This window comes from Pseudomonas xionganensis (assembly GCF_009763245.1).
In the GTDB taxonomy this organism is placed as follows: domain Bacteria; phylum Pseudomonadota; class Gammaproteobacteria; order Pseudomonadales; family Pseudomonadaceae; genus Aquipseudomonas; species Aquipseudomonas xionganensis.
This window is the reverse complement of record NZ_WKJZ01000001.1, coordinates 1-56,135: the sequence shown is the minus strand read 5'-3', so window position 1 is coordinate 56,135 and position 56,135 is coordinate 1. Positions and strand designations below refer to the sequence as shown.

Here is a 56,135-nt window from a genome sequence, read left to right as displayed (position 1 = left end):
TCGAAACTGGCCATGGTCTGGCCTTGCTGGTTGAGGACCGTGGCGCTGGCCACTTCCTCTGTCGAGCTGATCAGCTCCAGGGCTTCCTGCACGGCGGCGCGGTCATCGAAGACCACGGCGGCTTCCAGGGTATAGGCCAGGGAGCGGGCGATCAGTTGCAGGTTGTGCTCGGCGTAGCTGCTCAAGGCCAGTAGGCTGACCAGGGTCAGCGACAGGCTGCTCAGGCCCATGGCCAGCAGCGCGACGCGCAGGTGGGCGCTGTGTAGCAGGCGGCGCAGGGTGGGGCGTGAGCGGCTGGTGGGGTTCTTTCTCCGGTTCACGGTTGCGCCTCGCTACGGCGCCCCAGTTGCAGAACATTGGGGTGGATGCGCAGGCCGCTGCGGGCCACGGTGTCCAGGTTGACCTTGAAGGCAACGCGCTCATCGGCAATGCCCAGGCAGAACAGACTGCCCTCACTGCACTCGCGGGTGGTTTCGCTGATGGTCAGGATGGGTTTGCCCACCAGGCGGGCAAAGAGCGCCTGGCGCTGTTCGTCCGGGAGGATACCGAGGTAGATGGCCTCGCACTCGGTCTCCAGCAAGGGGCTGCTGGCCAGCAGGCGCGTGGCCTGCACGGGATGTCCGATTTCCCGCGGATGGTCTTGCCAGAGCAGGTCGGCATATTCGGTGGGGGCAATCACGCATAGGCGCAAAACAGCTGGCGGCTGGGGCCAGCGCGTATAGCCGAGGATGCCGTAGACCACGTTGGCCACCTTGCTGGCGCGCAGGGTGGCGCTGTTTGCCGCGTCGCTCTCGGCCAGCGTGATATGCCCCGGTGCCAGTAGCAGGATGCTCAGCAGCAGGGCAGTCAGGTGGCTTGGGTGCGGGCAGCGGCGTGGCAAAGGCTATCTCCAGTCAGGTCGCCCGTGGCGAGGATCGCAGGTGCGAGCGATAGAATTCTGGCGTCAAATAAACGGGTAAAAACGGCTGCAGCCTTAGTGCGGCAAGGGACGCAGCCTATCAGGCTGGCCTGGGTGAAGGCCAGCGAGTCGCTAGAAAGCACGCGCCGTCGGCCTCTGCATCAGGTCAGGCGGCCGCTGGCTTTTCAGTCGTCTGTTAGCCGGGCGCGCGCAGCAACGCCGGCGCTGCTTCCGCGTCCGCTGCTTCCAGCTCCTTGAGCAGTGCCGCCTCGGCCTGGGCTGGCAGGCGCAGCCCGGTGCCGGGGAACTCGATGGCGGCCAGGGCGCCATGGGCGTGATTGTGCAGAATCAGTACCTGCTGGTTCTGCAGGCAGTCGAGTATCGGCAGCGACACCTGAAAATTGGCCGACAGGCCGCGTTCGCAGATATCCGGCATGCGTTCACGCCGCTCATACCATTCCGCCCGGCGCTCGTTGTACTTGGCCCAGGCCAGCAGCAGGGCGCCGATGGCCAGGCCCACCAGCAGGTACACCAGCAGGGTATCCAGGGTTTGCAGGAACTCGATGCCGAACCACAGGCGCGGACTGTTCTGTTCGCCCTGCAGTAGGCCCTTGACCCCCTGCATCACCAGGTAGGCCATGCCGGCCCAGGCGGCCAGGGTCAGGGCGATATCGATAACGCGCGGCAGCAGACGCTGTTGGGTTCTGATCAACAGGCTCATGGGTTCACTCCTTTGATGCCGCGGTCCGGGCTGGTCCAGCGGGCACGCTGCTGGCGGCGGCGCAGCATGACCTTGGGGAAGCTGACCAGGGTGGTAAACAGGGTGAGCATCCAGAACGCCAGGGGGTACCAGATGATCCAGAACAGCGAGCGCGCCAGCCCCTGCTCGTAGCGTCGCTCGATCAGCAGGCTGAGACTGAACTGCAGCAGGCACACGCAGGCCAGTACCAGGCCGGTAAAGGCGGGTGGCAGCATGCTGGCGACCTGCAGTTCTGCCGGCAGCTCGACCAGCAGGCCGATGGCGAACAGCAGCATGGACAGGGCAAAGGTGAAGGCCCAGATCGCCGACAGGCTGAATTCGATCAGCAGCGGCCACATATAGCGGTAGCGCCATACCCAGATGCTGCCGACGTTTTTCAACAGCACCTCGGCGCCGCCCTGGGCCCAGCGCAGGCGCTGTTTCCATAGCCCGCGCAGGGTTTCCGGCATGAGAATCCAGCACAGCGCGCGGGGCTCGTAGAAGATCGACCAGTGATCGAGTTGCAGCTTCCAGCTGACGTCGATGTCCTCGGTGATCATGTCCTCGCTCCAGTAGCCGATGCGATCCAGGGCGCTGCGACGGAAGGCGGCGATTACCCCGGAGACGGTGAAAACCCTGCCGTAGACGCGCTGGGTGCGTTTGATCAAACCGATGATGGAGGAGAACTCGCCGACCTGAATGCGCCCAACCAGGGTCGAGCGGGTGCGGATGCGCGGGTTGCCGGTGACGGCGCCGACCCGTGGATTGTCGATCAAGGGCGCCACCAGATAGGCCGCAGCATCCTGGTCAAGCAGGGCGTCGCCGTCGATACACACCAGGTATTCGCTGCGCGCCGCCAGGGCGCCCATGCGCAGGGCCACGGCCTTGCCCTGGTTCTGCGCCAGGTGCAGCACGCGCAGGCGCGGCTCAGTGGCGGCCAGCTGGTCGAGCACTGCGCCGGTGTTGTCGCTGGAGCCGTCGTTGATGGCGATCACCTCGATCGCGCTGTAGCGCTGGGCCAGGGCGGCGCCGATGGTGTCGATGGCGTGCTCGCCCTCGTTGAAGCAGGGGATCAGGATCGACACCAGCGGCTCGCCGGCCAGCTCTGGCGGCGGCACCTCGCCGCTATTGGACCAGGGCCAGTGACGCTCCCAGTGCAGCCAGAAGTAAGTGCCGCCGGCCATCCACAGGGCCGACATAAACAGCGGATAGAAGAACACGAAGTCCAGCAGCACGTCGCCGGTCAGGCTCAGTGCCACGCCCACGGGCGCGCCGAGCACCAGCAGGAGAATCAGCAGGGCATAGATACGGTCGATCATGGCAGGGGGTACCAGGCATTGGAGAGCGCCGGGCGGATGCGTTGCAGCCGCGGCTGGTCATTGAGGAAGTCGTCCGGGTAGTAGCCGAAGTGGCGTACGCCGTTCCATTGCAGGCGGCGCATCCAGGCGGCCAGTTGCGCCTCGTCCACGGGGCCGTTGTGGCCGCTGCGCCAGTCCCGGGCCTGCAGTTCGAACACCGTGCGCTCCAGGGCGCCGGGGCGTTTGCCGATCTGCTGCACCAGGCGATCGAGCCAGGCATTGCTCTGCGCGGTCTCGACGCCTTCCATCAGGGGCATGGCCATGGGCGCGGTCCAGTCATAGGCGCCGAGGAAGTCGTCGAGGTTCTGCGCGAACCAGGTTTCGCTATGGGGGTTGAGGATCGGCTGGGCGAATAGGTTGCGTGCCGTCTTTACCTGGGGCCCGCGAATAGCCCGCACCCTGGCCGTCAGCTCGGCGGTGAAGTCGATCAGGTAGCGACTCTTGAAGCGGGTCCAGCGTTGCAGTTGCTCTTCGTCGCCGCGCAGTTGGGCAATATCCCCGGGCAGGCCGGCAGCCTGATAGGCGGCCAGGGCGGCCGGGCCGGCATCCTCGAAGTCCGACAGCAGGGCGTCGTCGTGGAACAGCAGGCCCTGGAAGTGGGCATGCCGCGCCAGGTCTTCATAGATTTCGCCGATCTGCTGGCGCACCTGCGCATCGAAGGGCGACAGGCGCCGGTATTGCTCGGTATCCACGCTTACCGGGGCGTCCGCCGACCAGCGCTGCACCCGTGGCAGGCTGGCATGCAGGTCGAAGCTGAGCACCGGCATCCAGGCGAAGACCTCGACCTTGGCCCGGGTGCGCAGTTGCCAGGCTGCCCGGTTGAACAGATCGGCGCGCATGGGCAGGTGGCGGTTGGGGAAGTACAGGGACTTGACCAGGCCGTCGCCCTCGGGGTCGGCATAGGCCTGAAGAAACACGCTGCTGACGCCCAGGTCGGCGATGCGCTGCACCAGGACGCCGAGATTTGCCTCCATCTGCTGCGGATCCGGGTCGTAGACATAATCCAGATCCACGTGCACCACGCGCATCGGCCCGCGTTCCTGCACCAGGCTGACCGCTGCGGCGAAACGCTGGATATCCGGGTCGCCGCTGAGCAGCATGCGCGGCCCCTGCTCCAGGCTGGCGAAGTCGCCCAGGCCGTTCTCCAGGGTCAGGGCCAGTTGGTAGCCCTGCTCACCAACAATGCGCAGCGCGCTGCCGCTGGCGGCGCCGTAGGGCCAGACCCAGACCCGTGGCGCGCGGCCGGTGGCGGCTTTGATCTTGGCGCTGATGCGTGCCACATCGGCACCGATCCGCGCCTGGTATTGCGCATCGCTTTCATAGCGCTGGCGCTGCGGGTCGTACAGGCGGGTGGCGGCGGCCGGCTGCTGGTTGCCCTGGGGGTTGGCCCGGGCGCCATAGTGCAGGGCGTCGGTATGGGCGGCGATTTCCACCAGGCCGCTGGCGGCGATTGCGCGGATCTGCGCCCAGGTGGCAAAGCGTTCGCGTGGCGTCTTGAGCCCGCCGAAATCCACCGGCTGCCCGGCCTCTGTGTCCATCCAGACGCCCACGGGGGCCAGGATCGCCGGCCATTGATAGGCCTTGAGCAGCGGCAGCACGCGGCTGTGGAAGCTGCTGAAGCCGTCATCGAAACTCAGCAGCAGGGGCTTTTCCGGCAATGCCGGGCCGCCGTCGCGGGCGGCCAGCAGTTGGTCCACGGAAACGGCCTGGAAGCCCTGCTCGTGCAGCCAGGCCAGTTGCTCCAGCAGTTTGGCGGTGCGCACGGAGAGAAAGGCCTGGTCGGCCTCGCCGTCCTGTACGTCGTGGTAGGCCAGGGCCAGCACCTGGCCGGTCGGCCAGGGCGTTTCGCTGATGGCCTGGGGGCGTTCCTGGGGCGCGACAAAGGGCGGCGCCTCGCTGGCGCAGGCGGCAAGCAAAGCGATCCCCAGGCCCAGTAGCAGGCGGGAGTAGAAAGAAACCATGGGTAATCCTTAGAAGCGATAACGGAGGTCGAACTGCAGGCGGTATTGCTGTTCACGCTCGCCGTCGTAGGTGCGGCTCAGGGCGCTCAGCATCAGCCCGCCATCGAAGCGGTCATCCAGGCGCAGGCGCTGGCCATAGCCGATCTGGCCCAGGGCTGCCGCGCCATGACCCTGCTGGACGGTGCTGCCCAGGCCGACCTGCAGCTGCTGGCTCCATTGGGTCTGGTAGCGGCGATAGAGCACCTGGCTCCACTGCAGTTGCGGCACCAGGCTCAGCTCGCGGCCGGGGTTGTAGTAGGGCACCTGATCCGAGCCGCTGTTGTGGCTCAGACCCAGGGCCAGACCGGCATCCAGCTGCCAGTGCGCAGCGGTGTGCAGGCGCTCACTGCCATCGAGTTGCAGGCCCAGGCGCTGGTTGCCGTCGCTGAAATGCGCGGCACTGGCGGAAAGACGCCACTCGCGGCGCTCATCGGCGCGCCAGCGCAGGTAGCCGTCCAGGCTGTCGGCGCGAATATCGGCGTTCAGTGCCCGCAGGGGCGTGGCGGTAGAGAGGCGCTGGGCCGACCAGCCGTACTGCCAGTGATCGTCCAGATCATGGCTGCCACTCAGGCGCAGGCCCAGTTGCCGACCATGACCATAGTCATGGCTCGACAGTTCGGCCTCGACGCTGTGGTTGCGTACCCGCCAGTCCAGGCCGGCGCGTTGCCAGCGATGCTGGGCACGCCCTTCGGTAAACTCGCCGCTGCCATAGCCGGCGCCACCGAACAGGCGCCAGTCATGGGCCAGGGGCGTGCTATAGAGCAGGCTGTCGATGCCCAGCTCATGGCTGCCTGAGACATCGCCGCCGGCGCCCAGGCCGCGATAGCCGGACAGGCGCAGTTCGGCCATCTCATGCACCTGGCGCAGGCGCTCAAGGCGCTGGGCGCGCAGGCTTTCCGGGTTGCGGGCGATCACGTCATCGGCCAGCAGCTGCAGCTGACGCCACTCCTGCAAGGCCAGGGCGGCCATGCCCTGCTCCACTTCCAGGGCCAGGTTGCGCGGTGCCAGGCTTTCCACCACCTTGAGTTCGTCCTCGGCATGCCGGGCCCAGCCACGGGCCAGGTACAGCCCGGCGCGGCTGGTGCGCAGCGCGGCGTTGTTCGGCGCATTCTCGGCCAGCTCGGCCAGGGCCTGTTGCGCCGCCGGGGTGTCGTTGCCAAACAGGTAGGCGCTGGCCAGCAGCTCCTGGGCCTCCAGCCAGCGGCCATTGGGCTCGGCCTCAGCGTTGCCGGGCAGGAACAGGCGTGGGGGCTCGCTGGCGGCCAGCTGTTCGGCCAGTGCGCGGGCCTCGTCCAGCTGCTCGCTCTCCACCAGGGCGAAGAACAGGCTGCGCTGGTCGTTGAGCCAGTCCGGGTGTTTGGGATTTTCCCCGGCCAGCACCTGACGGTACAGGCTGGCTGCCTGCTCGGGCTGACGCAGGTAGAGGAAGGCCGCCGCCACCCAGCGCAGGGCATAGGCTGGCAGCGTCACCTGCTCCTGCTGCAACTGCTGATATGCCTCGATCAGTTCGGCCATGCGCACCCGCGCATGCAGGGCCCCCAGGCGGTCGATACGCAGGCGCAGGTGATCGCGCCGGGCCTCGGGCAGCCCGGCCCATTGCTGCAGCAGTGCATCGGCGTCGGCCAGGGCGCGGTCGGCGATCATAAACCGCTCGCTTTCCCGGCGCGTGGCCAGGTCGGCCATGCGCACCCGCTGGGCCAGCAGATCCCCCTGCAACTGGCGTTGCTGGGCCGCATCGAACAGCTCGGGGTGGCGCGCCAGCAGCTCCAGGGCGGGCTGCACCAGGCCGCTGTGTTGCAGACCCTGCCCATAGGCGCGTACTACCTCGGCGTGCCCGGGTGCCAGGTCGCGGGCCTGATCCAGTTCGAACAGGGCCGCATGGGGTTGGCCTGCGCGCTGGTAGGCATAGGCCAGGGCCAGGCGGCGTTCGGCATCGCTCGGCGCTTGCGCCACCAGAGCCCGCCCCAGCTCAATGGCGCGGGCACTCTGGCCGGCATCGGCCAGGGTCAACAGCTGGCCGAGCAGCAGGGCCTGATGACCGGCAGACAGTGCCAGGCCGCGTTGGTAAGTCGCCAGGGCCTGGGGCCAGCGCTGCAGATTGCGGTAGCTGCGGGCCACCACGGCGAGGATGTCCGCCGGCCAATCCCGCTGCTTGGTCCAGCGCTCATAGTGTTCGACCACCTCGGCGTCTTCACCGGCCCAGCTGGCGATCAGCAGGTGATCCTGGCGATAGCGGGCGGAGCTCGGGTCTGGCTGGCTGCGCAGGAAGTTCAAGGCCGGCTGGTAATCTCCGGCGCGAGCTTGCTCGATCAGCTGTTCGTAGCTGCCCTGGGCCTGGAGGCTGCTGAATAACAGGCCGGCGCAGAGCAGAAGCTGGGTTTTGGGCAATAGCTGTTGCAGCGCGCGCCGGGGCGCACGGGGGTGATTGGTATCCGAGGTCACGGACGAGATCCCTGTCTGTTGAAGGCAATGCCTGGCTAGGCATTTTTTTGACGAAGTTGCGCATCATACACGAAAACAGCATTTTTCTGACGCTTTCTTGGGCGTCTGGAAAAATCGGCTATTCGCGATTCCACGAGCGGCGATTTTATGGCGTCTGGGCTACTGCGCCTGCTGTTGCTTGTAAGCCTTGAGTGCCTGTAGCCGCTCGCGCTCCAGCGCTTCGCCCAGCTCCGCGCCCTTGAAGCCCTGGGCCAGCAGCGGCTGCACCGCTACCTGGCGGGCCGCGTCGGCGGCGCCGAGCAGGTAGGCGGCCTGGGGATACTCGCGCTGCTCGAAACCCAGGCGGCCACGGGCGTCCATCTCGCAGGCGGCGACAAATTCCGCGAAGCGCTGCGGGCGGCGGAACACATCGAAACTCTGCAGCAGCTTGAGCAGGGTGCTGGGCTTGAGTTCCAGGGCGCGGTGGCCGTGGGTGTGGTATTCGCCCACCAGCAGGGCCAGTTCGGCGCAGTCTTTTGGCGCCTTGCAGCGCTGGTTGATGATGCGGATCAGCTTCAGGCCCTTGTGCTCGTGGGCGATATGCCGCGGCCATTCGCCCTCGGGCGTCAGACCCTTGCCCACATCGTGGAGCAGGGCTGCCCAGCGCACGGTCAGCGGCTGCTGGTGTTCGGCGCATTGGCGCAGCACGCTGAGCACATGCACGCCGGTGTCGATTTCCGGGTGATGGGCCGCCGGCTGGGGGATGCCGAACAGCGTGTCCACTTCAGGCAGCAGGGCCTTGAGGGCGCCGCAGTCGCGCAGCACCTGCACGAACACATCCGGGCGCGGCTCCAGCAGCGCGCGGGAGATTTCCTTCCAGCTGCGCTCCGGGGTCAGGGCATCCAGTTCGCCGGACTCACTGAGCTGGCGCATCAGCGCCAGGGTCTCCGGGGCGACGCTAAAGCCCAGGGGCGCATAGCGGGCGGCGAAGCGGGCGACGCGCAGCACGCGCAGCGGGTCTTCGGCAAAGGCCGGGGACACATGGCGCAGCACCTTGGCCGCCAGGTCGCGCTGGCCGCCGTAGGGGTCGATGATGTGGCCCTGGTCGTCCTCGGCCATGGCATTGACGGTCAGGTCGCGGCGGATCAGGTCCTCTTCCAGGGTCACGTCCGGGCTGGCATGGAAGATGAAACCACCGTAGCCGCGCCCGCTCTTGCGCTCGGTGCGGGCCAGGGCGTATTCCTCGCCGCTCTGCGGGTGCAGGAATACCGGGAAATCGCTGCCCACCGGACGATAGCCGAGGTCGAGCATCTGCTCGGCGCTGGCGCCCACCACCACCCAGTCGCGTTCCGTGACTGTGCGCCCCAACAGGCGATCCCGTACTGCGCCGCCGACTTTGTAGATCTGCATCATGCTTCCTCCGCTGAGTGGGGAGGATAGCGGCTGGCCGGTGCTCAGGGGTAGCCCGGTAGTTCTGGGTTATGGCCTGGCCTGGGGGATTTGCTGCACTAGCGCCTGGGCCGCCCGCTCCAGCAGTTCGGCGCTGTCCTTGTCCGGGCTCAGACCGGTATGGATCAGGCCTTCCCAGAGGATTTGCTGCTGCGGGCTGGTCAGGCGCAGGCGCAGGGTGCCGGTGCGGTCGCGCAGCGGGTGGATGGCCTGATAAGGCCCGAGGGGCGAGGGCGGAGCCGTGTCCACCTTGACGTCCAGAGGGCTGTCCTGCAGCGCCAGCCAGTAGTAGACCTGGATCTGCGCCTGGGGGTTGTGGCGGTAGCCGCGCTGGCTCAGGCCTGCGCGCAGCAGCTGGGCCAGCTGCTGGTAGCGTTCGGCAAAGGGTGGCTCAGCCGCAAGGCTGTGCTCGGCAGCGATCAGCTCGAAGGTCTGCCGCCCGAGCAATTCATCGGTGGCCGGGCTAAGCACCTGCACCTGCGGCAGTGGGCTGCTGCAGGTGGCCAGGGCCAGGCAGAGGAGAAGGACGGCGAACAGGCGCATCTTGGCATTCCAAAAAGGTTGCGGCCCATGCTGGGCATCAGGCACCGGGCACGCAACCGATCAAATGGGCGGAATCACCAGATCCAGCCTGGGGTAATCCCCCTCGTGTTCGGCCTCGGGCTTGGGCGGCACATGCTGGGTGCCGATCAACTGATCGCCCTGCATGACTTCCAGGTGGATATCGAAGCCCCATAGGCGGTGCAGGTGCTTGAGCACTTCGTCGGTGGAGCTGCCCAGGGGTTTGCGATCGTGTTGCTGGTGGCGCAGGGTCAGGGAGCGGTCACCGCGGCGGTCGATGCTCCAGATCTGCACATTGGGTTCGCGGTTGCCCAGGTTGTACTGCGCGGCCAGGGTTTCGCGGATGGTGCGGTAGCCCGGTTCGTCATGGATGGCCGGGACAAAGAGTTCGTCCTTCTGGTCGTCGTCCAGCACGCTGAACAGCTTGAAGTCGCGGATCACCTTGGGCGACAGGTACTGCAGGATAAAGCTCTCATCCTTGAAACTCTTCATGGCGAACTTGAGGGTGCTCAGCCAGTCGCTACCGGCGATATCGGGGAACCAGCGACGGTCTTCCTCGGTGGGGTTTTCGCAGATGCGGCGGATGTCCTGGTACATGGCAAAACCCAGGGCATAAGGGTTGATGCCGCTGTAGTAGGGGCTGTCGAAGGGTGGCTGGTAGACCACGCTGGTGTGCGACTGCAGGAACTCCATCATAAAACCGTCGGTAACCAGGCCTTCGTCGTACAGGTCATTCATCAGGGTGTAGTGCCAGAAGGTGGCCCAGCCTTCGTTCATCACCTGGGTCTGGCGTTGCGGGTAGAAGTACTGGGCGATCTTGCGCACGATGCGGATCACCTCGCGCTGCCAGGGCTCCAGCAGCGGTGCGTGTTTTTCCAGAAAATACAGGATGTTTTCCTGGGGTTCGGCGGGGAAGCGCTTGCTGTCCTTGTCGCTGCCCTTGCTGGCGCTCTTGGGGATGGTGCGCCAGAGGTCGTTGATCTGCTTCTGCAGGTGCTCCTCGCGATCCTTCATGCGCCGCCGTTCTTCCTCGGCGGAGATGGGGTAGGGGCGCTTGTAGCGATCCACCCCGTAGTTCATCAGGGCGTGGCAGGAATCGAGCAGGTCTTCCACCGCGTCGATGCCGTGGCGTTCCTCACACTGCATGATGTACTGCTTGGCGAATACCAGGTAGTCGATGATCGAGCTGGCGTCGGTCCAGGTGCGGAACAGGTAGTTGCCCTTGAAGAAGCTGTTGTGGCCGTAACAGGCGTGGGCGATCACCAGGGCCTGCATGCACATGGTGTTCTCTTCCATCAGGTAGGCGATGCAGGGATCGGAGTTGATCACGATCTCGTAGGCCAGGCCCATCTGCCCGCGCTTGTAGCCCTTTTCGGTGGCCAGAAAATGCTTGCCGTAGGACCAGTGGTGATAGCCCAGGGGCATACCCACCGAGGCGTAGGCGTCCATCATCTGCTCGGCGGTGATCAGTTCGATCTGGTTGGGGTAGGTGTCCAGCGCGTAGCGCTCGGCGATACGGCTGATCTCGCGGTCGTAGGCGCGGATCAGCTCGAAGGTCCATTCCGAGCCGGTGGACAGCGGTTGGCGCTTTTTCTCGGTGGCGGTCATGGCACGGCCCTCAGGTCGTCATTCGGCGCTGGAACAGTTCGCGGAACACCGGGTAGATGTCGCCGGCCGATACAAGCTGCTGCTGGGCAAAGGTCTCGGCAAAGGCCTCCGCCACCTGCTCGTACTCGTACCAGAGCGCCTGGTGTTCGCGCGGGGTGATCTCGACGTAGGTGAAGTACTGCACGAACGGCATGATCTGCTTGATCAATATATCCCTGCAGATGGGCGAATCATCATTCCAGTTGTCGCCATCCGACGCCTGGGCGGCATAGATGTTCCACTCGTTGAGCGGGTAGCGCTCGGCCATGATCTCCTGCATCAGCTTCAGCGCGCTGGAGACGATGGTGCCGCCGGTTTCCCGGGAGTAGAAGAACTCCTCCTCGTCCACCTCCTTGGCGCTGGTGTGGTGGCGGATAAACACCACCTCGATCTTGTCGTAGTTACGCTTGAGAAACAGGTACAGCAGGATAAAGAAGCGCTTGGCGATGTCCTTGGTCGACTGGGTCATGGAGCCGGACACGTCCATCAGGCAGAACATCACCGCCTTGGAGCTGGGGTTGGGCTGCTTGGTCAGCAGGTTGTACTTGAGGTCGAAGGTGTCGAGGAAGGGCACGCGGTTGATGCGTGCGCGCAGTTTGCTGATTTCCTCCTCCAGGGCCTGGATATCACCGAAATTGTCCGGTTCCTCCAGCTTCAGGCGCTCCAGCTCGGCCAGGGCCGTTTTCAGCTTGGCCCGACTGGAGCCGGACAGGGCAATGCGCCGGGCGTGGGCCGAGCGAAGGGTGCGGACGATATTGATCCGTGAGGGGTTGCCCTCGTTGCTGATGCCGGCGCGCACGTGCTTGAAGGTGTCGCTGCCGGTCAGATGGCGTTTGACCAGGTTGGGCAGCTCCAGATCCTCGAACATAAAGTCGAGAAATTCTTCCTGAGTGATCTGGAAGACGAACTCGTCCATGCCTTCGCCGGAGTTGCTCGCCTTGCCCGAACCCGGGCCGCCGCCCCCGCCTTGCGGCCGGGCGATACGCTCGCCAGCGGTGAACTCCTTGTTGCCCGGGTGCACCGTGGTCTGCCGGCCGCCACGGCCATGGTGCAGCACCGGCTCGTCGATATCGCGGCCGGGGATGCTGATCTGCTCGCCGTGTTCCATGTCGGTGATGGAGCGACGGCTGACGGCCTCCTCCACTGCCTTCTTGATATGGTCGCGGTAACGCCGCAGAAAGCGCTGGCGATTCACCGTGCTCTTGTTCTTGCCGTTCAGGCGGCGGTCGATCACATGGCTCATAACTGCCCTCCGTGCACTGCAGGTCTCAGGCGCAGTGGCTGGCAGGGCGCTGGTTGGCGCCCTGCCGCGTTTGCGGGCCTGTTACCTCAGGCCGCGTTATTGCGATTTACGCACCCGCAGATACCACTCGGAGAGCAGGCGCACCTGCTTCTCGGTGTAGCCGCGCTCGACCATGCGTTTGACGAAGTCGTTGTGTTTCTGCTGATCCTCCTTGCTGGCCTTGGCGTTGAAGCTGATGACGGGCAGCAGGTCTTCGGTGTTGGAGAACATCTTCTTCTCGATCACCACGCGCAGCTTCTCGTAACTGAGCCAGGTGGGGTTCTTGCCGTTGTTGTTGGCCCGGGCGCGCAGCACGAAGTTGACGATCTCGTTGCGGAAGTCCTTGGGGTTGCTGATGCCGGCCGGTTTCTCGATCTTCTCCAGCTCCTCGTTGAGGGCCACGCGGTTGAGGATCTCGCCGGTTTCCGGGTCGCGGTATTCCTGATCCTGAATCCAGAAGTCGGCGTACAGCACATAGCGGTCGAAGATGTTCTGCCCGTACTCGCTGTAGGACTCCAGGTAGGCGGTCTGGATTTCCTTGCCGATAAACTCGATATAGCGCGGCGCCAGGTATTCCTTGATAAAGCGCAGGTAGCGTTCGCGGGTCTCGGCGGGGAACTGCTCCTGTTCGATCTGCTGTTCCAGCACATAGAGCAGGTGCACCGGGTTGGCGGCGACTTCGTGGGGGTCGAAGTTGAACACCTTGGACAGGATCTTGAAGGCGAAGCGGGTCGACAGGCCGTTCATGCCCTCGTCGACGCCAGCGGTGTCACGGTATTCCTGGATCGACTTGGCCTTGGGGTCGGTGTCCTTGAGGTTCTCGCCGTCGTAGACGCGCATTTTCGAGTAGACGTTGGAGTTGTCCGGCTCCTTGAGGCGGCTCAGTACCGAGAACTGAGCGAGCATCTTCAGGGTGTCCGGGGCGCAGTGGGCGTTGGCCAGGGAGCTGTTGACCAGCAGCTTGTCGTAGATCTTGATCTCGTCGGAAACGCGCAGGCAGTAGGGCACCTTGACGATATAGATACGGTCGATAAAGGCTTCGTTGTTCTTGTTGTTACGGAAGCTGTGCCACTCCGATTCGTTGGAGTGGGCCAGCAGGATGCCGCTGTAGGGAATCGCCCCCAGGCCCTCGGTGCTGTTGTAGTTGCCCTCCTGGGTGGCGGTGAGCAAGGGATGCAGCACCTTGATCGGCGCCTTGAACATCTCGACGAATTCCATCAGGCCCTGGTTGGCCCGGCACAGGGCACCGGAGTAGCTGTAGGCGTCGGCGTCGTTCTGCGGGTATTCCTCCAGCTTGCGGATATCCACCTTGCCGACCAGGGCAGAGATGTCCTGGTTGTTCTCGTCCCCCGGCTCGGTCTTGGCCACGGCGATCTGGTTGAGGATCGAGGGGTAGAGCTTGACCACGCGGAACTGGCTGATGTCGCCGCCGAACTCCTGCAGGCGCTTGGTCGCCCAGGGCGACATGATGGAGTTCAGGTAGCGCCGTGGAATGCCGTATTCCTCTTCGAGGATGGCGCCGTCCTCGGCATCGCTGAACAGCCCCAGGGGCGATTCGAATACCGGCGAACCCTTGATGGCATAGAAGGGCACCTTCTCCATCAGGTGCTTGAGTTTCTCGGCCAGCGACGACTTGCCGCCGCCCACCGGGCCCAGCAGATAGAGGATCTGCTTCTTCTCCTCCAGACCCTGGGCGGCGTGGCGGAAGTAGGACACGATCTGGTCGATGCACTCTTCCATGCCGTGGAAGTCGGCGAAGGCCGGGTAACGGCGGATCACCTTGTTGGAAAAGATCCGTGACAGGCGCGGGTCGGTCGAGGTGTCGAGCAGTTCGGGTTCGCCGATGGCCATCAGCAGGCGCTCGGCTGCCGAGGCATAGGCGCTGCGATCCTGCTTGCACAGTTCGAGGTACTCCTGGAGGGTCAGTTCCTCCTGCCGAGTCGCTTCGAAACGTTGTTGGAAGTGGCTGAATATGCTCATGACTTCACCTCGCTCGATGCTGAGAGCCGGGGCGGGATCGGTCGGGCGCTGGTCGTTCCGGCGGGAGTCGCCGGGATTAATCCCCCAGTACACCTAAAAGTCTTACCGATGGCCCGGATGCCGGTGGACCGGCTCTACCTTGTTTTGGGTGGCCTGGACTAAGAATAGTTCGGAATCGGCGAGGTCAAGGGGCGGCGAAGGATAACAGGATATTACCGCTGGTCGGGAATGCCCGGCAGGCCACGACCCGCGCGGCCTGGGGCGGGGAAAAATTTATTCTTCCGGGCTTTGCGCGGTGTCGCCCGGGTAGGTGGCGCGCCACAGTTCAAAACCACCATCGAGGCTGTACACCTCGCTGAAGCCCTGGCCCACCAGGTAGGCGGCGGCGCTCTGGCTGGAGTTGCCGTGATAGCAGGCGACGATCAGCGGGGCATCCAGATCGGCGTTGCGGATAAAGTCCGCCAGGGAGTGGTTGTCCAGGTGCTGCGAGCCGCTGATATGACCCAGGGCAAAGCTCTGCGGGTCGCGGATATCCACCACCACCGCGCCTTGCTGGCGCAGGGCCTGGGCCTGCTCGGGGGGAATGCGTTTGAATTCGCTCATGCGGGCTCCTTACAGTCGCAGCTATGACGTTCGTCGCTGTCGATGTTGATCAGGGTCATGCGGGCGCCCCATACGCAGCCGGTGTCCAGGGCGATGACATTGGGTTCCTGGCACTGGCCTTCCAGGGCTGCCCAGTGACCGAAGATGATGCGCTGCTCACGAGTCTTGCGCTGCTTGTGGCTGAACCAGGGTGCGTAGCCGGGCGGCGCGCTGTCCAGGCCTTCCTTGCTTTTCAGATCCAGGGTGCCATCGGCCGTGCAGAAGCGCATGCGGGTCAGGTAGTTGGTGATCACCCGCAGGCGGGTGACACCGTGCAAATCCTTGTCCCACTTGGCCGGTTCGTTGCCGTACATGCCGTCGAGAAACAGCGGCAGGCGCGCATCGTCACGCAATGCTTCCTCGACCTCGGCAGCGCGCTTGAGCGCCTTGCCGATGCTCCACTGCGGTGGGATGCCGGCATGCACCAGGGCGGTATTGCGGGCTTCATCGTAATGCAGGAGCTTCTGTTGGCGCAGCCAGTCGAGCAGGTCGGTGGCATCCGGGGCGTCGATAATTTCGCGCAGGGTGTCGCCCTTTTTCAGACGCTCGATATTGTGCGCCACGGCCAGCAGGTGCAGGTCATGGTTGCCCAGCACGCAGGTCAGCGCGTGGCGGATGGAATAGAGAAAACGCAGGGTTTCCAGGGACTGCGGCCCGCGATTGACCAGATCGCCGACCAGCCACAGCTGATCCTGGGCCGGGTCGAAGGCCACGCGCTCAAGCAGGCATTGCAGGGGCTTCAGGCAACCTTGCAGGTCACCGACTGCATACACCGCCATCAGTGCAGGGAGCCCGGAACAGCCAGGCGAAAGGGGGCGATCAGGGCGTCGAAGCGTTTGCCGTCTTCGGCCAGCATCTGATAACTGCCCTGCATGGTGCCGACCCGGGTGCTCATCACCGTGCCGCTGCTGTAGGTGTGGCTCTTGCCGGGTTCGATCAGTGGCTGCTGGCCGACCACGCCGGCGCCGCGTACTTCCTGCACGCCACCGTCGCCGTTGGTGATGATCCAGTGCCGCGAGAGCAGTTTGGCCGGCAGCTGGCCGTTGTTGTTCACGGTAACGGTGTAGGCGAAGGCGAAGCGGTTCTGCTCCGGCTGCGACTGCTCCGGCAGATAGCGGGTGACGACGCTGACATCGACCTGATAACGGGGATCGCTCATAGGGGCTGGCTCGCTCGGCTGCTGCTTATTTTAGTCGGCATTGCCGGGCTGCATGGCCAGTTGATCGGCCAGGCGGACAAAGGCTGCCAGATCCAGTTGCTCGGGGCGCAGGCTGCCATCCACCTCGGCGGCTTCGATGGCGCTGGCCGGCAACAGGGCCTTGAGGGTGTTGCGCAGGGTCTTGCGCCGCTGGTTAAAGGCTTCGCGCACCACCCGCTCCAGCAGGCGATGATCCTTGGCTGGATGCGGTAGCACCTCGTGGGGCACCAGGCGCACAATGGCCGATTCGACCTTGGGTGGCGGATTGAAGGCGCCGGGGCCGACATTGAACAGGTGCTCGACCCGACAGTGGTACTGCACCATGATCGACAGGCGCCCCCAGTCGCCCCCGCCGGGCGTGGCGGCCAGGCGTTCGACCACTTCCTTCTGCAGCATAAAGTGCATGTCGCGGATCAGCTCGGCGTTATCCAGCAGATGGAAGATCAGCGGGGTGGAGATGTTGTAGGGCAGGTTGCCCACCACCCGCAGGCTGTGGGGTTCGGCCTGCAACTGGCTGAAGTCGAACTTCAGGGCATCGCCCTGGTTCAGCTTGAAGCGCGGGTTGTCGCCGAACTGGCCTTGCAGGATCGGGATCAGATCGCGGTCCAGTTCGATCACGTCGAGCTGCGCGCCGCTGCCCAGCAAACCCTCGGTCAGGGCGCCCTGACCCGGGCCGATTTCCAGCATGCGCTCGCCTTCCTTGGCGCGGATGGCCCGCAGGATGCGGTCGATCACCCCGGCGTCGTGCAGGAAGTTCTGGCCAAAGCGCTTGCGCGCGCGGTGTTGGTAGTCGGACATCGGGGGTAGCTCCAAGCTTCAAGCCGCAAGCTTAAAGCGCAAACAAAGAGCGGCAGTTTAACAGCATTGGCGGCGCAAGCCGTAGCGCCGCCAATGTGTGAGCCTGGTTTCAGGCGCGGCTGGCGGCCATCTGGTAGGCGGTTTCCAGGGCCACCTGCAGGCTGCCGCCGTCGATTTGGCCGCTGCCTGCCAGATCCAGGGCGGTGCCGTGGTCCACCGAGGTGCGGATGATCGGCAGGCCCAGGGTGACATTCACCGCCGCACCGAAACCCTTGTACTTGAGCACCGGCAGGCCCTGGTCGTGGTACATGGCCAGCACCGCATCGCAGTGTTCCAGGTGCTTGGGGGTGAACAGGGTGTCGGCCGGCAGCGGGCCGATCAGCTGCATGCCCTCCTGGCGCAGCTGCTCCAGGGTCGGTTCGACAATCTCGATTTCCTCGCGCCCCAGGTGGCCACCCTCGCCGGCATGGGGGTTGAGGCCGCAGACCAGGATGCGCGGCTGGGCGATGCCGAACTTGTTTTGCAGGTCGGCATGCAGAATGCGCGTGACCCGCTGCAGGCGCTCGCCGGTAATGGCATCGGCCACCTGGCGCAGCGGCAGGTGGGTGGTGACCAGGGCCACGCGCAGGCCACGGGTGGCGAGCATCATCACCACCTGCTCGGTGGCGGTGAGTTCGGCGAGAAACTCGGTATGCCCGGAGAAAGCGATGCCCGCCTCGTTGATCACACCCTTGTGCACCGGGGCGGTGATCATTCCGGCGAAGGTGCCGTCCAGACAGCCCTGGCCGGCGCGGGTCAGGGTCTGCAGCACATAGGCGGCATTGGCCGGGTCGAGCTGGCCGGGCCGTACGGGTGCAGCCAGCGGCGTATCCCAGACATACAGGCTGCCGGCGGGTGCCGGCTGCTGCGGCCAGCGTCCCGGGCCTACGTCGAGCAACTGGATCTGCACACCCAGCTGAGCCGCTCGCTCGCTCAGCAGCTGGCGGCTGGCGATGGCCACCAGGGCGTGGGGCTGCGCATCGCGGGCCTGCAGCAGGCACAGATCGGGGCCGATACCGGCGGGCTCGCCCGGGGTCAGGGCGAAAAGGAGGGCAGTCATGCAGGGCTCTCGTCAGTCAGGTGTGGGTCTATCTTAGGTCTGCGCGGCAGAAACGAAAAAGCCCGACAGCTGGGTCGGGCTTTTAACGGTATCAAGGGTCAGAGCTTGGTTTCGACGTAAGCCTCGTCGCGGATCTGGCGCAGCCAGGCCTGCAGCTCTTCCTCGTACTTGCGATTGCGCAGCAGGTTGGCGGCTTGCTGCTCGCGGAACTGCTCACTGGTGTCGGTGGCGCGACGGCCGAGGACTTCCAGCACGTGCCAGCCGAAGGGGCTCTTGAACGGCTTGGACAGCTCACCCGCCGGGGTCTGTTCCATCACTGCGCGGAATTCCGGCACCAGGGCATTCGGGTCGATCCAGCTGAGCACGCCGCCATTGAGGGCCGAGCCTGGGTCTTCGGAGAAGTTCTTTGCCAGCTCGGCGAAATCTTCCCCGGCCTTGATGCGCTGATACAGACGCTCGGCCAAACGCTGGGCGTCGGCTTCGCTGCGGATCTCGCTGGGCTTGATCAGGATATGGCGGACATTGACCTCATCACGCACCTGGCTGTCGCCGCCACGCTTGTCCAGCAGCTTGAGCATGATAAAACCGCCTGGGGTGCGCAGCGGCTCGGTCACCTGGCCGACGCCCAGGGCGCTGATCATGCGGTCGAAGGGCGGAGGCAACTGCCCGGCCTTGCGCCAGCCCATTTCGCCGCCTTCCAGCGCGGTTTCACTGGCGGACTGGGCGATGGCCAGCTGGGCGAAATCGGCGCCTTGTTGCAACTGCTGGTACACCTCCTGGGCCTGGCGCTCGGCTGCCTGGATGGCGCTGGGCGATGCACCTTCCGGCACGGGAATCAGGATATTGGCCAGGCGAAACTCGGCGGAGAGCTGCATCTTGCCCAGGTCCGAGGCGAGGAAGTTCTGGATTTCCTGATCGGTGACCTGAATACGTTCGGCCACCCGGCGCTGGCGCACGCGGCTGATGATCATCTCGCGCTTGATCTGGTCGCGGGCGTCCATATAGGACAGACCGTCGGCCGCCAGGGCAGAGCGGAACTGATCGAGGTTCATGCCATTGCGCTGGGCAATGGTTTCCATGGCCTGGTTCAGTTCTTCATCGGTGATGCGGATGCCCGAGCGTTCACCGATCTGCAGCTGGATATTTTCGATGATCAGGCGTTCCAGCACCTGCTGGCTGAGCACATGCTCCGGCGGCAGGGCCGCGCCACGCTGGGCGATGGTCTGCTGCACTTCGCGCAGACGGGTGTCCAGCTGGCTTTGCATGACCACGTCGTTATCGACGATGGCCACGACCCGGTTCAGTGGCTGTACCTGGGCCTGGGCCCCGGTGGTGATCAGCAGCGCGCCCAGCAGCAGCGGGCGCATGCAGTTAGAAAGCTTTGTCTTCACGTTCACGGTAACCTTGAATGCCTTCGTCGAGGAAAGTCTCAACCTTGTTGCCCATTACGCCACCCAGGCCCTTGAGCACTATTTGCAGGAATATGCCGCTATCTGCCTGGTCGTTACGAGAGGGATTGAGGCTCACTTCGTCGTAGTCAATCCAGTAACGGTTGATCAGGCGCAGTTTCCAGCAGCAGCTGTCGTACTCGAAGCCGGCAAAGGCTTCTATCGTACGGCTGCGGTTGTAGTCGTACTGCCAGCGAGAAATGGCGCTCCACTGTGGCACGATTGGCCAGATGACGGAGAAGTCATGCTGGCTGACTTTGTAGTAGTCCTTGATGTACTCGGGGGAGCCCGGTGTGCCGTAATCGCCTCCGCCTACAATCCAGTCACCACTGGCTTCGTCATAGCGTACGGTGTCATTTCGGTAGCGGTAGCCGGCGTTAACGATCTTGTTCGGATTGGCTTCCGGCTGGTAATGGAACATGGCGCTACCCGAGCGGGTGCTGCCAGAATCTGGGTCCCAGTTGAAGTCGGAGCTAAAGCGCCAGTCTCGGTTAAAGCGATAGAGATAGTGCAGCGCATAGGGCGAGACCGACGCCTGGGCGTCACCTCGGGTGCGATAGTCAAGACCAGGCATCTGTACTTTTCTATCGCGGAAGTAGAATGCCTGTCCGATGCTGAAGCGTTGGCGCTCAAAGCCATTCGCCTCGATCCAGCGATTGGTGACGCCCAGGGACAGGCGATTCTCGTCACCTATCCGATCAGTGCCGGAGAAGCGGTTTTCGCGAAACAGCGAAGCATAGCTGAACGAATATTCACCGCTGTCGAATACCGGAATATCTGTTTGATCCTCTTCCGGTACGTAGAGATAGAAGAGTCGCGGCTCCAGGGTCTGGCGGTAGCTTTTGCCGAACAGTTGGGTTTCGCGATCGAAATAAAGTCCGCTGTCCAGGCTGAATGTGGCAATACCACGGTCCTGGCTGTCCTTGAACGTCTGCTCAGGCAACAGGCTGTTTTTACCTTGACTATCCAGGCTAAGGTCATAGTTGGTGTACAGATATTTGACCTTGGGTGTCACAAAGCCCCATGTCCAATTCAGCGGCAGGCTGATGGACGGCTCCAGATGCACGCGCTCGCCGTTAGCGCGGGCCAGACCCCGCAAGCGTTCGTCATACCAGTCTTCAGTGTCGCCATCTTCGTCACTGAACAGACCCGAACGTAGATTGCGATCAAAACGCACGTACTCGGTGCGATAGCTAAAGTCCAAACCGCCCGGATGGAATGGCAGCTCGCCATTGAGGGTCAGCTGCGGCAGGCGATTGTAGGGGGTGACATCGGTGATATTGGCCAGTTCATAAGCATGCGCGCTCAGGCGTGCGGTGTAGCTGTCGCCTCGATAGGTCAAGGTGCCGCGCTGATCGACATGACTGCCGGCATCAAGGCCCAGATCGGTGTCAAGGTCCTGGAAGTAATAAGGGTCGCTGATATCGGTGTAGTCCACTTCAGCCAGCAGGCGCGAATCCAGGCCCTGCTTGTGCTGCCAGCTGTACATCCAGCGCTGATCCTCGTACTCGGACATCAGCTTGCGGTCGTCGTTGCTGTCATCGAGGAAGGCGCCGCCCACCTGGCCTTCACTGCTCTTGGTCAGGTAGCGGAATTCGCCTTCCATCAGCAAGCCGCGATCGGTCATATAGGTGGGGTACAGGGTGGCGTCGTAGTTGGGCGCCAGGTTGAAGTAGTACGGCGTTTTCAGCGTGACGCCATTGTCGCTGGAGCTGCTGATGCTCGGCGGCAGGAAACCGGACTGGCGACGATCATCGATCGGGAAATAGATATAGGGGGTGTAGAACACCGGAATGTTCTTTACCCGCAGGGTGACATTGGTCGCGGTGCCGAAGCCGGTGGCCGGGTTCAGGGTGATGTTGTTGCCCTTGAGGTGCCAGGCGTTGCTGCCGGGTTCGCAGCTGGTGTAGGTGCCGTCTTTCAGGCGAATGATCGCGCTCTCTTCGCGCTTGGCGTACAGCGCACTGCCGCGGGTATGGTTGGCGTGCAGCACGTACTCGGCGTTGTCGACCTTGGCCTCACCGTTGTCCAGTTGCAACTCGGCGCGGTCGCCGACCACCAGCATGCCCTGGTCACGCAGGCGCACATTGCCAACCAGCTCGCCGCGGTTTTCCAGCTGATACAGGTTGGCCTCTTCGGCTTCGACCTGCATGCCGGCCTGGCGCAGCACCACGTCACCGGCCAGGGTGGCTACCTGTTCTTCCTGCTCGAAGCGCGAGGCCTTGGCCGACACGAACATGGGCGCCTCATCCATCGGCGTGGTGTCATTCATCCCCGGGCGAGTCGGCTCGATATAGGCCCCGGCGCAGTAAGGGCCAGCCTCGGCCAGCTGGGCGGCGGTGAGTTTTTCCCGTGGCACCCAGTCCAGATGGCTATAGTCGGCGCTACGCGAGGCCAGGCCCTTGCCGCGGCTCTCGGTCACCAGCGTAACCTGTTGCTCTGATTTGGCTTGGCTGCCGTCCTGCGTACTTTCAGCAACCGCGCCGCGTGGTACGGGGCGAGCCGGCAGGGCCGCGGTGGCGCTCTTGGGCGTACAGGCCCAGCCGCCGGTTGCCGATGCCTGGCAGTCATACTGCTCGGCGGCGCTGCTGTATTGGACGGCTAGAGGTTGCAGTGCCAGCAGGCTACCGGTGACCAATAGGGGGAATTTCTTGCGAAACGCGGGGTATTTTACTGCCATCTTATTTTATCCGGGCTTCCTGCGCGCCATGCCCTGAGGCCGCACGCCTCTCGATGGGCTTGAAAAGATGCTGGATAATAAAGCATGACCCGCGCAACGGCTAGCGCCGTCGGAGACCCTTGTAATGCCTGATCAAGATATACGCCTGCAACAGCTCGAAGAGTGGTTGAACCCTAAGCTGCCGGCGTTGTTCGCCGCCCGTGGCTGGGGCGCTGTGCCTGTGGCCAGCCTGACAGCGGCCAGCAGCGATGCCAGTTTCCGCCGTTATTTCCGCTGGCAGGGGGGCGCGCACAGCCTGATTGTGATGGACGCGCCACCACCCCGGGAGAACTGCCAGCCCTTTGTGCAGGTCGCCGCCTTGCTGGCCGAAGCCGGTCTCAATGTGCCGCAGATTCTGGCCGCCGATCTTGAGCGAGGCTTTTTGCTGCTCAATGATCTGGGCCGGCAGACCTACCTGGATGTGATCAACGCAGACAACGCCGATGCGCTGTTTGCCGACGCCCTCAAGGCCTTGCTGGCCTTCCAGCAACTGCCCATGACCGCGCCGCTGCCCAGTTATGACGACGCGCTGTTGCGCCGCGAGTTGCAGTTGTTCCCCGAGTGGTATGTGCAGCGCCACCTGGGTGTGCAATTGACCGAAACGCAGCAGGCGCGCTGGCAGCGGGTCAGCCAGTTGCTGATCAATAGCGCCCTGGCGCAGCCCAAGGTGTTGGTGCACCGGGACTATATGCCGCGCAATCTGATGCTCAGCCAGCCCAACCCCGGGGTGCTGGATTTTCAGGATGCGGTCTACGGCCCGGTTACCTATGACGTTACCTGCCTGTTCAAGGACGCTTTTCTCAGCTGGCCCGAAGCCCGTGTGCAGGGCTGGTTGCGCCAGTACTGGGAGCAGGCACGCGAGCTGGGTATCCCGGTGCAGGCCGAACTGGAGGACTTTTTGCGCGCCAGTGATCTGATGGGCGTGCAGCGCCACCTCAAGGTGATCGGCATCTTTGCCCGTATCTGCCACCGCGATGGCAAGCCGCGCTACCTGGGTGATGTGCCGCGCTTCTTTGCCTATATAGATGAAGTGCTGGCGCGTCGGCCTGAGCTGGCCGAACTGGGACAGTTGCTGGCCGAGCTGCGTGAGCAGGCCGGGGTGCCGGCATGAAGGCCATGATCCTGGCTGCCGGTAAGGGCGAGCGCCTGCGCCCTCTGACCCTGCATACGCCCAAGCCGCTGGTGCGCGCTGGCGGTGTGCCGCTGATCGAGTATCACCTGCAGGGGCTGCGGGCAGCCGGCTTTAGCGAGGTGGTGATTAACCATGCCTGGTTGGGCCAGCAGATCGAGGAGCATCTGGGTGACGGCGCGCAGTTCGGCTTGAGCATCCGTTACTCGGCAGAGGGCGAGCCGCTGGAAACCGGTGGCGGCATCTTCCAGGCGCTGCCGCTGCTGGGGGATCAGCCTTTCGCCCTGATCAATGGCGATATCTTTACCGACTACCCCTTTGCCGAGTTGCGCCGGCCGCTCAAGGGCCTGGCCCATCTGGTGCTGGTGGATAACCCCGAGCATCACCAGATCGGCGATTTTGCCCTGGCCGACGGGCAGGTCACCGATGCCCGAGAAGGTCAGCCGAGCCTGACCTATAGCGGTATTGCCGTGCTTTCGCCGGCCCTGTTTGCCGGCTGCCAGCCAGGCGCCTTTAAGCTGGCACCGCTGCTGCGCCGGGCCATGGCCGAGGGCTTGGTAAGCGGCGAGCGCTATGCCGGCTGCTGGATCGATGTCGGCACCCATGAACGGTTGGCCCAGGTCGAGCGTCTGCTGGAGGCTGGGCGCTAGATGCTCTGGCCGGTTACCTTGCTTGGCGCGGCGGCGGGCTTGGCCGTGGCCAGCATTCCCGGGGCCCTGCTCGGTGGCTTGCTGGGGCAGGTGCTGGACCGACGCCTGGGCTTGAACTCCTGGGCAGAGCTGCGTGAGCGCCTGGGCGGTCGGGCGATGCCGGGTGAGGATGAACTGCTGTTTATCCTGCTGGGGCGTCTGGCCAAGTGCGAAGGGCGCGTGCTGCCGGTGCATATCCAGCAGGCGCGTGCCGAGATGCAGCGCCTGGGCCTGGACAGCGACGGGCAGCGTGCGGCCATCGCCGCCTTCAACCGTGGCAAGACCGGCAGTGACCGCTTGCGAGGTTTGCTGCGTCGGCAGCGCGGTCAGGCCGAAACCCTGCTGCGCGCCGGCTGGCGTATGGCCTGGGTCGATGGCCAGATCAGCCGTAACGAGCGTGAACTGCTGCTGCTCTGGGGCAAATGGCTGGACGTGCCGCAAGCTCGCCAGGAGGAGTGGCAGGCCGCCTATGGGCCAAGGCAGAAGGCTCCGGTCAGCACCGCAAGCGCCAGCTATCAGCAGGCCCTGCGCTTGCTCGGCGTGGCCGAAGGCAGCGACCCGGCACAGATCAAACGTGCCTATCGACGCCTGCTCAGTCGCCATCATCCGGACAAACTGGCCGGCAGTGGTGCCAGCCCCGAGCGGGTACGTGAGGCCACCGAGCGCACCCGGGAGTTGCATCAGGCCTATGATCTATTGCGTCAGCGTCACGGCTTTCGCTAGTAAGCCTCAGGTTGGTGTGGTCTGCGCTATTTGTCCTGCACTTGCAGGCTGAGCCAGCCGCGGATGCGGCGATATAGTTGTTCCTGTTCGGTTTCGCGATTACCCGGCAGCGCCTTCATGGCGATCTGGATATAGGTTGCATGCTGCTGGCGCTTGCTCGCCTGCATGCGCCGGCTGGCCGCCTGGCGTTCAGGCAACTGATCCTTGTAGTAGAAGTCGCCGGTAGGCAGTTTCAGCGTCGGGATCAGCTCATCCAGCGGCGGGCCGTAACCGCTGGGCAGGCTGACGGAGACCAGCAGCAGATGACGGACGTTCGCGGGTTGGCGTTCACTCAGATAGCGGGCCGCCCAATAGGCGCCGCTGCCATGACCGAGTAGCACAATGCTCGGTGCCTGCTGTTGCTCGGCCAGGGCAATGGCTGCCTCGATACGGGCCATCACCCGCTTGCCGTGGGCTTCGCGGCGCGCCTCGGGCGTTTGCGGGGTGGCTGTCGGCGCTGGGGCATCGGCCAGCTGCTGCTCGGTTTCATCGGCCGCTTCGGGGGCGGGTGTTTCTTCACCGGACGGGGTGCCCTCTTCTGTCGCGTCTGTCTCGGGGGCCTCTTCAGCGGCGCTGAACTCTGTCTCGGCCTGGCGCACGGGTGGCGCCTCGCTATTGGCATCGGGCAGCGTCACGCTCAGACTGTGCCAGCCGCCATCGGGCAGTTTGCGTCTGAGGGGGCCAATGACCTGCGGCCAGTCGGCACTCTCGTTGTCTCCCGGTAGCAGGATCACCGCGCCTTTGGCTTCGCCGCTATTGGCTGGCAGCCACAGGGCGAGAAAGTCTTCTTCGGCGGCCTGCAGCTGCTGTTGCTCCTTGAGTTCCAGCTGGCGCTGCAATGCCCGGGTGTCCAGCTCGCTGCGCTCAGGCAGGGGCACACGCTCTATGCTGGGTGTCTCGTCCGGCGACTCCGCGTTGCTGGCCGCCGGGTCAGTGGCGGCGGCAGCTTCCGGGCTGTCTTCGGCCCAGCCAGGGCGGGCCAGGATGCAGAGCAGCAGGCAGGCAAGCAATGGACGCGCAAGGCGGGGCATGGAGATGTCCTCAATAGAGCCGTGTCCTGAGCCTAATGCCTGCAAGTGTCTTTGTCAGGTTGATCCTAGTCATACCCGCGCGTGATTCGTTTAAGTTAGCGTCAGGCCATGCTGGCCAGTCATCGGGAGTACCCGGCAGTGTTGCGAATTTTACTGGTGTTGCTGTGTTGGCCCCTGCTGGCCTGGGCAGAACCGGCCGCCTTGCCGTTGCGCCCGGCCTATACGGGTGAGCAGCAGGCCTGGCTCAGGGCCCATCCGCAGCTGCGGGTGGGCCTGATCATGCAGGCGCCCTGGGCGCAGTTCGATCGTCGCCAGCAGCTGCTTTCCGGGGCCAATGTCGAGCTGATGACCCGTCTGCTGCAAGCCATGCAGGTGGAGCCGCAGTGGCTGCGCTTTAGCGAACAGGCCGAACTGGAAGCGGCCCTGGCTCGTGGTGAAGTGGACCTGGCCCCGGGGCTGCAGCAGACCCCGGCGGGACTCCGGCGCTGGCGCTACTCCGACCCCTATATGCGCGTGCCGCAGCTGGTGGTGGGGGAGCGTCGCGGCAGCAGTGCGGTGGATCTGGATCGCCTCGGCCGGGATGACAAGGTGGCCGTGCGTGGCCCGGGGCCGACCTTCGAATACCTGCGCAATACCCATGGCAATCTGCTGCTGCAGACCGTGGCCAATGAGCGTGCAGCCCTCGATCTGCTGTTGAGCCAGGAGGTCAGCTACGCGGTGGTGGACGAGGCGCGCCTGAGCCTGTTGCTGCGCGAGCCGCAGTTCGCCGGCCTGAGCATTGTCGGTGATATCGGCCTGCCGCAGCTGCTGCGCATCGCCAGCCGGCGGGATGAACCGCTGCTGGCCGATATCGTGCGGACCACTCTGCAGGCCATGCCGGCACGGGAGCTGGATCGCCTGCAGAGTACCTGGTTCCCGCTCAATACCCGGGGCCTTGGCAACCCGCTGGCGTTCTGGAAGGGCCTGAGTCTACTGCTGGTGCTGGGACTGGGCGGCACGGCCCTGAGCCTGGCCTATCTGCGTCGTCAGCGCCGCTTTCTGGAGCGCCAGTTGAGCGAGGCGCGCGGCGTGCTCAGTCAGCGCGAGGAGGCCGAGCAGGCCCTGCGCCTCAGTCAGTTCTCCATCGACCACAGCACCGTCGGCATTCTCTGGGTCAACTGGGACAGCCACCTGCGCTATGCCAATCTGGCCGCCGAACGGATGCTCGGTTATGCCCCGGGCGCCCTGGTCGACCTGCCTTTGCAACGTCTGCAGCCGGGGATGACCATGCAGCGCTGGCTGGATCTGTGGCGCCAGGCCCGTGGCGGCAATGAGGCCCTGCCCGGTTTTGAAGTGGACTGCCTGCGCGCCGATGGCAGCAGTCTGCCAGTGGCCTTGTCCCTGAGCTTTCTGCGCTTTGGCCTGAGCGAGTACCTGGTGGTGTTTGTCACCGATATCACCGAGCGGCGCCGCGCCCAGGCCGCTTTGGAGGAAAGCGAGGCCCGGCTCAAGGGCATTGCCGGCAATGTGCCGGGGCTGGTGTTCCGCCTGGAGCGGGCAGGCGTCGGCCAGGTGGTGGATTTTGCCTATATCAGCGAGGCCAGCCTGGAGCTGGTGGGCTGGCCAGCGGCCGAGTTGCAGCGGCGCGAGCGCGGTATTCGCAGCCTGGTGCACCCGCAGGATCAGGAGGCTTATGAGCGCTCCCAGGCGCTGGCGCTGGACAAGGATCGCGACTGGTACTGGCAGGGCCGTATCCTCACCCGCGCGGGCGAGCTGCGCTGGGCCGATATCAAGGCCACCGCCCGCAGCCTGGGCGAGGGGCGGGTGGTCTGGGACGGCATCGTCTGGGACATCACCGAGAACAAGCAGGTGGAACTGGAGCTGGCCGACTCCCGCGCCCGCCTGCGCGAGCTGGCCGCCCACCTGGAAAGCGTGCGCGAGGAGGAGAAGGCGCGTATCGCCCGCGAGGTGCACGACGAGCTGGGCCAGGTGCTCACCGTGCTCAAGCTGGAAACCGCCATGTGCGAGCTGGCCTTCGCCGGTCAGGTCGAGGGCCTGGATGAGCGCCTGGCCAGCATGAAGAAGCTGATCGCCAATCTGTTCCAGCTGGTGCGTGACGTGGCCACTGCCCTGCGCCCGCCGATCCTGGATGCCGGCATCGCCTCGGCCATCGAATGGCAGGTGCGCCGCTTCGAGGCGCGCACGCAGATCCCCTGCCTGGTGGAGGTGCCGGACAACCTGCCGGCGCTCAGCGACGCCAAGGCCATTGGCCTGTTCCGTATCCTGCAGGAGGCCCTGACCAACGTGATGCGCCATGCCGGCGCCCACAGCGTCCAGGTCTACCTGCGGGTCGAGGCGGGCGAGTTGTGCCTGTGGGTGATTGATGACGGCAAGGGCTTCGACCCGGCTCAGCGCAAGGCCGGGCAATCCTTCGGCCTGGTCGGCATGCAGGAACGCATCTTTATGCTCGGTGGCCAGTTGCAGATTGACAGTCAGCCGGGCGAGGGGACTACCCTGACGGCTCGCGTGACCCTGGATACGGAGGAAGTAGCGTGATTCGAGTGGTGGTAGCCGAAGATCACACCATCGTGCGTGAAGGCATCAAGCAGCTGATCGGCATGGCCCGGGACCTTGAGGTGGCCGGCGAGGCGAGCAATGGCGAGCAGCTGCTGGAGACCCTGCGCAAGGTCGAATGCGACGTGGTGCTGCTGGATATCTCCATGCCCGGGGTCAACGGCCTGGAAGCCATCCCGCGGATTCGTGCCCTGGCCAGGCCACCGGCGATTCTGGTGCTGTCCATGCACGACGAGGCGCAGATGGCTGCCCGCGCCCTCAAGGTCGGCGCCGCCGGCTACGCCACCAAGGACAGCGACCCGGCCCTGCTGGTCACGGCGATCCGCAAGGTGGCTGGCGGCGGGCGCTATATCGACCCGGAGCTGGCCGACCGCATGGTCTTCGAGGTGGGTCTGACCGACTCGCGGCCGCCCCACGCCCAGCTGTCCGAGCGCGAGTTCTCGGTGTTCGAGCGTCTGGTGCGCGGCGAGGGCGTCAACGATATCGCCCTGCATCTGGCGGTCAGCAATAAGACCGTGAGCACCCACAAGGCGCGCCTGATGCAGAAACTCGGCCTGCATTCGGTGGCCGATCTGGTGCGCTATGCCATGGAGCACAAGCTGCTCTGAGAACCTGTTGACGATCTGCTGCGCGTCGGCCCTGCTGCGTTAAAAACAGGCTCGAAATGCTCATGTACAAAAGTACACTCCGCGTTCTCGCCTCTTTTTGCCTTGCATAGCTCTAGCTCGCGAGATCGTAAACACGTTCCCAAACCGTGCCTGCAGGGTATTTGCTATTGCCTTGCAGAGTGTCTGCGAGTTGCCGCACGCGGCCTTTGCCCTGTTTTGTGGCGGCCGATTCTCTGTAGGGATTGCCCTACAAAAACTTCTCCCCTTGCCTGATAACAGGTTGTCATCCCGCCCGATTCTGTCGCCCGCATAACCCTCCTAGTCTTGTGCCATCAGCGTGCAGACAACAACAAAAGGTGTGGCGATGAGTGGGTCTCAGGCAAACGATGTATTGGTCAGCTTTCGTGGCGTGCAGAAGAGCTATGACGGCGAGAATCTGATCGTCAAGGATCTCAATCTGGATATCCGCAAGGGTGAGTTCCTTACCCTGCTGGGTCCTTCCGGTTCGGGCAAGACCACCAGCCTGATGATGCTGGCCGGTTTCGAGACCCCTACCGCCGGCGAGATTCTTCTCGACGGGCGCTCCCTCAACCGCCTGCCGCCGCACAAACGCGATATCGGCATGGTGTTCCAGAACTATGCCCTGTTCCCCCATATGACCGTGGCCGAGAACCTGGCCTTCCCCCTCAGCGTGCGCGGCCTGTCGCGTACCGACAGCGCCGAGCGGGTGAAGAAGGCGCTGGCCATGGTCCAGCTGGACAGCTTCCGCAACCGTTATCCGGGCCAGCTTTCCGGCGGCCAGCAGCAGCGTGTGGCCCTGGCCCGTGCCCTGGTCTTCGAGCCGCAGCTGGTGCTGATGGACGAACCCCTGGGTGCCCTGGACAAGCAGCTGCGCGAGCATATGCAGATGGAGATCAAGCACCTGCACCAGCGCCTGGGCGTGACCGTGGTCTATGTCACCCACGACCAGGGCGAAGCCCTGACCATGTCCGACCGTGTCGCGGTGTTCCATCAGGGCGAGATCCAACAGATCGCCGACCCGCGCACCCTCTACGAGCATCCCAGCAACACCTTCGTCGCCAACTTTATCGGCGAGAACAACCGCATCAGCGGCCAGCTGCTCAGTCGCGACGGCGAGCGCTGCGTGATCGGCCTGGCCCGTGGCGAGCAGGTCGAGGCCCTGGCGGTGAATGTCGGCGAAGTCGGTGAGCCGGTGACTCTGTCGATCCGCCCCGAGCGGGTGCGCCTCAATGGCCACAGCGAAAACTGCCGCAACCGCTTCTCCGGGCGGGTGGCCGAATTTATCTACCTGGGCGACCACGTGCGTATCCGCATGGAGGTCTGCGGCAAGGAAGATTTCTATATCAAGCAACCCGTGGCCGAACTGGACCCAGCCCTTGGCGTGGGTGACCTGGTGCCGCTGGGCTGGCATGTCGAGCATGCCCGCGCCCTGGATCCGCTACAGCCGGACTGAGTGACAACAACTGACCCAAGTGACACAGAGGAGATTACAACAATGATGAAATCCCTGAAACTCGCGGCACTGGCCGCCGGCGTGGCCTGTGCAATGCCGGCGCTGGCGGTGGACCTCACCGCCATTTCCTTCGGCGGCGCCAGCAAGGAAGCGCAGATCAAGGCCTTCTACAGCCCCTTCGAAGAGGCCACCGGCAACAAGATTCTGGCCGGCGAATACAACGGTGAAATGGCCCGCATCAAGGCCATGGTCGACACCAACAGCGTCAGCTGGAACCTGGTGGAAGTGGAGTCCCCGGAGCTCGCCCGTGGCTGCGACGAGGGCCTGTTCGAGCCGCTCGATCCGGCCATGTTCGGCGACCCCGCCGAGTTTATCGACGGCGCCATCCAGCCCTGCGGCGTGGGCTTCTTCGTCTGGTCCACGGTACTGGCCTACAACGCCGACAAGCTGAGCAGCGCGCCCAGCGGCTGGGCCGATTTCTGGGACGTGGAGAAATTCCCCGGCAAGCGCGGCCTGCGCAAGGGCGCCAAGTACACCCTGGAATTTGCCCTGATGGCCGATGGTGTGGCACCCAACGAAGTCTACGAAGTGCTGGCCACCCGCGAGGGCGTGGACCGTGCCTTCCGCAAGCTCGATGAGCTCAAGCCGCATATCCAGTGGTGGGAAGCCGGCGCCCAGCCGCCGCAGTACCTGGCCTCCGGCGACGTGGTGATGAGCTCGGCCTACAACGGTCGCATCGCTGCCGTGCAGGCGGAAAGCAACCTGCAGGTGGTATGGAACGGCGGTATCTATGACTTCGACTCCTGGGCCATCCCCACCGGGGCGAAGAACCAGGAACTGGCCAAGGAGTTTATCGCCTTCTCCGTGCAGCCCGAGGCGCAGAAGGTGTTCGCCGAGAACATCGCCTATGGCCCGGCACGCAAGCAGGCCATCGATCTGCTGGCCCCCGAGCGCCTCAACGTGATGCCCACCACCCCGGAAAACATCAAGGGCCAGGTGGCCATCGACGTGGTGTTCTGGGCCGACTACGGCGAGCAGCTGGAACAGCGCTTTAACGCCTGGGCCGCTCGCTAAGACCTGGCTGCAGCCCACCGGCTGCAGCCCGCTTTACCCATCGCGTTGTCCGGTTTCCGTGTCGGTACGGACAGCGCGACCCTAATTCCAAGCCGCCTCAAGCGGCATCTGCCTGCGGAGTTGTTCATGGCCAGTGTCCTGTCCGCCACCGATAACGCGTTGCCCGGCCCCAGCCTCAAGCAGAAGCTGGCCCGCGCCGAGCGTGTCAATCGCCTCAAGTCCAAGGCACTGATCCTGCCGCTGGTGGTCTTTCTCCTGCTGACCTTTATCGTGCCCATCGTGGCGCTGTTGTGGCGCAGCGTGGACAACCCCGAGGTGGTCAGCAGCCTGCCGCAGACCGTGGCGGCCATCGAGGCCTGGGACGGTCGCGGCCTGCCCGATGAGGCGGTCTATCGCGCCATGGCCCTGGAGATCAACGAGGCTCGTCAGCAACGCGCCCTGGGTGATCTGTCCAAGCGCCTGAACATGGAGCAGGCCGGTTTCCGCAGCCTGATCAACAGCACCGCGCGCAAGCTGCCGTTTGCCAGCGAGCCGGCTTCCTACAAGGCCGCCCTGGAGCAGCTGGACGAGCGCTGGGGCGACCCGGCCTACTGGCAGGTGATCCGCCGCAACACCAGCAGCATCACCCCCTACTACCTGCTGGCAGCGCTGGATCATCGCATCGACGACCTCGGCGAGCTGGCCCGCGCCACCCCGGATCAGGCCATCTACCTGGATATCTTCGCCCGCACCTTCTGGATGAGCCTGGTGATCACCGCCATCTGCCTGGTACTGGCCTACCCCCTGGCCTACCTGCTGGCCAATCTGCCGACCCGGCAGAGCAACCTGCTGATGATCCTGGTGTTGCTGCCGTTCTGGACCTCGATCCTGGTGCGGGTGGCGGCCTGGATCGTGCTGCTGCAGTCCGGTGGCCTGATCAACAGCGCACTGATGTCCGTCGGCATCATCGACGAGCCCATGCAGCTGGTGTTCAACCGCAGCGGCGTCTATATCGCCATGGTCCACATCATGCTGCCGTTCATGATTCTGCCGATCTACAGCGTGATGAAGGGCATCTCGCCCACCTATATGCGCGCCGCCGTGTCCCTGGGTTGTCATCCGTTCGCCAGCTTCTGGCGGGTGTACTTCCCGCAGACCCTGGCCGGGGTCGGGGCCGGCTGCCTGCTGGTGTTTATCCTGTCGATTGGCTACTACATCACCCCGGCGCTGCTGGGCAGCCCCAACGATCAGATGATCAGCTACTTCGTTGCCTTCTACACCAACAGCTCGATCAACTGGGGCATGGCCACCGCCCTCGGCGGCCTGCTGCTGGCCGCCACCCTGGTGCTCTATGTGGTGTACAGCTGGCTGGTCGGCGCCAGCAAATTGCGCTTGGCCTAAAAAGCAGCCTGCGTAGCAGGCCTCTGATATCCCTCTCCCCCAACCCCTCTCCCACAGGTGGGAGAGGGGAGCCAAAAGCTCAAGTGGAGTAAGCCGTTATGCTCAGCCCCTATATGTCACCCATTGAACGCATCTGGCACTACAGCCTGCGCACCCTCTGCGCGCTGGTGCTGCTGTTTCTGATCCTGCCGGTGCTGGTGATCATTCCGCTGTCGTTCAACTCCGGCAGCTTTCTGGTCTACCCGCTGCAGGGCTTTTCCCTGCGTTGGTATGAAGACTTCTTTATGTCCGCCGACTGGATGCGCTCGCTGAAAAACAGCCTGATCATCGCCCCGGCCGCCACCGCTCTGGCCATGGTGTTCGGCACCCTGGCGGCCATCGGTCTGACCCGCGGCGAGTTCCGTGGCAAGGCCCTGGTGATGAGCCTGCTGATTTCGCCCATGGTGGTGCCGGTGGTGATCGTCGGGGTGGCCAGTTACCTGTTCTTCGCCCCCCTGGGCCTGGGCAACAGCTACCTGTCGCTGATCCTGGTGCATGCGGTGCTCGGCGTGCCCTTCGTGATCATCACCGTGTCCGCGACCCTGCAGGGCTTCAATTACAACCTGGTACGCGCCGCCGCCAGCCTGGGCGCCTCGCCGCTGACCACCTTCCGCCGGGTGACCCTGCCGCTGATCGCGCCGGGGGTGATCAGCGGGGCGCTGTTTGCCTTTGCCACCTCGTTCGACGAAGTGGTGGTGACCCTGTTCCTCGCCGGCCCCGAGCAGACCACCCTGCCACGGCAGATGTTCAGCGGCATCCGCGAGAACCTGTCGCCGACCATCGCCGCCGCCGCGACCCTGCTGATCGGTTTCTCCATCCTCCTGCTGCTGACCCTGGAGTGGCTGCGCGGCCGTAGCGAGAAGCTGCGCACCCAGCAGCCGTCCTGAACCACCCAGAACAAGAGAGCCCCATGAGCCTGCAATTGAATGATCCCAGCCTGCTGCGCCAGCAGGCCTATGTGAACGGCCAGTGGTGCGAGGCCGACAGCGGCGCGCGCACCGAAATCCGCAACCCGGCCACCGACGAGCTGATCGGCAGCGTGCCGAATATGGGCCGCGCGGAAACCCGCCGCGCCATCGAGGCCGCACAAGCCGCCCAGCCGGCCTGGCGCGCGCTGACCGCCAAGGAGCGGGTGGGCAAGCTGCGCCGTTGGTACGAGCTGATCCTGGCCAACCAGGAAGACCTGGCGCGGATCATGACCGCTGAGCAGGGCAAGCCCCTGGCCGAAGCCCGTGGCGAAATCGCCTATGCCGCCTCCTTTATCGAGTGGTTCGCCGAAGAAGCCAAGCGCGCCTATGGCGATGTGATCCCCGGCCACGCCACGGACAAGCGCATCCTGGTGCAGAAGGAGCCGGTGGGTGTTACCGCCGCCATCACCCCGTGGAACTTCCCCAGCGCCATGATCACCCGCAAGGCCGGCCCCGCGCTGGCCGTGGGCTGCGCCATGGTGCTCAAGCCGGCGCCGCAGACGCCGTTCTCGGCCCTGGCCCTGGCCGCACTGGCCGAGCGCGCCGGCATTCCGGCTGGCTTGCTCAGCGTGATTACGGCGGACGTGGACGCCAGCCGCGAAGTGGGCGGCGAGCTGTGCGACAACCCCATCGTGCGCAAGCTGAGCTTTACCGGCTCCACGGGCGTGGGCATCAAGCTGATGCAGCAGTGTGCACCGAGCCTGAAAAAACTCTCGCTGGAACTGGGCGGCAACGCGCCCTTTATCGTCTTCGACGACGCCGATCTGGATGCGGCGGTGGAAGGGGCGATCATCTCCAAATACCGCAACGCCGGGCAGACCTGCGTGTGCGCCAACCGCCTCTATGTGCAGGACGGCGTGTATGACGCCTTCGCCGAAAAACTGCAGGCGGCGGTGGCCAGGCTCAAGGTCGGCAACGGCATGCACGAGGGCATCACCACCGGTCCGCTGATCAATGCCGAGGCGGTGGCCAAGGTGCAGCGCCATCTGCATGACGCCCTGGAAAAGGGTGCAACCCTGCTGGCCGGTGGCAACAGCCTGGGCGGCAATTTCTTCGAGCCGACCATCGTCAGCGGCGTCACTGCGGATATGGCCGTGGCCCGCGAGGAAACCTTCGGCCCGCTGGCGCCGCTGTTCCGCTTCGAGGACGAGGCCGAGGTGATCCGTCAGGCCAACGACACCGAGTTCGGCCTGGCCGCCTACTTCTACGCCCGCGACCTGGGCCGGGTATTTCGCGTGGCCGAGGCCCTGGAATACGGCATGGTCGGCATCAACACCGGAGTGATCTCCACCGAGGTGGCGCCCTTTGGCGGTATGAAGTCCTCCGGCCTGGGCCGTGAAGGTTCGAAATATGGATTGGACGAATACCTGGAGATCAAATATCTCTGTATGGGTATCTAGGCCCGCCACATAACCCGTAGGAGCCAGCTTGCTGGCGATGCTTTTGCTCTACAGAGATCGCCAGCAAGCTGGCTCCTACAGAAGCAGACATTCCGCAAGATAGCGGCGAATGAGGACCTTATGAGCAAGACCAACGAATCCCTGATGCAACGCCGCAACGCCGCCGTACCACGCGGCGTCGGCCAGATCCACCCGATCTTCGCCGACAAGGCCGAGAACGCCACCGTCACCGACGTCGAAGGCCGCGAATTTATCGACTTTGCCGGTGGTATCGCCGTACTCAACACCGGCCACCTGCACCCGAAGATCATCGCTGCCGTGCAGGAGCAGCTGGGCAAGCTGACCCACACCTGTTTCCAGGTACTGGCCTACGAGCCCTATGTAGAGCTGGCCGAGAAGGTCGCCGCCCGCGTACCGGGTGACTTCGCCAAGAAGACCCTGCTGGTCACCACCGGCTCCGAAGCCGTGGAAAACGCGGTGAAGATCGCCCGCGCCGCCACCGGCCGCGCCGGTGTGATCGCCTTCACCGGCGGCTACCACGGCCGCACCATGATGACCCTGAGCCTGACCGGCAAGGTCAATCCCTATTCCGCCGGTATGGGCCTGATGCCCGGCGGCGTGTACCGCGCCCAGTACCCCTGTGAACTGCACGGCGTCAGCGTCGATGACGCCATGGCCAGCATCGAGCGCGTGTTCAAGAACGACGCCGAGCCCCGCGATATCGCCGCCATCATCATCGAGCCGGTGCAGGGCGAGGGTGGTTTCTATGTCGCGCCCAAGGAATTTATGCAGCGCCTGCGCGCCCTGTGTGACCAGCACGGCATCCTGCTGATCGCCGACGAAGTGCAGACCGGCGCCGGCCGTACCGGCACCTTCTTCGCCATGGAGCAGATGGGCGTCGCCGCCGACCTGACCACCTTCGCCAAATCCATCGCCGGCGGCTTCCCGGTGGCTGGCGTATGCGGCAAGGCCGAGTATATGGACGCCATCGCCCCGGGTGGCCTGGGCGGCACCTATGCCGGCAGCCCGATCGCCTGCGCCGCGGCTCTGGCGGTGATGGAAGTGTTCGAGGAAGAGAAACTGCTGGACCGCTGCAAGGCGGTCGGCGAGCGCTTGGTCACTGGCCTGAAAGCCATCCAGGCCAAGCACAAGGCCATCGGTGATGTGCGCGCCCTGGGCGCCATGATCGCGGTGGAGCTGTTCGAGAACGGCGACCTGCACAAGCCCAACGCCGCCCTGACCGGCCAGATCGTCGCCAAGGCCCGCGACAAGGGCCTGATCCTGCTGTCCTGCGGTACCTACGGCAACGTGCTGCGCATCCTGGTGCCGCTGACCGCGCCGGACGCCCAGCTGGACCGTGGCCTGGCCATCATTGCCGAGTGCTTTGACGAGCTGGCATAAGCGCAACGGCTGTATGGAAAACCCGCTTCGGCGGGTTTTCTTGTAGCGGCGACCTCGTAGGGTGGATGACGCTTCACCCATCCACCAACTCCCATGGTGGATGAAAAAAGCGTCATCCACCCTACGCGCTGCGGCATATCCGCCTGCCGACCATCGTCCCAGCGACGATTCAGAATGCCCTCGGTTACAATGCGCCCCTTTCGTGAATGCCACCGAGGTGCGCCATGCAACCCTTCGCCATTGCTCCGTCGATCCTCTCCGCCGATTTCGCCCGCCTGGGTGAGGAGGTGGACAAGGTCCTCGCCGCCGGCGCCGATATCGTCCACTTCGATGTAATGGACAATCACTACGTACCCAATCTCACCATCGGCCCGATGGTCTGCGCGGCGCTGCGCAAATATGGCATCACCGCGCCCATCGACGCGCACCTGATGGTCAAGCCGGTGGACCGCATCATTGGCGACTTTATCGAGGCCGGTGCCACGTACATCACCTTTCACCCGGAAGCGTCTGAGCATATCGACCGCTCGCTGCAGTTGATCCGTGATGGCGGCTGCAAGGCCGGCCTGGTGTTCAATCCGGCCACCCCGCTGGACGTGCTCAAGCACGTGATGGACAAGGTCGACATGATCCTGCTGATGAGCGTCAACCCGGGCTTTGGCGGGCAGAAGTTTATTCCCCACACCCTGGAAAAACTCAAGGAAGCCCGCGCCCTGATCGACGCCAGCGGCCGCGAGATTCGTCTGGAGATCGACGGCGGGGTCAATGTGCAGAATATCCGCGAGATCGCCGCCGCCGGGGCCGACACCTTTGTTGCCGGCTCGGCCATCTTCAACCAGCCGGACTACAAGGCTGTGATCGACGCCATGCGCGCCGAACTGGCCCAGGTGCGCTGATGACCGCGCTGGAGCGCCTGTTCACCGGGCGCCTGCCGCGTCTGGTGATGTTCGACCTGGATGGCACCCTGGTGGACTCGGTGCCGGACCTGGCCGCGGCCATCGACCGCACCCTGGTGCTGCTCGGCCAGCCGCCGGCCGGTATCGAGCAGGTGCGCGACTGGGTCGGCAACGGCGCCCGGGTGCTGGTGCGCCGCGCCCTGGCCGGTGGCCTGGCCCATGAGCATATCGACGAGGCGCGGGCCGAGCAGGCCCTGGAGCTGTTTATGCAGTGCTACGCCGAGGGCCATGAGCTGACCTGCGTCTACCCCGGCGTGCGCGAGTGCCTGGACTGGCTCTACGGCCAGGGCATCGAACTGGCCATCGTCACCAACAAGCCGGAGCGTTTCGTCGCCCCGCTGCTGGATGAAAAAGGCCTGGGTGGCTACTTCCGCTGGATCATCGGCGGCGACACCCTGCCCCAGCAGAAGCCCGACCCGGCGGCGCTGCTGCATGTGCTGCGTCTGGCCCAGGTCGAGGCGAGCGACGCGCTGTTTGTCGGCGACTCGCGCAACGACGTGCAGGCGGCGCGGGCGGCCGGCGTCACCTGCGCAGCCTTGAACTACGGCTACAACCATGGCCGGCCGATTGCCGAGGAAAACCCGGCGCTGCTGCTGGAGAACCTGCTCGACTTGCTGCGGGTACAGGGGCAAGACAGTGCGGAAGGCTGCGTCTGGCCCCATCAGCAGGCTTTGCCGGGCCTGGCGGGTTGATTCGGCGCAGGCCCTGCGCTAGTGTGGCTCCACTTCAATCCCGCCTGAATTAAGAGAGCTTCGTGGTGGTTAGCTGCATGCGCCGGTCGACCCGCACCGACATGAGAATCATCAAGGCCCTGGCCCGTTGGCGCTGGCGCCTCTGACCTGATCCTGGCCGCTACGGCGGCGCGCCTGCACTCGACCGTTTAAACCTCAAGCCACGAGGCTGATCATGACCCGCGAAGAATTCCTGCGTTTGGCCGCTGCCGGCTATAACCGCATTCCTGTTGCCTGCGAAACCCTGGTGGATTTCGACACCCCGCTGTCCATCTACCTGAAGCTGGCCGACGAGGCCAATACCTACCTGCTCGAATCCGTGCAGGGCGGCGAGAAATGGGGGCGTTACTCCATTATCGGCCTGCCGGCGCGCACCGTGCTGCGCGCCTATGGTCACGAGGTAACGGTCAGCGTGGATGGCGTCGAGGTTGAGCGCCATCAGTGCGAGGACCCGCTGGCCTTTGTCGAGCAGTTCAAGGAACGCTACAAGGTGCCGACCCTGCCGGGTCTGCCGCGCTTCAATGGCGGCCTGGTGGGTTACTTCGGTTACGACAGCGTGCGCTATGTCGAGCCCAAGCTGGCCAAGGGCGTAAACCCGGATGCCCTGGGCACGCCGGATATCCTGCTGATGGTCTCCGATGCGGTGGTGGTGTTCGACAACCTGGCGGGCAAGATGCACGCCATCGTTCTGGTCGATCCCGCCGATGAAGGTGCGCTGGAACAGGGCCGGGCGCGCTTGCAGGAGATTTTGCACAAGCTGCGCCAGCCCATCACCCCGCGTCTGGGCGTGGATCTGGCCGCGGCCAGTGGCCCGGAGCCGGATTTCGTCTCCAGCTTCAAGCGCGATGACTACGAGAATGCGGTCAAGGCGATCAAGGAGTACATCCTTGCCGGCGACTGCATGCAGGTGGTGATCTCCCAGCGCATGTCGATCCCGTTCAAGGCTGCACCGATTGATCTGTACCGCGCCCTGCGCTGCATCAACCCGACGCCCTATATGTACTTCTTCAACTTCGGCGACTTCCATGTGGTCGGCAGCTCGCCGGAGGTGCTGGTGCGCCTGGAAGATGGCCTGGTCACGGTGCGGCCGATTGCCGGCACCCGCCCGCGCGGCGCCACCGAGGAGGCCGACCTGGCCCTGGAAGAGGACCTGCTGTCGGACGCCAAGGAAGTCGCCGAGCACCTGATGCTGATCGACCTGGGCCGCAACGACGTGGGTCGGGTGGCCAGCACCGGCAGCGTCAAGCTCACCGAGAAGATGGTGATCGAGCGCTACTCCAACGTCATGCATATCGTCTCCAACGTCACCGGCCAGCTGAAGGAAGGCCTGACGGCGATGGACGCCCTGCGCGCCATTCTGCCCGCCGGCACCCTGTCCGGCGCGCCGAAGATTCGCGCCATGGAAATCATCGATGAGCTGGAGCCGGTCAAGCGCGGCGTCTATGGCGGCGCGGTGGGTTACCTGGCCTGGAACGGCAATATGGATACCGCCATCGCCATCCGCACGGCCGTCATCAAGGACGGCGAGCTGCATGTGCAGGCTGGTGCCGGCATCGTCGCCGACTCGGTGCCGGCCCTGGAATGGGAAGAAACCCTGAACAAGCGTCGCGCCATGTTCCGCGCCGTTGCCCTCGCCGAACAGACTGCCGAATAAGGGGTTGTGCCATGCTTTTGATGATCGATAACTACGACTCCTTTACCTACAACGTGGTGCAGTACCTGGGCGAGCTGGGTGCCGATGTCCATGTGATCCGCAATGACGAACTGTCTATTGCCGAGATCGAGGCGTTGCAGCCCGAACGTATCGTCGTGTCCCCCGGCCCCTGCACGCCGAGCGATGCGGGGGTGTCCATCGAGGCCATCCTGCACTTTGCCGGCAAGCTGCCGATTCTCGGCGTGTGCCTGGGCCACCAGAGCATCGGCCAGGCCTTTGGCGGCGACGTGGTGCGCGCGCGCCAGGTCATGCACGGCAAGACCAGTCCGGTGTTCCACCATGACCTGGGCGTGTTCGCCGGCCTGAACAACCCGCTGACCGTGACCCGCTACCATTCCCTGGTGGTCAAGCGCGAAACCCTGCCGGACTGCCTGGAAATCACCGCCTGGACCCAGCATGAGGACGGCTCGGTGGATGAAATCATGGGCCTACGCCACAAGACCCTGCATATCGAGGGCGTGCAGTTCCACCCTGAGTCGATCCTCACCGAACAGGGCCATGAGCTGTTCGCCAACTTCCTCAAGCAACAAGGAGGCCTGCGTCCATGAATATCAAGGAAGCCCTTAATCGGGTGGTCAGCCAGCTGGATCTGAACACCGCCGAGATGCAGGACGTGATGCGCGAGATCATGACCGGCCAGTGCACCGACGCGCAGATCGGCGCTTTTCTCATGGGCCTGCGCATGAAGAGCGAGACCATCGACGAGATCGTCGGCGCCGCGCAGATCATGCGTGAGCTGGCCGCGCCGGTGCGCATCAATGCCAGCCATCTGGTGGACACCTGCGGCACCGGCGGCGATGGCATGAATATCTTCAACGTCTCCACCGCTGCCGCCTTTGTGGTGGCTGCCGCCGGAGGTCAGGTGGCCAAGCATGGCAACCGCGCGGTTTCCGGCAAGAGCGGCAGCGCCGACCTGCTGGAGGCCGCCGGGGTCTACCTCAATCTGGCGCCCGAGCAGGTGGCGCGCTGCGTCGAGTCGGTGGGCGTCGGCTTTATGTTCGCCCCGGCCCACCATGGCGCCATGAAATACGCCATCGGCCCGCGCCGCGAGCTGGGCCTGCGCACCATTTTCAATATGCTCGGCCCCATGACCAATCCGGCTGGGGTCAAGCATCAGGTCCTCGGTGTGTTCAGCAAGGCGCTGTGCCGGCCCCTGGCCGAGGTGCTGCAGCGCCTGGGCAGCGAGCATGTGCTGGTGGTGCATGCCCAGGACGGCCTGGACGAGATCAGCCTGGCTGCGCCGACCTTCGTCGCCGAGTTGAAGGATGGAGTGGTCAGCGAATACGTGATCCAGCCGGAAGATTTCGGCATTAAGAGCCAGAGCCTGATCGGCCTGACCGTGGACGATGCCGCCCAGTCCCTGGCGCTGATCCGCGATGCCCTGACCAAGCGCAGCAGCGAGCAGGGGCAGAAGGCCGCCGACATGATCGCTTTGAATGCCGGTGCGGCCATTTACGCCGCCGACCTGGCTGCTACCCTCAGGGAGGGCGTGCAGCGCGCCCACGATGCCCTGCATACGGGCCTGGCCTGGGAGAAATTGCAGGAGCTGGTGTCCTTTACCGCCGTCTACAAGCAGGAGAATGCCGGGTGAGCGTGCCAACAGTTCTGGAAAAAATCGTCGCCCGCAAGGTCGAGGAAGTCGCCCAGCGCAAGCTGATCGCCAGCCTCGCCGAGGTCGAGCAACTGGCCCGCAGCGCCGATGCCCCCCGCGGCTTCGCTCGCGCCCTGCTGGAGCAGGCCAAGCGCAAGCAGCCAGCGGTGATCGCCGAGATCAAGAAGGCTTCGCCGAGCAAGGGCGTGCTGCGCGAGGACTTTCGCCCAGCCGATATCGCCCAGAGCTACCAGGCCGGCGGCGCCACCTGCCTGTCGGTGCTGACCGATGTGGATTTCTTCCAGGGCAGTGATCAGTACCTGCGCGAAGCCCGGGCCGCCTGCGGCCTGCCGGTGATCCGCAAGGATTTTATGATCGACCCCTACCAGATTGTCGAAGCCCGCGCCCTGGGCGCCGACTGCGTACTGCTGATCGTTTCCTGCCTGGAAGATGCGCAGATGGCCGAACTGGCCGCCACCGCCAAGGCCTTCGATCTGGATGTGCTGGTGGAAGTGCACGACGGTGACGAACTGGAGCGCGCGCTGAAAACCCTGGACACGCCGCTGGTGGGGATCAATAACCGCAACCTGCATAGCTTCGAGGTGTCCCTGGAAACCACCCTGGACCTGTTGCCGCGCATTCCCCGGGACCGTCTGGTGGTGACCGAGAGCGGCATTCTCAACCGCGCCGACGTCGAGCTGATGGAAATCAGCGAGGTTTATGCCTTTCTGGTGGGCGAAGCCTTTATGCGTGCGGAAAACCCGGGTGCGGAACTGGAACGCCTGTTCTTCCCCGAGCGCAGGCGAGTGATCAGTACCCCGGATGTGGAGTGATCCACCCAGACAAAAAAGCCGACCTTAGCGTCGGCTTTTTTTGTCTCTGGCGCTGCTGGCTAGCGCGTGCCAAACACCACCATGGTCTTGCCTTTGACATGCACCAGCCCCTGTTCCTCCAGGGCCTTGAGCACGCGGCCGACCATCTCCCGGGAGCAGCCGACGATGCGGCCGATTTCCTGGCGGGTGATCTTGATCTGCATGCCGTCGGGGTGAGTCATGGCATCGGGTTGCTTGCACAGATCGAGCAGCGTGCGGGCGACGCGACCAGTGACGTCGAGGAAGGCCAGGTCGCCCACCTTGCGCGTGGTATTGCGCAGACGATCGGCCATCTGGCTGCCAATGGCGTAGAGGATTTCCGGGTCCTGCTGGGTCAGCTCGCGGAACTTGGCATAGCTCAGTTCCGCCACTTCGCACTCGGTCTTGGCCCGTACCCAGGCGCTGCGCTCCTGCTCGTGGCCTTCCTTGTCGAACAGACCCATCTCGCCGAAAAAGTCGCCGGCATTGAGGTAGGCGATGATCATTTCCCGGCCATCATCGTCTTCGATCAGGATGGTGACCGAACCCTTGACGATAAAGAACAGGGTCTCGCAGCGATCGCCGGCATAGATGATGGTGCTTTTGGCGGTGTAGCGGCGGCGGTGGCAATGCGCGAGGAGTTTGTCGAGATTTTTTATTTTAGGTGTGAGGGTAATAGCAACCATGCCCGAATCCCGAATCTATAAAGGTGAGCCGTTGTGCGGCTGAGTTCTAATAATAGTTATCCGTACAAGTGTGCCAGCATTCCGGCGCCAGCTTAACAAAGCCTCCATGGCGAGGTCCTGTTTTGCGACCTGGCTAACACTCAGCAGGGAACTTTGCCGCCCGGACAGATTCTCGGCGAGTAAAAGTGCTGTGCTAAGCTGCCTCCCTTTTTAACAGCGGAGCCTGAGTAATGAAAGCGCGCATTCAGTGGGCCGGTGAAGCCCTGTTTATCGGTGAGTCAGGCAGTGGCCACGCCGTGGTGATGGATGGTCCGCCCGAAGCCGGTGGCCGCAACTTGGGTGTGCGCCCCATGGAGATGGTGCTGCTCGGCCTGGGTGGCTGCAGCAACTTCGATGTGGTCAGCATTCTGAAGAAGTCCCGTCAGGCAGTGGAAAGCTGTGAGGCTTTCCTCGAAGCCGAGCGCGCCAGCGAAGAGCCCAAGGTGTTCACCAAGATTCACCTGCATTTCGTGGTCAAGGGCCGTGGCCTGAAAGAGGCTCAGGTCAAGCGTGCGGTGGAGCTGTCGGCGGAGAAGTACTGCTCGGCTTCGATCATGCTTGGCCGTGGTGGCGTGGAAATTACCCATGACTACGAGATAGTCGAGTTGGGTTGAAGGTCGCAGGCGGTTGATTAGAACGCAGAGGGCGCCCCAGGGGCGCCCTCTTGGTTTTTGTGCGGTGTTTAGATGCGGTAAGTACTCTTGGTCATCACCTTGGACAAGAGGCTCATGCCGAACTTGATCGGTGCCGGGAAGCGCAGGCCGCCGGCCTCCAGGGCGCTGGTGGCGTGCTGTTCCTCATCCACGCGCATCTGTTCGAGGATGGCGCGGGACTTGCGATCCGCCTCGGGGATCTGCTGCAGGTGTTCATCCAGGTGCTTGACCACCTGATCCTCGGTGGCGGCGACAAAACCCAGGCTGACCTTGTCGCTGATCAGCCCGGCCGCCGCGCCGACGCCGAAGGACAGGCCATAGAACAGTGGGTTGAGCAGGCTCGGTTGGCTGCCCAGCTGGCGAATGCGTTGCTCGCACCAGGCCAGGTGATCGATTTCCTCATCGGCGGCATGCTCCATGGCCTTGCGCACCTGGGGCAGCTTGGCAGTCAGGGCCTGGCCCTGATAGAGCGCCTGGGCACATACCTCGCCGGTATGGTTGATGCGCATCAGCCCGGCCACATGCTGGGCCTGCAGCGGGTCCAGTTCCGCCTCTGGCTCGACGATGGCGGGGGATGGGCGGCCCGGTTGGCCGCTAAAGGGCAGCAGGGTGCGCAGTGCGGCATCGGCCTGCAGCAGGACGCGATCAAGCGGTGAGAAGTGACGTTCGCTGGCCATGGGGACCTCCGGCGCGGAAAACCTGTGCAGTTTACTGCAAACTGCTGGGCAAGGTTTGATCAGGATCAGGGCGCATGGCGGCTCTGGTGGCCCGGATCAACCTGGCGGCCAGTGCATCTGGCGCTGACCCAGCACATGCATATGGATGTGATGCACGGTCTGTCCGCCCAGGTCATTGCAGTTCATCACCACCCTGAATCCCTCCGCGCAGCCCTGCTCGTTGGCCAGGCGCTGGGCGGTAAAGAGAATATGCCCGGCCAGGAGCTTGTCTGCCTCGCCCAGGTCATTGAGGGTGCTGATGTGTTGCTTGGGGATCACCAGAAAATGCACCGGGGCCTGCGGCCCGATATCGTGGAAGGCGATAACCTGGTCATCTTCATACAGCTTGCGCGCGGGGATGTCTCCGGCGACGATCTTGCAGAACAGACAGTCCATGGAAGCCTCCTGGCCTGGTGGAAGTGACTCAAGTCTAGAGGACAGGGAGCCTGCGTGAAAAACGATATTCATGACCTGGGGTTGGTGCTCGACTCCAAGATCAAGCTGATTCTGATCGAGTCCTGGGACGAGGCGCGGGTGCTGGAAACCCTGACCGGGCTGGCGATTCGCCGTGGTGTCGGCCTGCAGGTCTGGTCCGCGACCGAAGGCCTGCGGCGCCTGAGTTTTGTCGACGGTCAGGCCGACAGCAGCACCCAGGAGCCGGAAGCAGCGCTCAAGCTGATCAAGGCCGATCCGCAGCCGACCCTCTATGTGCTGTGCGATCTGCACCCCTATCTGACCGATAACCCCAGGCTGGTGCGTCTGCTCAAGGAGATCGCCATGGCCGAGGCGGTCGACAAGCCGACGCTGATCCTGGTGTCCCATGCCCTCGACCTGCCGTCTGAGGTGCAGCGCTATGCCGCGCGCTTCAGCCTGGCGCTGCCATCCGAGGAGGAGTTGCTGTCCATCGTCCGGGACGAGGCCGCGGCCTGGAGTACACGCAACCGCAACGCCCGGGTACGCACCGATAACCGCACCCTGCAGCAGGTGGTGCAGAACCTGCGCGGCCTCAGTCATGGCGAGGCGCGGGCCCTGGCGCGCAATGTGATCTGCGACGACGGCGCCATTACTCAGGAAGATATCCCCGAGCTGAACAAGACCAAGTTCCAGTTGCTCAACCTCGATGGCGTGCTCAGCTTCGAGTACGACACCGCGCGCTTCGCCGATGTCGGTGGTCTGCACAACCTCAAGCGCTGGCTGGGCGAGCGCCAGGCGGTGTTTCTCGAAGGCAAGGCTGCCGATATGCCCAAGGGCGTGCTGTTGGTGGGGGTGCAGGGCGGTGGCAAGAGTCTGGCGGCCAAAGCTGTGGCCGGGCTCTGGGGTTTGCCTCTGCTGCGCCTGGACTTTGCCAGCCTGTACAACAAGTTCTTCGGCGAAACCGAGCGCAATCTGCGCGAGGCCCTCAAGCTGGCCGAACAGATGGGGCCCTGCGTGCTGTGGATGGATGAGGTCGAGAAGGGGCTGGCCACCGGTGATAACGACGGTGGCGTGAGCCAGCGGGTGCTGGGTACCTTGCTGACCTGGATGGCCGAGCGTCAGACTCCGGTGTTTATGGTGGCCACCGCCAACGTGATCGCGCGGCTGCCGCCGGAGCTGGTGCGCAAGGGCCGCTTCGATGAGTTGTTCTTTGTCGACCTGCCGGATGCCGGCGTGCGCGCCGAGATCTTCCGCATTCATCTGACTCGCCGCGAGCTGCCGCCGGAGCGCTTCGACCTGGCTCAGCTGGCGGCGGCCTGCGCAGGCTTTTCAGGCGCTGAGATTGAGCAGGTGGTGGTCAGCGCCCTGTATGCCGCCCAGGCCCAGCAGCAGGCTGTGGATCAGACCATGCTGTTGCGCGGCATCCAGAGCACTTCGCCGCTGTCCGTGGTTATGGCTGAAGACTTGGACGCCCTGCGTGCCTGGGCCGCAGGGCGCACGGTGAGCGCCGGTTAGTGCGCGCCGGACAGTCCTAGCAATGCCGGCAAGGCAATGGCGGCCACGATTGCGGCTATGATGACTCCCAGCCAGAGCCAGGCCAGCACCTTCACCGCCATGCTGTTTGGCGGTGGTGGCGGGCCGTAGCGGTTGGTATCCGTGCTGCCGGGGATGATAAACAGCAGCAGGGAGAACACCCCGCCCACCACCGGTACCAGGGTCAGCAACAGCAGCCAGCCACTCCAGCCAATATCGTGCAGGCGCTGCACTCCGAACATGATGCCGACCACCATAACGCCAATGCCCAGCGCAGCCATCAGAATGCCGCCGAGCAGCTCTGATACAGCCATTAGGCCAGCGGCGATGCCGAACAATGGCAGGCAAGCCAGCACCAGTACCATGGACCAGGCCAGATAGCGCAGGCGGCCAATGCGGCCCTGGATGCCGAAGGGTTTTAGCTCACCGAACTCCGGCAAACTTTCCGCCACGCTGGTTTTGGGCGTGCTGTAGGGGTTGGCAGCCTGTTCGGGTTGGGTGTTGGGAGTGGCGGCGCTTGTAGCGAGTTGTGCCTGACGAGCGAGGTACTTTTCGATCACGATACCGCAGGCCGAGCAGGCAACGGCCGTTGCCTGCTCATGGCCGCACTTGGGGCAGGTCATCGTGCTGGGTTCTGCCGTGGTTGTGCTTTCCTGTGTCTCGTCCGGGTGGTCGTCCGTTGCTACCAGGCTCAGGCTGGCCGCCAGGTCCTGTTCCTTGCGGACCTTGGCCCCGGCTCGTTGCAGGGCGCTGAGATAATGATCGGCCTCCGTTTCGCTGAGGTTGCGCTTGATTTCGATGGGGCTGCCGCTGAAAAGTGCCTCGATCTTCGCCATATCGCTTTTGAACAGGCGCGCCAGATTGTCCTTAGTCGTCTCAAGACCTACATCAGGCATCAGTTCGCCACTAAAGACAATCTTGAAGCGAGGCTGGCTCATATCGGTTTCCTTGTCCTGAGGGCGGCGACAGTGGCTACAGACTAGCTGCCGCGCCGCGCTGTAAACAAGCGGGCGGCGGGCAAAGATCGCGCTGCTTCACATTCTGCCGTCAGCCAGGCCAGCGCTGCTGCAGCGCGCCAACCTGGGTCAGCGCCGCACGGTATTCCTGATCCAGGCGCGCCACCAGTTCAGCGACGCTGGGCAGATCATTGATCACGCCGACGCCTTGGCCTGCGGACCACACGGTTTTCCAGGCTTTGGCTTCTTCATCCATTGGCTTGAGCTTTTCGCCGTAATTGATTTCGCCCTTGTTCTGTAATTGCTTAAGGTCGTAGCCCGCCTGCTCCAGGCTCTGGCGCATAAAACTGGCCGGCACCCCGGAGACTGCAGGCGTGTGGATGATATCGGCGGCACGGGCCTCCAGTAGCATCTGCTTGTAGGCCTCTGATGCGGCATTTTCCTGGGTTGCGATCAGGCGCGTGCCCATATAGGCCAGATCCGCCCCCAGCAACTGGGCGGCCAGCACCTCATGACCGCGGTTCAGGCAGCCGGCCAGTAGCAGGGTCTTGTCGAAGAACTGACGGATTTCGGCCAGCAGGGCGAAGGGACTCCAGGTGCCGGCATGGCCACCTGCTCCGGCCGCTACTGCGATCAGGCCATCGACCCCGGCCTCTGCCGCCTTCTCGGCGTGGCGACGGGTGGTGACATCATGGAACACCAGGCCGCCGTAGCTGTGTACCGCATCCACCACGTCCTTGACCGCTCCCAGACTGGTGATCACCAGTGGTACCCGGTGCTCCACGCAGAGTGCCAGGTCGGCCTGCAGGCGCGGGTTGCTGCCGTGTACGATCAGATTGACCGCATAGGGCGCGCATTGATCATCCAGGCCCGCCTCAATTTCTTCCAGCCAGGCCTTGAAACCGCTGCTTTCGCGCTGATTGAGAGCGGGGAAGCTGCCGACTATGCCGCTGCGGCAGCAAGCGAGGACAAGCGCCGGGTTTGACACCAGAAACATCGGAGCGGCAACCACTGGCAGGCGTAGACGTTGGGCGAGCAGGTCAGGCAAAGACATAGGCAATCCTCTTGTCGAGTAAGGTCAGAAGGGACGAACCACAACCAGGATGACGATTCCTAGCAGGGCCAGTACCGGGGCTTCGTTGAACCAGCGGTAGAACACATGCCCGCGACGGTTTTCGCCGCGGGCGAAGGCTTTGAGTTGGGCGCCGCAGACAAACTGATAGGCGATCAGCAGCAGCACCAGAGTTAGCTTGACGTGCATCCAGCCCTGGCTGAAGTAATAGCTGGGGTTGAGGCTGATCAGCCATAGGCCAAGCACTGCAGTTGCGATCAGTGAGGGCCACATAATGCCGCGGTATAGCTTGCGCTCCATGATGCAGAAACGTTCGCGGCTGACCTCGTCCGTGCTCATGGCGTGGTAGACAAACAGTCGCGGCAAGTAGAACAGGCCGGCGAACCAGCAGACCATAGCGATGATGTGCAGGGCCTTGAGCCACAGATAGAGCATGTTGGGCACTCGTTGGTGGAAATTGCCCCGATAGTAGAGGCCAGGGCCCCGTCCGTCACCACTGGCGGTTGGCCCCTGGCCGAAGCGGCTTTATCATCGGCAGCTTTCCAATGCGTTGCAGACAAAGGGGCAAGTGATGATCAAGGTCGGAATCGTCGGCGGCACAGGCTACACCGGTGTCGAACTGTTGCGTCTGCTGGCGCAGCATCCCCAGGCCCAGGTCGAGGTGATCACTTCGCGCTCAGAGGCGGGCCTGCGTGTCGATGAGCTGTATCCAAACCTGCGCGGTCATTACGATGGCCTGGCCTTCAGTGTGCCGGATGTGGCGACTCTGGGCGCCTGCGATGTGGTGTTCTTTGCCACGCCTCATGGCGTTGCCCATGCCCTGGCGGGCGAGCTGCTGGCTGCGGGGACCAAGGTCATCGATCTGTCCGCTGACTTCCGCCTGCAAGACGCCGAGGAGTGGGGGCAGTGGTATGGTCAGCCCCATGGCGCGCCCGAGTTGCTGCCTGAGGCGGTGTACGGTTTGCCTGAAGTCAACCGTGAAACGATCAAGCAGGCACGTTTGATTGCCGTGCCGGGTTGCTATCCGACTGCCACCCAGCTGGGCTTTCTTCCGTTATTGGAGTCCGGTCTGGCCGATGCGACGAGTCTGATTGCCGATTGCAAGTCTGGGGTCAGCGGCGCCGGCCGTGGCGCCAGCGTCGGCTCGCTATTCAGCGAGGCTGGCGAGAGCATGAAGGCCTACGGCGTCAAGGGCCACCGTCATCTGCCAGAGATCCGCCAGGGCCTGCGGCGCGCTACCGGTGGTGAGGTAGGGCTGACCTTCGTGCCTCATCTGACCCCGATGATTCGCGGCATTCATGCCACCCTTTATGCCCGCGTGGTGGATCGCTCGGTTGATCTGCAGGCGCTGTTCGAGAAGCGTTATGCCGATGAGCCTTTTGTCGATGTGATGCCCGCTGGCAGCCATCCGGAAACCCGCAGCGTGCGCGGCGCCAATGTCTGCCGGATTGCCGTGCACCGGCCGCAGGATGGTGATTTGGTGGTGGTGTTGTCGGTTATCGATAATCTGGTCAAGGGCGCTTCCGGTCAGGCCGTGCAGAACATGAATATCCTCTTCGGCTTGGATGAGCGCTTTGGCTTGTCCCACGCGGCACTGTTGCCCTGATGGGCGGCTGGGAGGTTCGCCCGGCTGATCCGGGGCGTATTCGGCGCCAGGTGTTTGCCTGGCTGTTGGTGCTGGCGGCTATTCCCCTGGCTTTTTATGCCGGGTGCTATTGGCAGGCGTACAGTGTTGCCCAGCAGGGGCAGGAATCGCCTGCGGAGTCGGCTCGGGTCGTCGAGCTAGAAGGGCAGTTGGAGCGTCTGCGTCAGCGCCTGGCGGTGCTCAGCAGTGGTGAGAAGGTCAGTCAGCAGGCCAATGAGCAGAGCCGTCTGACCATCAAGCTGCTGGAAGAACAGATATACAAGCAGCAGCAGGACCTGGCCTTTTATAAGGGCGTGCTGGCGCCTGCCAGTCGCCGCGAAGGCCTGCGTGTGCGCACCTTTGAGGTGCAGGCCACGGACAGAAGCGGAGTTTTCCGCTACAAGATACTCCTTAGCCGTGTGGGCAAGGGTGATGCTCAGCTGGAAGGGCAGTTGCAGGTAACCCTAGCTGGGCAGCAGGGTGAAGAAGAGCAAACGCTGGAACTGGCGCCTTTGACCCAGGGTTTAGCGGATGCCTTGAGTGAGCAGTCGATCCCTTTCGCTTTCAAGCATTTTCAGGCGATTCCCGAGGCTGGGCGCTTTGCCGAGCTGCAATTGCCCGAAGGTTTTGTTCCGCGCGAGATCAGGGTGCGCGCCGATGTGGAGGGAGAAAAGCCCATCTTGCGCACGTTCAAATGGAACAACGAGGAGTAAGTCGTCCCTATGTGGAATAAAGACAAAAGCAAAGCTGATCTGCAGCGCTTCAGCGGCAAGACCAGCCTGGTTGCGGTAGGCGCCGAGCTGCAGGGTAATCTGCGCTTTCAGGGCGCCGTACAGGTTGACGGCAAGGTCAGTGGCAACTTGCTGACCACTGAAGGCATGGTCCGTGTCAGTGCCCAGGGGCAGGTTGAAGGCGAAATTCGTGCCCCCCATATTGTCATCGACGGCGAGGTGATCGGCGATGTACATGCCAGTGTTCATCTGGAACTGGGTGCTCGCGCACGGGTGCGTGGCAATCTCTATTACGGGTTGATGGAGATGGCCATGGGGGCGCAGATAGAAGGCCGTCTCTGTCATTTGCAGGATGAGCCGCGTCCATTGGAGCTGCCCGAGAGTCTTGATCCGGCAGAATAGTTGACCGCTTTTCTCGGGTAAGCGGATAATGCCTGCCATTACGCAGTATGGCGTCTAGCGCCGGGAGTAACTCAATGAGCGTCGAAACCTTCACCCCTACAGCCCTGATTTTCACTCAGGGCGCTGCGAGCAAGGTGAAGAGCCTGGTCGAAGAAGAAGGCAATCCGCGCCTTAAACTCCGTGTCTTTGTGACCGGAGGCGGTTGTTCTGGTTTTCAGTATGGCTTCACTTTCGATGAGGAAGTGGCCGAGGACGACACCCTGGTCGAGCGCGAAGGCGTCAGCCTGGTGGTCGACCCGATGAGTTTCCAGTATCTGGCGGGTGCCGAGGTGGATTATCAGGAAGGTCTGGAAGGTTCTCGCTTCGTGATCAAAAACCCCAATGCCACGACCACCTGTGGCTGTGGTTCGTCTTTCTCGATCTGAATGCTGGTGCCGAACTCAACGCCGCGCGATTTGCGCGGCGTTTTTGTTTATGGGTCAGGCGGGATAGATGGCGCCCAGCACCCGCAGACCCTTGGCGCCTGTGACGCTGGGGCGGTTGCCGGGGATGCCTTCCAGGCAGCAGTGGGCCAGCCAGGCGAAGGCCATGGCTTCGACCCAGTCGGCGGGGACTCCGTGGGCATCGGTGCTGCTGACCTGGGCGTTGGGCAGAAGCGCCGCCAGGCGTCGCATCAGCTGCAGATTGTGCGCGCCGCCACCGCAAACCAGCAGCTCTTGAGTGTCGGTCTGGGCGCGGTGCAGGGCGTCGATGCAGCTCTGCGCCGTCAATTCCAGCAGGCTGGCCTGAACATCGGCTGGCGCATAGGAGGGCTGCTGGCTTAGGCATTGATCCAGCCAGTCCAGATTGAACAGCTCTCGCCCGGTGCTCTTGGGGCCCTCTGTCTGGAAGAAAGAGGTGTTCAACATCGCCTGCAGCAGGTCTGCTTGCACCTGGCCACTGGCGGCCCACTGACCTTCTTTATCGTAATTCAGTCCCTGATAACGCTGAATCCACGCGTCCATCAGCGCATTGCCTGGGCCGCAGTCGAAGCCTTGCACGGGCTGGCCTGGGGTTAGCAGGCTGAGGTTGCTGAAGCCGCCGATATTCAGAACGGCGCGAGGCTGCGCGGGATTGGCGAACAATGCGTCATGGAAAGCCGGTACCAGTGGAGCTCCCTGGCCGCCGGCGGCCAGATCACGGCGGCGAAAGTCTCCTACCACACTGATTCCGGTTAGCTCGGCGAGTAGGGCGGGGTTACCGATCTGGATGCTGAAGCCGCGTGTTGGTTCATGGCGAACCGTTTGGCCGTGGCTGCCGATGGCGCGAATGGCGCTGGCCGCCAGGCCCTGCGCGCTCAGCAAGGCCTGGATGCCGCTGGCCGCCAGGGCGACCCAGTGCTGTTCGGCGATGGCTGCGCGGGCCAGTTCGTCCGGGCCGGGGCTACACAGTGATAACAGCTCACTGCGCAGGGTGCCTGGCATGGGTAGGAAGTGGGTGGCGACCAGAGTGCAGTGCTCAGCCTGGTCGATCAGGGCGATGTCCAGACCATCCAGGCTGGTTCCGGACATAAGGCCCAAATAGAGGGGCATGGGCTTAGCGCTGATTAAGGGCGAGCAAAGTGGAGCGTTCTTTGTCCATCTGCGCCATCAATGGCTTGCTCAGTTGCATAAAGCGGGCTTTTTCAGCGCTGGCAATGGGGTCCGCCATCGGCAGCTTCTGGCTGAGCGGATCGACATGCACACCATTGACCTGGAACTCATAGTGCAGGTGCGGCCCGGTCGACAGCCCTGTAGTGCCGATATAGCCAATGATCTGCCCTTGCTTGACGTTGGCGCCGTTACGGATGCCCTTGGCAAAGCCCTGCATATGGGCATAAAGCGTTCGGTAGCGCTGGCCATGTTGGATGATAACGGTGTTGCCATAGCCGCCATGGCGTCCCGCCAGGCTGATGCGGCCATCACCTGCAGCCTTGATAGGCGTGCCACGAGGTGCTGCATAGTCCACGCCTTTATGAGCGCGGATCTTGTTCAGGATGGGGTGCTTGCGGCCAGTGGAAAAACGCGAGCTGATCCGGGCAAAATCCACCGGGGTGCGGATAAAGGCCTTGCGCATGCTTTCGCCATTGGCGTTGTAGTAACTGGTGCTGCCCTGCTTGTTGGTGTAGCGCACGGCGGTGTAGGTCTTTCCTCGGTTGGTGAATCGGGCAGAAAGAATATCGCCGGTGCCGACCTGCTTGCCCTCTACCACTTTCTTCTCATAGATCAGTTCAAACTCGTCTCCTTCGCGAATATCCATGGCGAAGTCGATGTCATAACCAAAGATATTGGCCAGATCCATGGTCAGGCCGTGACTCAGGCCGGCGCGTTTCGCTGAGAGGAACAGCGAGCTGCGGATCGTGCCGTGGGTGTAGGCTTGCTGCACCTCTGGTGTTACCAGTTCACGCTTGAAGTCAAAGCCGCTATCAGTTCTGGTCAGGGCCAGGCTTTCCAGGTCGCTGAGCCGGGTATGCAGGCCCTGCAGTTGACCGTTTTCGTCCAGTTCAAAGTTAAGGGTTTGGCCTACCTTGAGGCGGGTCAGCTGCTTGGCTTCTTTGCTGCTGCCCAATACCTCGTGCAGGGTCGTGGCGGAAAGCCCGATTTTGCTGAAAAGAGTCGAAAGGGTGTCGCCGCTGGCGACGGTTAGGCTGTGTAGCTGCTGCCCACCGCTGGCATCTTCGTGCGAGGACGCCTGAGCTGTGGAAGGTTTGTCAGTTTGGGCGAACGGCGAATTGGGGCGTTGCTCGGCTGTATGTGGCTCTTTGGCGGCGTCGGACTCAAGCGCAAGGACTTCAGTCGTGCCGTCTAGGTCAAGGTCAATATAGGTCTTCTGGGCTTCTACTTCGCGGGTAGGAAAAATCAACAGGGCCAGGCTGAGGAGGGCGGCGACCCCGCTGGCGGCCAGGATATGGCCTTTGGGGTAGAGAGGTGGCGCTTTAGCTGGAGAGGTCATAGGCGTCTTTTGGCTTTGAAAATGAATGAAAATAGATAAACAAAATGATGAATATGCACTAACTGTATAAAATATAACCAAAATGAGTCGTAGGCAACCCTGCTTGTCGCGAGACGGTCTTGAGCTGGCCTCAGCATGGTCAAGAACTTGTGCTTTGTCTGCGATCTTGTATGGTTGGTTCCCTTTGGTTTTCGAGTGGTCGTGAGTGCTGTCATGAAGTCGGTTGAAGAGCAGTTGGCGCTAATCAAGCGCGGCGCAGAAGAGGTTCTGGTTGAGGCTGAGCTGGTCGAAAAGCTCAAGCGGGGTCAGCCGCTACGGATCAAGGCAGGCTTCGATCCGACCGCGCCGGATCTTCACCTTGGTCATACCGTGCTTATTAATAAGCTGCGCCAGTTCCAGGAGTTGGGGCATCAGGTGATTTTCCTGATCGGCGACTTCACAGGAATGATTGGCGACCCGAGTGGTAAGAGTGCTACCCGTCCACCTCTCACTCGTGAGCAGGTGCTGGAGAATGCCGAGACCTATAAAACTCAGGTCTTCAAGATTCTCGATCCGGCCAAGACTGAGGTGGCCTTCAATTCCACCTGGATGGATCAGATGGGGCCTGCAGACTTTATCCGTCTGACCTCGCAATACACCGTTGCCCGCATGCTTGAGCGCGATGACTTCAGTAAACGTTATTCGACCAATCAGCCAATCGCCATTCATGAGTTCCTTTATCCGCTGGTGCAGGGCTATGACTCGGTCGCCTTGCGCGCGGATGTCGAACTGGGCGGTACCGACCAGAAGTTCAACCTGTTGATGGGGCGCGAGCTGCAGCGTGCCTACGGCCAGTCCTCGCAGTGCGTTGTCACAATGCCGCTGCTCGAAGGTCTTGATGGCGTGAAGAAGATGTCCAAGTCCTTGGGCAACTACATAGGTATCCAGGAAGCGCCGGGGGTCATGTACAACAAGCTGGTCTCAATGCCGGATGCCTTGATGTGGCGTTACTTCGAATTGCTCAGCTTCCGCTCCATGGGCGAGATCGAGCAATTCAAGCGCGATGTCGAGGCTGGAGCTAATCCGCGTGACATCAAGATCAAGCTGGCTGAGGAGATAGTGGCGCGCTTCCATGGTGAAGAGGCTGCAGCCAGTGCGCACCGTTCTGCTGGTAATCGCATGAAAGATGGCGAGCTGCCGGATGATCTGCCGGAAATTGAGCTGGCTGCGGCGGAGGATATGCCGATTGCTGCGCTGCTGAATAAAGCAGGCTTGGTAAAGAATGCCGCTGTGGCGCGTGATCTCCTGGGCTCGGGTGGCGTGCGCGTGGATGGCGGGGTGGTGGATCGCTCCTTTATATGCAGGCTGGATAGCACCCATGTGTATCAGGCTGGTAAGAAGGCTTTTGCCCGGGTCACCCTGAAGGCCGAATGAAGTTGGCAATAAGCGTTGGTGGGGAGATCCTGCGGCCCATAATGCGTGCCTCTTGCGCTGCAGGAATCCATTTAACTGCTTTTAAAACAATGGTTTAAGTTGAATTGAGGGGTTGCAAAGCAGTGAAGGCTGCGTAGAATGCGCCGGGCTGGCAGGGTGGCGGTTTGATCCTGTTGGTGCTTTGATCGGAAGCGATCAAAGAGGTGGTTGACAGTGGTTTGAAACGCTGTAGAATTCGCCTCCCGCTGACGAGAAGCTAGAAGCAGATCGAAGGCGCAAGTGGTTGAGTAGAAAGGCTTTTCTGAAAAGAATTTTGAAAAACAGCTTGACGGAAAG

52 protein-coding genes (1 of these 52 running past the window's edge) are annotated in these 56,135 nt (G+C 63.5%); 24 read left to right on the top strand and 28 right to left on the bottom strand.

Going from position 1 to position 56,135, the window contains the following annotated elements:
- The 18 genes from GJV18_RS00255 to GJV18_RS00170 form a co-directional block, all read right to left on the bottom strand.
- Positions 1–320, bottom strand: partial view of a diguanylate cyclase domain-containing protein gene (locus GJV18_RS00255; protein WP_325065232.1) — the 5' end (the start) only. It extends 940 nt beyond the left edge of the window; the window shows 320 of its 1,260 coding nt (coding positions 1–320); its start codon is at positions 318–320; its stop codon lies beyond the left edge, outside the window.
- Positions 317–880 carry a YfiR family protein gene (locus GJV18_RS00250; RefSeq protein ID WP_160342723.1) on the bottom strand — a complete coding sequence of 188 codons (564 nt, stop codon included), beginning with the start codon at positions 878–880 and terminating at the stop codon, positions 317–319. The genes GJV18_RS00255 and GJV18_RS00250 overlap by 4 nt, the downstream gene beginning before the upstream one ends.
- 214 nt (positions 881–1,094) lie before the next feature.
- Complete coding sequence (gene pgaD / locus GJV18_RS00245) at positions 1,095–1,619, bottom strand: poly-beta-1,6-N-acetyl-D-glucosamine biosynthesis protein PgaD (RefSeq protein ID WP_160342722.1); 525 nt, start codon at positions 1,617–1,619, stop codon at positions 1,095–1,097.
- On the bottom strand, positions 1,616–2,956 hold the full coding sequence (pgaC, locus tag GJV18_RS00240; RefSeq protein WP_160342721.1) for a poly-beta-1,6-N-acetyl-D-glucosamine synthase: 1,341 nt from the start codon (positions 2,954–2,956) through the stop codon (positions 1,616–1,618). Before pgaC ends, pgaD begins: the two co-directional genes overlap by 4 nt.
- Positions 2,953–4,956, bottom strand: a complete 2,004-nt coding sequence (gene pgaB, locus GJV18_RS00235; protein ID WP_160342720.1) for a poly-beta-1,6-N-acetyl-D-glucosamine N-deacetylase PgaB — start codon at positions 4,954–4,956, stop codon at positions 2,953–2,955. The genes pgaC and pgaB overlap by 4 nt, the downstream gene beginning before the upstream one ends.
- A 9-nt stretch (positions 4,957–4,965) precedes the next feature.
- Positions 4,966–7,437, bottom strand: coding sequence for a poly-beta-1,6 N-acetyl-D-glucosamine export porin PgaA (gene pgaA / locus GJV18_RS00230; protein ID WP_325065231.1), 2,472 nt, complete (start codon positions 7,435–7,437; stop codon positions 4,966–4,968).
- A gap of 159 nt (positions 7,438–7,596) precedes the next feature.
- Positions 7,597–8,826, bottom strand: coding sequence for a multifunctional CCA addition/repair protein (locus GJV18_RS00225; protein ID WP_160345903.1), 1,230 nt, complete (start codon positions 8,824–8,826; stop codon positions 7,597–7,599).
- Positions 8,827–8,895: 69 nt separating this feature from the next.
- Complete coding sequence (locus tag GJV18_RS00220) at positions 8,896–9,408, bottom strand: DUF4136 domain-containing protein (RefSeq protein ID WP_160342719.1); 513 nt, start codon at positions 9,406–9,408, stop codon at positions 8,896–8,898.
- Positions 9,409–9,468: 60 nt separating this feature from the next.
- Positions 9,469–11,034, bottom strand: a complete 1,566-nt coding sequence (locus GJV18_RS00215; RefSeq protein WP_160342718.1) for a SpoVR family protein — start codon at positions 11,032–11,034, stop codon at positions 9,469–9,471.
- A 10-nt stretch (positions 11,035–11,044) separates the two neighbouring features.
- Positions 11,045–12,316 carry a YeaH/YhbH family protein gene (locus GJV18_RS00210; RefSeq protein WP_160342717.1) on the bottom strand — a complete coding sequence of 424 codons (1,272 nt, stop codon included), beginning with the start codon at positions 12,314–12,316 and terminating at the stop codon, positions 11,045–11,047.
- Between the two features lie 96 nt (positions 12,317–12,412).
- A complete protein-coding gene (locus GJV18_RS00205; protein ID WP_160342716.1) occupies positions 12,413–14,335 on the bottom strand; it encodes a PrkA family serine protein kinase in 1,923 nt (640 codons plus the stop codon).
- 273 nt (positions 14,336–14,608) lie between these two features.
- On the bottom strand, positions 14,609–14,938 hold the full coding sequence (glpE, locus tag GJV18_RS00200) for a thiosulfate sulfurtransferase GlpE (RefSeq protein WP_160342715.1): 330 nt from the start codon (positions 14,936–14,938) through the stop codon (positions 14,609–14,611).
- Entirely contained in the window at positions 14,935–15,756 is an 822-nt protein-coding gene (locus GJV18_RS00195; protein WP_160342714.1) for a symmetrical bis(5'-nucleosyl)-tetraphosphatase, read from the bottom strand. Before GJV18_RS00195 ends, glpE begins: the two co-directional genes overlap by 4 nt.
- On the bottom strand, positions 15,756–16,136 hold the full coding sequence (gene apaG / locus GJV18_RS00190) for a Co2+/Mg2+ efflux protein ApaG (protein WP_160342713.1): 381 nt from the start codon (positions 16,134–16,136) through the stop codon (positions 15,756–15,758). Before apaG ends, GJV18_RS00195 begins: the two co-directional genes overlap by 1 nt.
- Positions 16,137–16,166: 30 nt before the next feature.
- Positions 16,167–16,973 (bottom strand): 16S rRNA (adenine(1518)-N(6)/adenine(1519)-N(6))-dimethyltransferase RsmA, encoded by an 807-nt coding sequence (gene rsmA, locus GJV18_RS00185; protein ID WP_160342712.1) that lies wholly within the window; start codon positions 16,971–16,973, stop codon positions 16,167–16,169.
- A gap of 109 nt (positions 16,974–17,082) precedes the next feature.
- Positions 17,083–18,072, bottom strand: coding sequence for a 4-hydroxythreonine-4-phosphate dehydrogenase PdxA (gene pdxA / locus GJV18_RS00180; protein ID WP_160342711.1), 990 nt, complete (start codon positions 18,070–18,072; stop codon positions 17,083–17,085).
- A 98-nt stretch (positions 18,073–18,170) separates the two neighbouring features.
- The gene (locus GJV18_RS00175) at positions 18,171–19,463 is read right to left on the bottom strand and encodes a peptidylprolyl isomerase (protein WP_160342710.1); all 1,293 of its coding nucleotides are present in this window, start codon (positions 19,461–19,463) and stop codon (positions 18,171–18,173) included.
- The gene (locus tag GJV18_RS00170) at positions 19,444–22,200 is read right to left on the bottom strand and encodes an LPS-assembly protein LptD (RefSeq protein ID WP_160342709.1); all 2,757 of its coding nucleotides are present in this window, start codon (positions 22,198–22,200) and stop codon (positions 19,444–19,446) included. Before GJV18_RS00170 ends, GJV18_RS00175 begins: the two co-directional genes overlap by 20 nt.
- Before the next feature lie 124 nt (positions 22,201–22,324).
- Between GJV18_RS00170 and GJV18_RS00165 the strand changes: the two genes are divergently transcribed.
- Genes GJV18_RS00165 through GJV18_RS00155 form a run of 3 tightly spaced genes read left to right on the top strand, consistent with a single transcriptional unit; the run spans position 22,325 to position 24,780 of the window.
- Entirely contained in the window at positions 22,325–23,350 is a 1,026-nt protein-coding gene (locus GJV18_RS00165) for an aminoglycoside phosphotransferase family protein (RefSeq protein WP_160342708.1), read from the top strand.
- On the top strand, positions 23,347–24,018 hold the full coding sequence (gene murU, locus GJV18_RS00160) for an N-acetylmuramate alpha-1-phosphate uridylyltransferase MurU (RefSeq protein ID WP_160342707.1): 672 nt from the start codon (positions 23,347–23,349) through the stop codon (positions 24,016–24,018). Before GJV18_RS00165 ends, murU begins: the two co-directional genes overlap by 4 nt.
- On the top strand, positions 24,019–24,780 hold the full coding sequence (locus tag GJV18_RS00155; RefSeq protein ID WP_160342706.1) for a DnaJ domain-containing protein: 762 nt from the start codon (positions 24,019–24,021) through the stop codon (positions 24,778–24,780). It begins immediately after the preceding gene.
- A 26-nt stretch (positions 24,781–24,806) separates the two neighbouring features.
- On the opposite strand, the gene GJV18_RS00150 is transcribed toward GJV18_RS00155, so the two are convergent.
- On the bottom strand, positions 24,807–25,850 hold the full coding sequence (locus tag GJV18_RS00150; protein ID WP_160342705.1) for an alpha/beta hydrolase family protein: 1,044 nt from the start codon (positions 25,848–25,850) through the stop codon (positions 24,807–24,809).
- A gap of 108 nt (positions 25,851–25,958) precedes the next feature.
- On the opposite strand from GJV18_RS00150, the gene GJV18_RS00145 reads away from it, so the two are divergent.
- The 14 genes from GJV18_RS00145 (at position 25,959) to trpC (ending at position 42,572) form a co-directional block, all read left to right on the top strand.
- Entirely contained in the window at positions 25,959–28,385 is a 2,427-nt protein-coding gene (locus GJV18_RS00145) for a PAS domain-containing sensor histidine kinase (protein WP_160342704.1), read from the top strand.
- Positions 28,382–29,011, top strand: a complete 630-nt coding sequence (locus tag GJV18_RS00140) for a response regulator (protein WP_160342703.1) — start codon at positions 28,382–28,384, stop codon at positions 29,009–29,011. Before GJV18_RS00145 ends, GJV18_RS00140 begins: the two co-directional genes overlap by 4 nt.
- Positions 29,012–29,375: 364 nt before the next feature.
- Complete coding sequence (locus GJV18_RS00135; RefSeq protein WP_160342702.1) at positions 29,376–30,485, top strand: ABC transporter ATP-binding protein; 1,110 nt, start codon at positions 29,376–29,378, stop codon at positions 30,483–30,485.
- 42 nt (positions 30,486–30,527) lie between these two features.
- Positions 30,528–31,559 carry an ABC transporter substrate-binding protein gene (locus GJV18_RS00130; RefSeq protein WP_160342701.1) on the top strand — a complete coding sequence of 344 codons (1,032 nt, stop codon included), beginning with the start codon at positions 30,528–30,530 and terminating at the stop codon, positions 31,557–31,559.
- A gap of 126 nt (positions 31,560–31,685) precedes the next feature.
- The gene (locus tag GJV18_RS00125; protein WP_160342700.1) at positions 31,686–32,939 is read left to right on the top strand and encodes an ABC transporter permease; all 1,254 of its coding nucleotides are present in this window, start codon (positions 31,686–31,688) and stop codon (positions 32,937–32,939) included.
- Positions 32,940–33,037: 98 nt separating this feature from the next.
- Positions 33,038–33,865, top strand: a complete 828-nt coding sequence (locus GJV18_RS00120; protein WP_160342699.1) for an ABC transporter permease — start codon at positions 33,038–33,040, stop codon at positions 33,863–33,865.
- A 29-nt stretch (positions 33,866–33,894) separates the two neighbouring features.
- Positions 33,895–35,346 (top strand): NADP-dependent succinate-semialdehyde dehydrogenase, encoded by a 1,452-nt coding sequence (gene gabD, locus GJV18_RS00115; protein ID WP_160345902.1) that lies wholly within the window; start codon positions 33,895–33,897, stop codon positions 35,344–35,346.
- 120 nt (positions 35,347–35,466) lie between these two features.
- Positions 35,467–36,747, top strand: coding sequence for a 4-aminobutyrate--2-oxoglutarate transaminase (gene gabT, locus GJV18_RS00110; RefSeq protein ID WP_160342698.1), 1,281 nt, complete (start codon positions 35,467–35,469; stop codon positions 36,745–36,747).
- A gap of 224 nt (positions 36,748–36,971) precedes the next feature.
- Positions 36,972–37,643 (top strand): ribulose-phosphate 3-epimerase, encoded by a 672-nt coding sequence (gene rpe / locus GJV18_RS00105; protein ID WP_160342697.1) that lies wholly within the window; start codon positions 36,972–36,974, stop codon positions 37,641–37,643.
- Entirely contained in the window at positions 37,643–38,395 is a 753-nt protein-coding gene (locus tag GJV18_RS00100) for a phosphoglycolate phosphatase (RefSeq protein ID WP_160342696.1), read from the top strand. Before rpe ends, GJV18_RS00100 begins: the two co-directional genes overlap by 1 nt.
- Before the next feature lie 214 nt (positions 38,396–38,609).
- Positions 38,610–40,088, top strand: a complete 1,479-nt coding sequence (gene trpE, locus GJV18_RS00095; RefSeq protein ID WP_160342695.1) for an anthranilate synthase component I — start codon at positions 38,610–38,612, stop codon at positions 40,086–40,088.
- Between the two features lie 11 nt (positions 40,089–40,099).
- Positions 40,100–40,696: an aminodeoxychorismate/anthranilate synthase component II gene (locus GJV18_RS00090; protein ID WP_160342694.1), complete on the top strand. Its 597-nt coding sequence runs from the start codon at positions 40,100–40,102 to the stop codon at positions 40,694–40,696.
- Complete coding sequence (trpD, locus tag GJV18_RS00085) at positions 40,693–41,739, top strand: anthranilate phosphoribosyltransferase (RefSeq protein ID WP_160342693.1); 1,047 nt, start codon at positions 40,693–40,695, stop codon at positions 41,737–41,739. The genes GJV18_RS00090 and trpD overlap by 4 nt, the downstream gene beginning before the upstream one ends.
- Entirely contained in the window at positions 41,736–42,572 is an 837-nt protein-coding gene (trpC, locus tag GJV18_RS00080; protein ID WP_160342692.1) for an indole-3-glycerol phosphate synthase TrpC, read from the top strand. The genes trpD and trpC overlap by 4 nt, the downstream gene beginning before the upstream one ends.
- 59 nt (positions 42,573–42,631) lie before the next feature.
- Here the strand turns inward: trpC and crp are convergent, their stop codons facing one another.
- Entirely contained in the window at positions 42,632–43,276 is a 645-nt protein-coding gene (gene crp / locus GJV18_RS00075) for a cAMP-activated global transcriptional regulator CRP (RefSeq protein ID WP_160342691.1), read from the bottom strand.
- Between the two features lie 230 nt (positions 43,277–43,506).
- Here crp and GJV18_RS00070 point away from each other — a divergent pair, with 230 nt between their 5' ends.
- Positions 43,507–43,929, top strand: coding sequence for an OsmC family protein (locus tag GJV18_RS00070; RefSeq protein WP_160342690.1), 423 nt, complete (start codon positions 43,507–43,509; stop codon positions 43,927–43,929).
- Positions 43,930–43,997: 68 nt separating this feature from the next.
- On the opposite strand, the gene coq7 is transcribed toward GJV18_RS00070, so the two are convergent.
- Complete coding sequence (gene coq7, locus GJV18_RS00065; RefSeq protein ID WP_160342689.1) at positions 43,998–44,645, bottom strand: 2-polyprenyl-3-methyl-6-methoxy-1,4-benzoquinone monooxygenase; 648 nt, start codon at positions 44,643–44,645, stop codon at positions 43,998–44,000.
- A gap of 96 nt (positions 44,646–44,741) precedes the next feature.
- Positions 44,742–45,080: a histidine triad nucleotide-binding protein gene (locus GJV18_RS00060; protein WP_160342688.1), complete on the bottom strand. Its 339-nt coding sequence runs from the start codon at positions 45,078–45,080 to the stop codon at positions 44,742–44,744.
- Positions 45,081–45,134: 54 nt separating this feature from the next.
- On the opposite strand from GJV18_RS00060, the gene GJV18_RS00055 reads away from it, so the two are divergent.
- Positions 45,135–46,613 (top strand): AAA family ATPase, encoded by a 1,479-nt coding sequence (locus GJV18_RS00055; RefSeq protein WP_160342687.1) that lies wholly within the window; start codon positions 45,135–45,137, stop codon positions 46,611–46,613.
- Here the strand turns inward: GJV18_RS00055 and GJV18_RS00050 are convergent.
- The 3 genes from GJV18_RS00050 to hemJ all read right to left on the bottom strand — a co-directional run bounded on the left by GJV18_RS00050 (position 46,610) and on the right by hemJ (position 49,094).
- Positions 46,610–47,569, bottom strand: coding sequence for a DUF805 domain-containing protein (locus tag GJV18_RS00050; protein WP_160342686.1), 960 nt, complete (start codon positions 47,567–47,569; stop codon positions 46,610–46,612). The two genes, GJV18_RS00055 and GJV18_RS00050, sit on opposite strands and share 4 nt — an antisense overlap.
- Before the next feature lie 109 nt (positions 47,570–47,678).
- Positions 47,679–48,641: an NAD(P)H-dependent flavin oxidoreductase gene (locus GJV18_RS00045; protein ID WP_160342685.1), complete on the bottom strand. Its 963-nt coding sequence runs from the start codon at positions 48,639–48,641 to the stop codon at positions 47,679–47,681.
- Positions 48,642–48,665: 24 nt separating this feature from the next.
- A complete protein-coding gene (gene hemJ / locus GJV18_RS00040; protein ID WP_160342684.1) occupies positions 48,666–49,094 on the bottom strand; it encodes a protoporphyrinogen oxidase HemJ in 429 nt (142 codons plus the stop codon).
- Positions 49,095–49,230: 136 nt separating this feature from the next.
- Here hemJ and argC point away from each other — a divergent pair, with 136 nt between their 5' ends.
- From argC to erpA, 4 genes are all read left to right on the top strand, one after another.
- Entirely contained in the window at positions 49,231–50,265 is a 1,035-nt protein-coding gene (gene argC, locus GJV18_RS00035; RefSeq protein ID WP_160342683.1) for an N-acetyl-gamma-glutamyl-phosphate reductase, read from the top strand.
- Positions 50,265–50,996 (top strand): DUF6776 family protein, encoded by a 732-nt coding sequence (locus GJV18_RS00030; protein ID WP_233280055.1) that lies wholly within the window; start codon positions 50,265–50,267, stop codon positions 50,994–50,996. Before argC ends, GJV18_RS00030 begins: the two co-directional genes overlap by 1 nt.
- 9 nt (positions 50,997–51,005) lie before the next feature.
- Positions 51,006–51,416, top strand: coding sequence for a bactofilin family protein (locus GJV18_RS00025; RefSeq protein WP_160342682.1), 411 nt, complete (start codon positions 51,006–51,008; stop codon positions 51,414–51,416).
- A 74-nt stretch (positions 51,417–51,490) separates the two neighbouring features.
- A complete protein-coding gene (gene erpA, locus GJV18_RS00020) occupies positions 51,491–51,841 on the top strand; it encodes an iron-sulfur cluster insertion protein ErpA (protein ID WP_160342681.1) in 351 nt (116 codons plus the stop codon).
- A gap of 54 nt (positions 51,842–51,895) precedes the next feature.
- Here the strand turns inward: erpA and GJV18_RS00015 are convergent, their stop codons facing one another.
- Both GJV18_RS00015 and GJV18_RS00010 read right to left on the bottom strand, forming a co-directional pair.
- Positions 51,896–52,987, bottom strand: a complete 1,092-nt coding sequence (locus GJV18_RS00015; RefSeq protein WP_160342680.1) for an anhydro-N-acetylmuramic acid kinase — start codon at positions 52,985–52,987, stop codon at positions 51,896–51,898.
- Between the two features lie 4 nt (positions 52,988–52,991).
- Positions 52,992–54,386 carry a peptidoglycan DD-metalloendopeptidase family protein gene (locus GJV18_RS00010; protein ID WP_160345898.1) on the bottom strand — a complete coding sequence of 465 codons (1,395 nt, stop codon included), beginning with the start codon at positions 54,384–54,386 and terminating at the stop codon, positions 52,992–52,994.
- A gap of 213 nt (positions 54,387–54,599) precedes the next feature.
- Between GJV18_RS00010 and tyrS the strand changes: the two genes are divergently transcribed.
- Entirely contained in the window at positions 54,600–55,799 is a 1,200-nt protein-coding gene (tyrS, locus tag GJV18_RS00005) for a tyrosine--tRNA ligase (RefSeq protein WP_160342679.1), read from the top strand.
- A gap of 71 nt (positions 55,800–55,870) precedes the next feature.
- On the opposite strand, the gene GJV18_RS18545 is transcribed toward tyrS, so the two are convergent.
- On the bottom strand, positions 55,871–56,135 hold a 265-nt coding region (locus GJV18_RS18545; protein ID WP_218571939.1), incomplete at its 5' end, for a hypothetical protein.

Bases quoted from the DNA above. Each gene is read 5' to 3' on its own strand.
- pdxA (WP_160342711.1), bottom strand. From the start codon at position 18,072: ATGACTGCCCTCCTTTTCGCCCTGACCCCGGGCGAGCCCGCCGGTATC.
- GJV18_RS00060 (WP_160342688.1), bottom strand. From the start codon at position 45,080: ATGGACTGTCTGTTCTGCAAGATCGTCGCCGGAGACATCCCCGCGCGC.
- GJV18_RS00045 (WP_160342685.1), bottom strand. From the start codon at position 48,641: ATGTCTTTGCCTGACCTGCTCGCCCAACGTCTACGCCTGCCAGTGGTT.
- trpE (WP_160342695.1), top strand. From the start codon at position 38,610: ATGACCCGCGAAGAATTCCTGCGTTTGGCCGCTGCCGGCTATAACCGC.
- argC (WP_160342683.1), top strand. From the start codon at position 49,231: ATGATCAAGGTCGGAATCGTCGGCGGCACAGGCTACACCGGTGTCGAA.
- GJV18_RS00150 (WP_160342705.1), bottom strand. From the start codon at position 25,850: ATGCCCCGCCTTGCGCGTCCATTGCTTGCCTGCCTGCTGCTCTGCATC.
- apaG (WP_160342713.1), bottom strand. From the start codon at position 16,136: ATGAGCGATCCCCGTTATCAGGTCGATGTCAGCGTCGTCACCCGCTAT.
- GJV18_RS00220 (WP_160342719.1), bottom strand. From the start codon at position 9,408: ATGCGCCTGTTCGCCGTCCTTCTCCTCTGCCTGGCCCTGGCCACCTGC.
- gabT (WP_160342698.1), top strand. From the start codon at position 35,467: ATGAGCAAGACCAACGAATCCCTGATGCAACGCCGCAACGCCGCCGTA.
- GJV18_RS00120 (WP_160342699.1), top strand. From the start codon at position 33,038: ATGCTCAGCCCCTATATGTCACCCATTGAACGCATCTGGCACTACAGC.
- pgaD (WP_160342722.1), bottom strand. From the start codon at position 1,619: ATGAGCCTGTTGATCAGAACCCAACAGCGTCTGCTGCCGCGCGTTATC.
- rsmA (WP_160342712.1), bottom strand. From the start codon at position 16,973: ATGTCCGACTACCAACACCGCGCGCGCAAGCGCTTTGGCCAGAACTTC.
- GJV18_RS00070 (WP_160342690.1), top strand. From the start codon at position 43,507: ATGAAAGCGCGCATTCAGTGGGCCGGTGAAGCCCTGTTTATCGGTGAG.
- GJV18_RS00210 (WP_160342717.1), bottom strand. From the start codon at position 12,316: ATGAGCCATGTGATCGACCGCCGCCTGAACGGCAAGAACAAGAGCACG.
- tyrS (WP_160342679.1), top strand. From the start codon at position 54,600: ATGAAGTCGGTTGAAGAGCAGTTGGCGCTAATCAAGCGCGGCGCAGAA.
- glpE (WP_160342715.1), bottom strand. From the start codon at position 14,938: ATGAGCGAATTCAAACGCATTCCCCCCGAGCAGGCCCAGGCCCTGCGC.
- GJV18_RS00010 (WP_160345898.1), bottom strand. From the start codon at position 54,386: ATGACCTCTCCAGCTAAAGCGCCACCTCTCTACCCCAAAGGCCATATC.
- GJV18_RS00170 (WP_160342709.1), bottom strand. From the start codon at position 22,200: ATGGCAGTAAAATACCCCGCGTTTCGCAAGAAATTCCCCCTATTGGTC.
- GJV18_RS00135 (WP_160342702.1), top strand. From the start codon at position 29,376: ATGAGTGGGTCTCAGGCAAACGATGTATTGGTCAGCTTTCGTGGCGTG.
- rpe (WP_160342697.1), top strand. From the start codon at position 36,972: ATGCAACCCTTCGCCATTGCTCCGTCGATCCTCTCCGCCGATTTCGCC.
- crp (WP_160342691.1), bottom strand. From the start codon at position 43,276: ATGGTTGCTATTACCCTCACACCTAAAATAAAAAATCTCGACAAACTC.
- GJV18_RS00030 (WP_233280055.1), top strand. From the start codon at position 50,265: ATGGGCGGCTGGGAGGTTCGCCCGGCTGATCCGGGGCGTATTCGGCGC.
- GJV18_RS00125 (WP_160342700.1), top strand. From the start codon at position 31,686: ATGGCCAGTGTCCTGTCCGCCACCGATAACGCGTTGCCCGGCCCCAGC.
- pgaC (WP_160342721.1), bottom strand. From the start codon at position 2,956: ATGATCGACCGTATCTATGCCCTGCTGATTCTCCTGCTGGTGCTCGGC.
- GJV18_RS00130 (WP_160342701.1), top strand. From the start codon at position 30,528: ATGATGAAATCCCTGAAACTCGCGGCACTGGCCGCCGGCGTGGCCTGT.
- GJV18_RS00205 (WP_160342716.1), bottom strand. From the start codon at position 14,335: ATGAGCATATTCAGCCACTTCCAACAACGTTTCGAAGCGACTCGGCAG.
- GJV18_RS00090 (WP_160342694.1), top strand. From the start codon at position 40,100: ATGCTTTTGATGATCGATAACTACGACTCCTTTACCTACAACGTGGTG.
- pgaB (WP_160342720.1), bottom strand. From the start codon at position 4,956: ATGGTTTCTTTCTACTCCCGCCTGCTACTGGGCCTGGGGATCGCTTTG.
- GJV18_RS00195 (WP_160342714.1), bottom strand. From the start codon at position 15,756: ATGGCGGTGTATGCAGTCGGTGACCTGCAAGGTTGCCTGAAGCCCCTG.
- GJV18_RS00225 (WP_160345903.1), bottom strand. From the start codon at position 8,826: ATGCAGATCTACAAAGTCGGCGGCGCAGTACGGGATCGCCTGTTGGGG.
- GJV18_RS00015 (WP_160342680.1), bottom strand. From the start codon at position 52,987: ATGCCCCTCTATTTGGGCCTTATGTCCGGAACCAGCCTGGATGGTCTG.
- GJV18_RS00145 (WP_160342704.1), top strand. From the start codon at position 25,959: ATGCTGGCCAGTCATCGGGAGTACCCGGCAGTGTTGCGAATTTTACTG.
- GJV18_RS00155 (WP_160342706.1), top strand. From the start codon at position 24,019: ATGCTCTGGCCGGTTACCTTGCTTGGCGCGGCGGCGGGCTTGGCCGTG.
- trpD (WP_160342693.1), top strand. From the start codon at position 40,693: ATGAATATCAAGGAAGCCCTTAATCGGGTGGTCAGCCAGCTGGATCTG.
- GJV18_RS00025 (WP_160342682.1), top strand. From the start codon at position 51,006: ATGTGGAATAAAGACAAAAGCAAAGCTGATCTGCAGCGCTTCAGCGGC.
- GJV18_RS00215 (WP_160342718.1), bottom strand. From the start codon at position 11,034: ATGACCGCCACCGAGAAAAAGCGCCAACCGCTGTCCACCGGCTCGGAA.
- murU (WP_160342707.1), top strand. From the start codon at position 23,347: ATGAAGGCCATGATCCTGGCTGCCGGTAAGGGCGAGCGCCTGCGCCCT.
- erpA (WP_160342681.1), top strand. From the start codon at position 51,491: ATGAGCGTCGAAACCTTCACCCCTACAGCCCTGATTTTCACTCAGGGC.
- hemJ (WP_160342684.1), bottom strand. From the start codon at position 49,094: ATGCTCTATCTGTGGCTCAAGGCCCTGCACATCATCGCTATGGTCTGC.
- GJV18_RS00165 (WP_160342708.1), top strand. From the start codon at position 22,325: ATGCCTGATCAAGATATACGCCTGCAACAGCTCGAAGAGTGGTTGAAC.
- GJV18_RS00050 (WP_160342686.1), bottom strand. From the start codon at position 47,569: ATGAGCCAGCCTCGCTTCAAGATTGTCTTTAGTGGCGAACTGATGCCT.
- coq7 (WP_160342689.1), bottom strand. From the start codon at position 44,645: ATGGCCAGCGAACGTCACTTCTCACCGCTTGATCGCGTCCTGCTGCAG.
- GJV18_RS00100 (WP_160342696.1), top strand. From the start codon at position 37,643: ATGACCGCGCTGGAGCGCCTGTTCACCGGGCGCCTGCCGCGTCTGGTG.